Annotated in this window: 58 protein-coding genes (2 of these 58 running past the window's edge); 35 read left to right on the top strand and 23 right to left on the bottom strand. The window is 65.1% G+C overall.

What is annotated here, in order from left to right; all coding sequences use genetic code 11:
* Positions 1–187 carry the 3' portion of a phosphoribosylformylglycinamidine cyclo-ligase gene (purM, locus tag AC4BAR_RS09115; RefSeq protein WP_490627537.1) on the top strand. 860 nt of this gene lie to the left of the window's left edge, so only the last 187 of its 1,047 coding nucleotides appear in the window; its start codon lies beyond the left edge, outside the window; it ends in the stop codon at positions 185–187.
* A 22-nt stretch (positions 188–209) separates the two neighbouring features.
* Here the strand turns inward: purM and AC4BAR_RS09110 are convergent, their stop codons facing one another.
* The 6 genes from AC4BAR_RS09110 to murJ all read right to left on the bottom strand — a co-directional run bounded on the left by AC4BAR_RS09110 (position 210) and on the right by murJ (position 4,808).
* A complete protein-coding gene (locus tag AC4BAR_RS09110; protein WP_490627536.1) occupies positions 210–1,160 on the bottom strand; it encodes a PA2778 family cysteine peptidase in 951 nt (316 codons plus the stop codon).
* On the bottom strand, positions 1,157–1,546 hold the full coding sequence (locus tag AC4BAR_RS09105; protein ID WP_490627535.1) for a PA2779 family protein: 390 nt from the start codon (positions 1,544–1,546) through the stop codon (positions 1,157–1,159). Before AC4BAR_RS09105 ends, AC4BAR_RS09110 begins: the two co-directional genes overlap by 4 nt.
* 118 nt (positions 1,547–1,664) lie before the next feature.
* Complete coding sequence (locus tag AC4BAR_RS09100) at positions 1,665–1,955, bottom strand: helix-turn-helix domain-containing protein (protein WP_490627534.1); 291 nt, start codon at positions 1,953–1,955, stop codon at positions 1,665–1,667.
* A 10-nt stretch (positions 1,956–1,965) separates the two neighbouring features.
* On the bottom strand, positions 1,966–2,256 hold the full coding sequence (locus AC4BAR_RS09095) for a type II toxin-antitoxin system RelE/ParE family toxin (RefSeq protein WP_490627533.1): 291 nt from the start codon (positions 2,254–2,256) through the stop codon (positions 1,966–1,968).
* A 98-nt stretch (positions 2,257–2,354) separates the two neighbouring features.
* Positions 2,355–3,206 (bottom strand): SirB1 family protein, encoded by an 852-nt coding sequence (locus AC4BAR_RS09090; RefSeq protein ID WP_490627532.1) that lies wholly within the window; start codon positions 3,204–3,206, stop codon positions 2,355–2,357.
* 36 nt (positions 3,207–3,242) lie between these two features.
* The gene (gene murJ / locus AC4BAR_RS09085) at positions 3,243–4,808 is read right to left on the bottom strand and encodes a murein biosynthesis integral membrane protein MurJ (protein WP_490627531.1); all 1,566 of its coding nucleotides are present in this window, start codon (positions 4,806–4,808) and stop codon (positions 3,243–3,245) included.
* Positions 4,809–4,945: 137 nt separating this feature from the next.
* Here murJ and rpsT point away from each other — a divergent pair, with 137 nt between their 5' ends.
* Positions 4,946–5,245, top strand: coding sequence for a 30S ribosomal protein S20 (gene rpsT / locus AC4BAR_RS09080; RefSeq protein WP_483303939.1), 300 nt, complete (start codon positions 4,946–4,948; stop codon positions 5,243–5,245).
* Positions 5,246–5,380: 135 nt separating this feature from the next.
* On the opposite strand, the gene AC4BAR_RS09075 is transcribed toward rpsT, so the two are convergent.
* Positions 5,381–5,698: a DUF3579 domain-containing protein gene (locus AC4BAR_RS09075; RefSeq protein ID WP_490627530.1), complete on the bottom strand. Its 318-nt coding sequence runs from the start codon at positions 5,696–5,698 to the stop codon at positions 5,381–5,383.
* Between the two features lie 206 nt (positions 5,699–5,904).
* Here AC4BAR_RS09075 and AC4BAR_RS09070 point away from each other — a divergent pair, with 206 nt between their 5' ends.
* From AC4BAR_RS09070 to AC4BAR_RS09060, 3 genes are read left to right on the top strand one after another with little or no spacing between them, the layout of a single operon-like run.
* Positions 5,905–7,128 (top strand): aspartate aminotransferase family protein, encoded by a 1,224-nt coding sequence (locus AC4BAR_RS09070; RefSeq protein WP_490627529.1) that lies wholly within the window; start codon positions 5,905–5,907, stop codon positions 7,126–7,128.
* Complete coding sequence (argF, locus tag AC4BAR_RS09065; RefSeq protein WP_490627528.1) at positions 7,125–8,069, top strand: ornithine carbamoyltransferase; 945 nt, start codon at positions 7,125–7,127, stop codon at positions 8,067–8,069. Before AC4BAR_RS09070 ends, argF begins: the two co-directional genes overlap by 4 nt.
* A complete protein-coding gene (locus tag AC4BAR_RS09060) occupies positions 8,069–8,371 on the top strand; it encodes a YkgJ family cysteine cluster protein (protein ID WP_490627527.1) in 303 nt (100 codons plus the stop codon). The genes argF and AC4BAR_RS09060 overlap by 1 nt, the downstream gene beginning before the upstream one ends.
* 15 nt (positions 8,372–8,386) lie before the next feature.
* On the opposite strand, the gene AC4BAR_RS09055 is transcribed toward AC4BAR_RS09060, so the two are convergent.
* The 8 genes from AC4BAR_RS09055 to serC form a co-directional block, all read right to left on the bottom strand.
* Positions 8,387–8,698 (bottom strand): hypothetical protein, encoded by a 312-nt coding sequence (locus AC4BAR_RS09055; protein ID WP_490627526.1) that lies wholly within the window; start codon positions 8,696–8,698, stop codon positions 8,387–8,389.
* The gene (gene thiS / locus AC4BAR_RS09050) at positions 8,698–8,949 is read right to left on the bottom strand and encodes a sulfur carrier protein ThiS (protein WP_490627525.1); all 252 of its coding nucleotides are present in this window, start codon (positions 8,947–8,949) and stop codon (positions 8,698–8,700) included. The genes AC4BAR_RS09055 and thiS overlap by 1 nt, the downstream gene beginning before the upstream one ends.
* 7 nt (positions 8,950–8,956) lie before the next feature.
* Positions 8,957–10,309, bottom strand: a complete 1,353-nt coding sequence (locus AC4BAR_RS09045) for an NAD(P)/FAD-dependent oxidoreductase (protein WP_490627524.1) — start codon at positions 10,307–10,309, stop codon at positions 8,957–8,959.
* Positions 10,310–10,386: 77 nt separating this feature from the next.
* The gene (locus tag AC4BAR_RS09040; RefSeq protein WP_490627523.1) at positions 10,387–12,234 is read right to left on the bottom strand and encodes an aldehyde ferredoxin oxidoreductase family protein; all 1,848 of its coding nucleotides are present in this window, start codon (positions 12,232–12,234) and stop codon (positions 10,387–10,389) included.
* Positions 12,235–12,258: 24 nt separating this feature from the next.
* Entirely contained in the window at positions 12,259–12,732 is a 474-nt protein-coding gene (locus AC4BAR_RS09035) for a 4Fe-4S dicluster domain-containing protein (protein ID WP_490627522.1), read from the bottom strand.
* A gap of 226 nt (positions 12,733–12,958) precedes the next feature.
* Entirely contained in the window at positions 12,959–14,092 is a 1,134-nt protein-coding gene (locus AC4BAR_RS09030; RefSeq protein WP_490627521.1) for a sigma-54-dependent Fis family transcriptional regulator, read from the bottom strand.
* 53 nt (positions 14,093–14,145) lie between these two features.
* Positions 14,146–15,381: an FAD-dependent monooxygenase gene (locus tag AC4BAR_RS09025; protein ID WP_490627520.1), complete on the bottom strand. Its 1,236-nt coding sequence runs from the start codon at positions 15,379–15,381 to the stop codon at positions 14,146–14,148.
* A gap of 11 nt (positions 15,382–15,392) precedes the next feature.
* The gene (gene serC / locus AC4BAR_RS09020; RefSeq protein WP_490627519.1) at positions 15,393–16,475 is read right to left on the bottom strand and encodes a 3-phosphoserine/phosphohydroxythreonine transaminase; all 1,083 of its coding nucleotides are present in this window, start codon (positions 16,473–16,475) and stop codon (positions 15,393–15,395) included.
* Between the two features lie 141 nt (positions 16,476–16,616).
* On the opposite strand from serC, the gene AC4BAR_RS09015 reads away from it, so the two are divergent.
* A complete protein-coding gene (locus tag AC4BAR_RS09015; protein WP_490627518.1) occupies positions 16,617–17,765 on the top strand; it encodes an ABC transporter substrate-binding protein in 1,149 nt (382 codons plus the stop codon).
* 62 nt (positions 17,766–17,827) lie between these two features.
* On the opposite strand, the gene acnB is transcribed toward AC4BAR_RS09015, so the two are convergent.
* The 4 genes from acnB to AC4BAR_RS08995 form a co-directional block, all read right to left on the bottom strand.
* Complete coding sequence (gene acnB / locus AC4BAR_RS09010; protein WP_490627517.1) at positions 17,828–20,431, bottom strand: bifunctional aconitate hydratase 2/2-methylisocitrate dehydratase; 2,604 nt, start codon at positions 20,429–20,431, stop codon at positions 17,828–17,830.
* 52 nt (positions 20,432–20,483) lie between these two features.
* Positions 20,484–21,071 (bottom strand): hypothetical protein, encoded by a 588-nt coding sequence (locus AC4BAR_RS09005; protein WP_490627516.1) that lies wholly within the window; start codon positions 21,069–21,071, stop codon positions 20,484–20,486.
* 21 nt (positions 21,072–21,092) lie between these two features.
* Positions 21,093–22,079: an HpcH/HpaI aldolase/citrate lyase family protein gene (locus AC4BAR_RS09000; RefSeq protein ID WP_490627515.1), complete on the bottom strand. Its 987-nt coding sequence runs from the start codon at positions 22,077–22,079 to the stop codon at positions 21,093–21,095.
* A gap of 136 nt (positions 22,080–22,215) precedes the next feature.
* Positions 22,216–23,202 carry a malate dehydrogenase gene (locus AC4BAR_RS08995; protein ID WP_490627514.1) on the bottom strand — a complete coding sequence of 329 codons (987 nt, stop codon included), beginning with the start codon at positions 23,200–23,202 and terminating at the stop codon, positions 22,216–22,218.
* Between the two features lie 166 nt (positions 23,203–23,368).
* On the opposite strand from AC4BAR_RS08995, the gene AC4BAR_RS08990 reads away from it, so the two are divergent.
* The 18 genes from AC4BAR_RS08990 (at position 23,369) to accD (ending at position 41,555) form a co-directional block, all read left to right on the top strand.
* Positions 23,369–24,151: a GntR family transcriptional regulator gene (locus AC4BAR_RS08990; protein ID WP_490627513.1), complete on the top strand. Its 783-nt coding sequence runs from the start codon at positions 23,369–23,371 to the stop codon at positions 24,149–24,151.
* Positions 24,152–24,280: 129 nt separating this feature from the next.
* Entirely contained in the window at positions 24,281–24,715 is a 435-nt protein-coding gene (gene sdhC / locus AC4BAR_RS08985) for a succinate dehydrogenase, cytochrome b556 subunit (RefSeq protein ID WP_490627512.1), read from the top strand.
* A 37-nt stretch (positions 24,716–24,752) separates the two neighbouring features.
* Positions 24,753–25,118: a succinate dehydrogenase, hydrophobic membrane anchor protein gene (sdhD, locus tag AC4BAR_RS08980; protein WP_490627511.1), complete on the top strand. Its 366-nt coding sequence runs from the start codon at positions 24,753–24,755 to the stop codon at positions 25,116–25,118.
* 28 nt (positions 25,119–25,146) lie between these two features.
* Positions 25,147–26,937, top strand: a complete 1,791-nt coding sequence (gene sdhA, locus AC4BAR_RS08975) for a succinate dehydrogenase flavoprotein subunit (RefSeq protein ID WP_490627510.1) — start codon at positions 25,147–25,149, stop codon at positions 26,935–26,937.
* Between the two features lie 32 nt (positions 26,938–26,969).
* Positions 26,970–27,674: a succinate dehydrogenase iron-sulfur subunit gene (locus AC4BAR_RS08970; RefSeq protein WP_490627509.1), complete on the top strand. Its 705-nt coding sequence runs from the start codon at positions 26,970–26,972 to the stop codon at positions 27,672–27,674.
* 25 nt (positions 27,675–27,699) lie between these two features.
* Positions 27,700–27,972, top strand: coding sequence for an FAD assembly factor SdhE (locus AC4BAR_RS08965; protein WP_490627508.1), 273 nt, complete (start codon positions 27,700–27,702; stop codon positions 27,970–27,972).
* Positions 27,973–28,038: 66 nt separating this feature from the next.
* Entirely contained in the window at positions 28,039–29,349 is a 1,311-nt protein-coding gene (locus AC4BAR_RS08960; RefSeq protein WP_490627507.1) for a citrate synthase, read from the top strand.
* 150 nt (positions 29,350–29,499) lie between these two features.
* Positions 29,500–30,951, top strand: coding sequence for a 3-isopropylmalate dehydratase large subunit (gene leuC, locus AC4BAR_RS08955; protein WP_490627506.1), 1,452 nt, complete (start codon positions 29,500–29,502; stop codon positions 30,949–30,951).
* 12 nt (positions 30,952–30,963) lie between these two features.
* Positions 30,964–31,617, top strand: a complete 654-nt coding sequence (gene leuD, locus AC4BAR_RS08950; protein WP_490627505.1) for a 3-isopropylmalate dehydratase small subunit — start codon at positions 30,964–30,966, stop codon at positions 31,615–31,617.
* A gap of 10 nt (positions 31,618–31,627) precedes the next feature.
* Positions 31,628–31,933: a hypothetical protein gene (locus AC4BAR_RS08945; protein ID WP_490627504.1), complete on the top strand. Its 306-nt coding sequence runs from the start codon at positions 31,628–31,630 to the stop codon at positions 31,931–31,933.
* Positions 31,934–31,966: 33 nt separating this feature from the next.
* Positions 31,967–33,055: a 3-isopropylmalate dehydrogenase gene (leuB, locus tag AC4BAR_RS08940; RefSeq protein ID WP_490627503.1), complete on the top strand. Its 1,089-nt coding sequence runs from the start codon at positions 31,967–31,969 to the stop codon at positions 33,053–33,055.
* A gap of 80 nt (positions 33,056–33,135) precedes the next feature.
* A complete protein-coding gene (gene asd / locus AC4BAR_RS08935) occupies positions 33,136–34,275 on the top strand; it encodes an aspartate-semialdehyde dehydrogenase (protein WP_490627502.1) in 1,140 nt (379 codons plus the stop codon).
* Between the two features lie 241 nt (positions 34,276–34,516).
* Entirely contained in the window at positions 34,517–36,907 is a 2,391-nt protein-coding gene (locus AC4BAR_RS08930; protein WP_490627501.1) for a motility hub landmark protein FimV, read from the top strand.
* A gap of 31 nt (positions 36,908–36,938) precedes the next feature.
* Positions 36,939–37,742: a tRNA pseudouridine(38-40) synthase TruA gene (gene truA / locus AC4BAR_RS08925; RefSeq protein WP_490627500.1), complete on the top strand. Its 804-nt coding sequence runs from the start codon at positions 36,939–36,941 to the stop codon at positions 37,740–37,742.
* On the top strand, positions 37,742–38,521 hold the full coding sequence (locus tag AC4BAR_RS08920) for a phosphoribosylanthranilate isomerase (RefSeq protein WP_490627499.1): 780 nt from the start codon (positions 37,742–37,744) through the stop codon (positions 38,519–38,521). The genes truA and AC4BAR_RS08920 overlap by 1 nt, the downstream gene beginning before the upstream one ends.
* Before the next feature lie 41 nt (positions 38,522–38,562).
* Complete coding sequence (gene trpB / locus AC4BAR_RS08915; protein WP_490627498.1) at positions 38,563–39,846, top strand: tryptophan synthase subunit beta; 1,284 nt, start codon at positions 38,563–38,565, stop codon at positions 39,844–39,846.
* Positions 39,843–40,652 (top strand): tryptophan synthase subunit alpha, encoded by an 810-nt coding sequence (trpA, locus tag AC4BAR_RS08910; RefSeq protein ID WP_490627497.1) that lies wholly within the window; start codon positions 39,843–39,845, stop codon positions 40,650–40,652. The genes trpB and trpA overlap by 4 nt, the downstream gene beginning before the upstream one ends.
* 30 nt (positions 40,653–40,682) lie before the next feature.
* Positions 40,683–41,555: an acetyl-CoA carboxylase, carboxyltransferase subunit beta gene (gene accD / locus AC4BAR_RS08905; protein WP_490627496.1), complete on the top strand. Its 873-nt coding sequence runs from the start codon at positions 40,683–40,685 to the stop codon at positions 41,553–41,555.
* A 17-nt stretch (positions 41,556–41,572) separates the two neighbouring features.
* Here accD and AC4BAR_RS08900 read toward each other — a convergent pair whose 3' ends face one another.
* Positions 41,573–42,139, bottom strand: coding sequence for a YggT family protein (locus AC4BAR_RS08900; RefSeq protein ID WP_490627495.1), 567 nt, complete (start codon positions 42,137–42,139; stop codon positions 41,573–41,575).
* Here AC4BAR_RS08900 and AC4BAR_RS08895 point away from each other — a divergent pair.
* From AC4BAR_RS08895 to AC4BAR_RS08845, 11 genes are all read left to right on the top strand, one after another.
* A complete protein-coding gene (locus AC4BAR_RS08895; protein WP_490627922.1) occupies positions 42,138–42,845 on the top strand; it encodes an LON peptidase substrate-binding domain-containing protein in 708 nt (235 codons plus the stop codon). The genes AC4BAR_RS08900 and AC4BAR_RS08895 overlap by 2 nt on opposite strands.
* Entirely contained in the window at positions 42,835–44,736 is a 1,902-nt protein-coding gene (locus tag AC4BAR_RS08890; RefSeq protein ID WP_490627494.1) for a polysaccharide biosynthesis protein, read from the top strand. The genes AC4BAR_RS08895 and AC4BAR_RS08890 overlap by 11 nt, the downstream gene beginning before the upstream one ends.
* Complete coding sequence (locus tag AC4BAR_RS08885; RefSeq protein WP_490627493.1) at positions 44,733–45,533, top strand: methyltransferase domain-containing protein; 801 nt, start codon at positions 44,733–44,735, stop codon at positions 45,531–45,533. The genes AC4BAR_RS08890 and AC4BAR_RS08885 overlap by 4 nt, the downstream gene beginning before the upstream one ends.
* 90 nt (positions 45,534–45,623) lie before the next feature.
* A complete protein-coding gene (locus AC4BAR_RS08880; protein WP_490627492.1) occupies positions 45,624–46,982 on the top strand; it encodes a flippase in 1,359 nt (452 codons plus the stop codon).
* Between the two features lie 40 nt (positions 46,983–47,022).
* Positions 47,023–48,099 carry a class I SAM-dependent methyltransferase gene (locus AC4BAR_RS08875; RefSeq protein ID WP_490627491.1) on the top strand — a complete coding sequence of 359 codons (1,077 nt, stop codon included), beginning with the start codon at positions 47,023–47,025 and terminating at the stop codon, positions 48,097–48,099.
* The gene (locus AC4BAR_RS08870) at positions 48,092–49,003 is read left to right on the top strand and encodes a glycosyltransferase family 2 protein (protein WP_490627490.1); all 912 of its coding nucleotides are present in this window, start codon (positions 48,092–48,094) and stop codon (positions 49,001–49,003) included. Before AC4BAR_RS08875 ends, AC4BAR_RS08870 begins: the two co-directional genes overlap by 8 nt.
* Complete coding sequence (locus tag AC4BAR_RS08865; RefSeq protein WP_490627489.1) at positions 49,000–49,932, top strand: glycosyltransferase; 933 nt, start codon at positions 49,000–49,002, stop codon at positions 49,930–49,932. Before AC4BAR_RS08870 ends, AC4BAR_RS08865 begins: the two co-directional genes overlap by 4 nt.
* Positions 49,929–50,882 (top strand): NAD-dependent epimerase/dehydratase family protein, encoded by a 954-nt coding sequence (locus tag AC4BAR_RS08860; protein WP_490627488.1) that lies wholly within the window; start codon positions 49,929–49,931, stop codon positions 50,880–50,882. The genes AC4BAR_RS08865 and AC4BAR_RS08860 overlap by 4 nt, the downstream gene beginning before the upstream one ends.
* Positions 50,879–51,439 (top strand): sugar transferase, encoded by a 561-nt coding sequence (locus tag AC4BAR_RS08855; protein ID WP_490627487.1) that lies wholly within the window; start codon positions 50,879–50,881, stop codon positions 51,437–51,439. Before AC4BAR_RS08860 ends, AC4BAR_RS08855 begins: the two co-directional genes overlap by 4 nt.
* A 54-nt stretch (positions 51,440–51,493) precedes the next feature.
* Complete coding sequence (lysS, locus tag AC4BAR_RS08850) at positions 51,494–53,005, top strand: lysine--tRNA ligase (RefSeq protein WP_490627486.1); 1,512 nt, start codon at positions 51,494–51,496, stop codon at positions 53,003–53,005.
* Positions 53,006–53,018: 13 nt separating this feature from the next.
* Positions 53,019–53,549 (top strand): YgjP-like metallopeptidase domain-containing protein, encoded by a 531-nt coding sequence (locus AC4BAR_RS08845; RefSeq protein WP_490627485.1) that lies wholly within the window; start codon positions 53,019–53,021, stop codon positions 53,547–53,549.
* A gap of 9 nt (positions 53,550–53,558) precedes the next feature.
* Here the strand turns inward: AC4BAR_RS08845 and nagZ are convergent, their stop codons facing one another.
* The 3 genes in view from nagZ to AC4BAR_RS08830 are tightly spaced (each overlapping or abutting the next) and all read right to left on the bottom strand, a layout consistent with a single transcriptional unit that may run on beyond the window.
* A complete protein-coding gene (gene nagZ, locus AC4BAR_RS08840; protein ID WP_490627484.1) occupies positions 53,559–54,617 on the bottom strand; it encodes a beta-N-acetylhexosaminidase in 1,059 nt (352 codons plus the stop codon).
* On the bottom strand, positions 54,614–55,015 hold the full coding sequence (gene acpS / locus AC4BAR_RS08835) for a holo-ACP synthase (RefSeq protein ID WP_490627483.1): 402 nt from the start codon (positions 55,013–55,015) through the stop codon (positions 54,614–54,616). Before acpS ends, nagZ begins: the two co-directional genes overlap by 4 nt.
* Positions 55,012–55,280: the final stretch of a pyridoxine 5'-phosphate synthase gene (locus tag AC4BAR_RS08830; protein ID WP_490627482.1), read on the bottom strand. The gene runs 469 nt beyond the window's last position; the window shows 269 of its 738 coding nt (coding positions 470–738); its start codon lies beyond the right edge, outside the window; the stop codon is at positions 55,012–55,014. Before AC4BAR_RS08830 ends, acpS begins: the two co-directional genes overlap by 4 nt.

The following is a 55,280-nucleotide window of genomic DNA, read 5'->3' as shown; positions in this document are numbered from 1 at the left end:
GGCCACCGCCGGCATCGACGACTTCGAGATGAACCGCACCTTCAACAACGGCATCGGCATGGTGGTGGTGGTGGACGCGGCCAGCGCCGCCGCCACGGCCGCCACGCTGCGGGCCGCCGGTGAGCAGGTGTTCGACATCGGTGTCATCGCCGAACGCGGCGCCGGGGCTGCGGTCGAGGTGCGCTGAGGCTTCTCAGCCACCCCGCGGCTTATTTGCCGCTGATTTCTTCCTGGAGCGCCAGGTACTGCGCCAGGCGTGGCCCGCCCAGGGCCACGGCACGGGCGATCGCCGCCGCCGCCTCGCCCTTGTCCCCCGACTCCAGCAGCACCTGCGCCAGGTTGTTCCAGGCGTCGGCAAAGGCCGGGTCGGCCACGGTGGCACGGCGGTAGGCTTGCAGCGCGGCCTCACGCTGGTTCAATGCGTAGGCGGTGTTGCCCGCGCCCAGCAGCAGGGCCCGCTGGTCCGGCCAGCGCTTGAGCGCGGTGGCGTAGGCAGTTTGCGCGGCCTGGGCATTCACCCGCTCCAGCACCGCCACCGCGGCCGCGTAGTCGTCCGCTGTGGCGGTGGCCGGCAGCTCGGTCGGCGGCAAGGCCAGCATGGCCCAGTGCCCGCCACGGGCCCAGGTGCGCTCGAAGGTGAACAGCGACATGTCCAGCCGCTCGGTGACGCCGGAATGCAGTGTCAGCAGGTTGCGGTCGCGGTCGAAGCCGGTCACCACCGCGTAATGCCACAGCGGTGCGAACGAAAAGGTCAGGTTCTGGAACACCACCACCGGATGACCGGCGGCCAACTCGCGCAGCAGGTTTTCGACGCGTGGCGCCAGCACATAGGCTGGCAGGCCCTGACGCCGGGTGGTGGCCAGCATGTCGGCCTGCAGCGAGCCCTCGCGCCCGGGCAAATAGACCTGGTCTTTCAATTCCTCCGGTGTGCGTGGCAGGCCGGCCGCCGTCAACACCATGGCCAGCGCGGCCGGGCCACACTGGTAGGCCTCCTGGGGGAAAAAAGGCACCTGCTCGAGTTGCACCACCGGCGGCAGACCCGCTGGCCAGTCGGCCTCGAGGCTGGCCACCTGCGGTGTGGCACAGCCGCCCAACAGCAAGGCGCAAACAAAAACCCCCGCCAGAGCGGGGGTTCTGATGGCGCGAGGCCAGCGGCTCATCGAACCGATCGGGTGAACGGGAAGACCTTGGTCAGACCCAGGATGTCGGTGATCAGCAGCACGATGAAGATGGTGAAGAAGATGCCCAGCACATCGCCACCGGCCGGGGCCTGGTCGACACGGTTGGCCAGTTGGGCCACTTCAACGTCCGACATGGCCTTGACGCGCTCGGCGGCGGCGCCGCCGTCGATGCCCTGGGCCATCATGGCGTCGCGCACGTCGCTGCGGGCCAGGAAGTTCTCCACCTTGGTGCGGTTGTCAGCGCTGACCTGGCTGCTGACGGCATCTTCGGTGCTGACGATGCGGGCGTTGGCCACCACCGGCAGGCCGGCCGTGGCCATGCAGACGATGAGGGTGGATGCCAGGGCGCGTTTGAACATATTCATGGGAAAACTCTCTTTCGGGGAAACGACCTGCCGGTGCACAGACACGGGCAAAGGTTCCCCAATGTAGTCGAGGGAGGGTGACGGGCACCAGCGTACTTACAAACCGGAACAGTTCAGCTCAGTAACGGGCCACTTGCAGCTTGACACCCAGCGATTTGATGGCCACCAATGCCTGCGCCAGGCCGATGGGCCCGGGCTCGGCCAGTGCCCGCTCCACCGCGTCCAGGTCCACCGCCGCCGCGGTGCCAGGCTTGAGGCTGGCCTTGCGGACCCGTGCGACGACGCGGATGGCGTGCACGATCAGGTGGGGATCGCCGTCGTCGACGGCGGCGTTCAGGTAGGCCACCACATCGTCTTCGGTGTCGATGAACTCGGTGGGGTCGTAGCTCAGGCGGGCGGTCTTGGACATGGCAGGCCGCTCACATGTTGACCGCGAGGCGGTTGGCGAGCTGGATGTCGCGGTCGGTGGTGCGGGTGTCGCCGGCGGTCAGCAGCACCACCTGGCGGTCGCTGGGGCTGGCGAAGTAGACCCGGTAGCCCAGGCCTTGCTCGATGCGCAGCTCGAACAGGCCGGGCTGCACCTCGTGCACATCGGCCGGCAGGCCCAGGTGCAGGCGGTCCACATGCACCTGCACCAAGCCGCGGGCGCGGCGGCCGCGCTGGTCGCGCAGCCACTGCTTGAAATTGGACGTCTGTTGGATCTCGACCATGGGGCGGGAGAAAAGTGAACGGGCGGTTGGCGGGGAGGCCGCTGGGACGGTCGCCGCGGATTCTCGCACAGGGCCTGCAGCGCCCCGCGTGCGATGGCTCAGCTCAGTTCACGCCGCAGTTCGGCCACCCGCTCGGCGATGGCGTCGACGTCCAGCGCCTCTTCGATGTGGCCGATGTAGGTTTCCAGGTCGTCCACCGCCTGCATGGTGTGGCCCTGCTCGGCATGGGCCAGGCCGCGGTCACGGTACTCGGCCCAGGCCTCGGGCATCAGCACGATCAGCCGGTCTTGCACCAGGATCAGGCGCTGCCAGTCTTCCTGGGTTTTGTGCACTTCCTTCAGGTTGCGCAGCATGCGGGCGATGATGTCGCGCGGCGTGGCCGATTGCAGGTACAAGCCCATGGGCACGTCGAACTCGTCGATCAGGCCGCTGCGGCGCTTGTAGGGCTCGAGCCGCTCGGCCAGTTCCTCGCGGCTCAGCGACTGGCCGGTGAAGGGGTCGATCACCACCTGGCCCTTGGGCAAATTCACCTTGACCATGAAGTGGCCGGGAAAGGCCACGCCGCGGGCGTTCAGCCCCAGGCCATGGGCCAGCTCCATCCAAAGCACCGCCAGCGAGATGGGAATGCCGCGCCGGGTGCGCAGCACGGCGTTGATGTAGCTGTTGTCGGGGTCGTAGTAGTCGTTGACGTTGCCGCCAAAACTCAGGTCATGAAAGAAAAACTGGTTCAGTGCCCGCAACCGGGGCAAGGCCGCGGCATCGGCGGGGATGCGGCGCTTGAGCCGGGCCAGCAGTTGGTCCACATCGCCCAGCACCTGCTGCACATCGAGGTCGGGGTACTCGTCCTGGGCCAGACTGACCGCCGCCTCCAGCAACGGAAATTGATCGTCGCTCTGGACCAGCGCGCTGAAGTAGACCAGCGGGGTCGGGGCGGAAAAGCTGAAGTTCATGCGTCTTTCTAATGGACAGTCTGGCCACCGTCAAGCCTAGCGCCGCAGCAGCTGCCGCAGCTTGCACCCGGCCGCCCACAGCGCACCCAAATACAGGCCCGCCCCACCCAGCAACAGCCCGGCCAGCCAGGCAATGCGTGGCAGCCGGCCCAGGGCGGCGCCGGTCCAGTCGACCTGGTCGCCGGACCATTGCAGAAACACCGCCAGCAAGGCACTGGCCGCCACCACCTGCAGCGCCAGCCGGCCCCAGCCCGGGGCCGGGGTGTAGCTGCCGCGGCGCACCAGGCCGATCAGCAGCCACAGCGCATTGACCAAGGCCCCCAGGCCGATGGCCAAGGCCAGCCCGGCATGCTGGAACACCGGCACCAGCGCCAGGTTCAGCAACTGGGTGATGACCAGCACCACCACTGCGATGCGCACCGGTGTGCGGATGTCCTGGCTGGCGTAAAAACCCGGCGCCAGCACCTTGATGGCCACCAGGCCCAGCAGGCCGGCGCCGTAGCCCATCAGCGCGCCGGTGGTTTGCTGCACATCGTGCACGGTGAACGCGCCGTAGTGGTACAGCGTGGCCACCAGCGGCTCGGCAAAGGTCAGCAGCACCACCGCGCTGGGCACCGACAACACCACCACCAGCCGCAGGCCCCAGTCCAGCAGGGCCGAGTAGCGGGCGTCGTCCTGGCTGGCCCGGGCCGAGGCCAGTTGCGGCGTCAGCACCACGCCCAAGGCCACGCCCAGCAGGGCGGTGGGGAACTCCATCAGGCGGTCGGCGTAGCTCAGCCAGCTGACGCTGCCCGGCGTCAGGTGGGAGGCGATCTGGGTGTTGATCAGCAAGGAGATCTGGGCCACGCTGACGCCCAGCAGCGCGGGCAGCATCAGCCGGGCGATGTGGCGGGTGCCGGCGTCGTTCCAGGCGGCGGCCAGTCCGGCACGGCTGAAACGCAGGTGCGGCAACAGGCCCAGCCGGGCCAGGGCCGGCAATTGGGCGGCCAGTTGCAACAGGCCGCCCAGCATCACACCGGCGGCCAGTGCGTAAATCGGCTCGATGCCATGGGCCTTGAAGTAAGGCGCCAGGCCCCAGGCAGCGCCGATCATGGCCAGGTTCAGCAGCACCGGCGTGGCCGCTGGCACGGCGAACCGCTTCCAGGTGTTGAGCACGCCCGAGGCCAGCGCCACCAGCGACATGAAGCCGATGTAGGGGAACATCCAGCGGGTCATGAAGACCGCGGCCTCAAACCCCCGGGGCGACTGCTGCAGGCCGCTGGCCAGCGACCACACCAGCACCGGTGCCGCCGCCACACCCAGCACACAGGTGACCATCAGCGCCAGCACCAGCAAGGTGGCCACCCGGTCGATCAGCAATCGGGTGGCGTCTTCGCCCTGCTGGGCCCGGACGGTGGCCAGCACCGGCACAAAGGCCTGGCTGAAAGCGCCCTCGGCAAACAGCCGGCGAAACAGATTGGGAATACGGAACGCCACATTGAAGGCGTCGGTCATCGCCGAGGCGCCAAAGGTGGAGGCCACCAGCAGCTCCCTCACCAGACCGGTGATGCGCGAGGCCAGGGTGAACAGGGAAACAGTGGACGCGGCTTTGAACAATGACACCGGGGGGAGTTTATGCGCATCGGCCCGGCCCCCTGCCTGCTGGCCCTGGCCGGGGGCGCTGGCGGGCCGGGCCCCAGGGTTTCGCCTATAATGGAAAGCTTTGCTGGCATCATCCTCAATCACAAGGACACACAAACATGGCTACCAAACCCAAGAAAAAGAACCCGCGCCTGGCGTCGGGCCGCAAACGCGTCCGCCAGGACATCAAGATCAACGCCGCGAACACCTCGCTGCGTTCCAAGTACCGCACCGCCGTGAAGAACGTTGAAAAAGCCGTTCTCGCCGGTGACAAGACCAAGGCCACCGAGCTGTTTGCCAAGATGCAAGCCGTGGTGGACACCGTGGCCGACAAGGGCATCTTCCACAAGAACAAGGCCGCTCGCGACAAGAGCCGCCTGAGCTCTAAGGTCAAGGCCCTCGCCTTGGCCGCCGCCTGACCCACAGGTCACACCGCACGCCGGCCAGACCTCTGGCCTGACCGGCGCCGATGAATGGGTGCGCTGCCAGCAAAAGCAAAAAAGCCGTCGCAAGACGGCTTTTTTGTGGGCGCTTGAATCTGGGGGAAAGCCCGCTCAGGGCGAGGTCGAGGCGGTGGACAGGCCACCTGGCAACACCTGCAGGCCGTTGTCGCGGGCGAAGTTCATCACGAAGTCCCAGGCCATGGGCTCGGCGTCGCGCAGGTCACGGTGGACCACCACGCATTTGACGCCGTTCAGGCTGTTGGGCACACACCAGGGGGAGTAGTTCAGTTGGCGGCCCTGCTGGGCGCCACCCGGCCGAAAACCGCTCATCACACCGGCCAGGCGCTCGGCCCAGTCACTGGGGCGAAAGGCTTTGCCGTCCGCGGTTTGTCCGAGGATGACGAATTCTTGGCTGGCGGAGGAAACCATCGGGTCGAGGTGTTGTCGGGCGCTGGCTGCACACCGGGATCGCCAGCCTGCCGCAACGCTCAAGTATTCTATCTTATATAAGACTTGGCCAAACGCCGCCGCACCCCAATGGCGAAGCAGGCCGTCACCCTGCAAGCAAGCACTGCGCCTAAAATTGCCATTGCGGCCCGCCTTTGTCGGGCTGCTTTGTTTTTGGAGCCCCTGCCATGAATGCCGCCGTGCCCTCTTCCGCCGCCATCGCCCTGCCCACCTCGCCACACGTGATGAACACCTACGGCCGTGTGCCGATCGCGATGTCGCATGGCCAGGGTTCGCGTGTCTGGGACGTCAACGGCAAGGCCTACCTGGATGCGCTGGGCGGCATCGCGGTCAACACCCTGGGGCACGCCCACCCCAAGCTGGTGCCCGCGCTGCAGGACCAGATCGCCAAACTGATCCACACCAGCAACTACTACCATGTGCCCGGCCAGGAAACCCTGGCCGCCAAGCTGGTGGCGCTGTCGGGCCTGACCAATGTGTTTTTCTGCTCCACCGGGCTGGAAGCCAACGAGGCTGCGCTGAAGCTGGCGCGCAAGTTCGGCCACGACAAGGGCATTGCACGGCCCGAGATCGTGGTCTATGAAAAGGCCTTCCATGGCCGCAGCATCGCCACGCTGAGCGCCACCGGCAACCCCAAGGTGCAGGCCGGTTTCGGCCCCTTGGTGGAGGGCTTCATCCGCGTGCCCATCAACAACATCGAACAACTCAAGGCCGCCACCGACGGCAATCCCAATGTGGTGGCGGTGTTCTTCGAGGCCATCCAGGGCGAAGGCGGCGTCAACCCCATGCACATGGACTACCTGCGCGAGGTGCGGGCGCTGTGCGACGAACGCGACTGGCTGCTGATGATCGACGAGGTGCAATGTGGCATGGGCCGCACCGGCAAGTGGTTTGCCCACCAGTGGGCCGGCATCCTGCCCGACGTGATGCCGCTGGCCAAGGGCCTGGGCTCGGGCGTGCCCATCGGCGCGGTGGTGGCTGGCCCCAAGGCCGCCCACATCTTCCAGCCGGGCAACCATGGCACCACCTTTGGCGGCAACCCGCTGGCGATGCGGGCTGGCATAGAGACCATCCGCATCATGGAAGAGGACGGTCTGATCGACAACGCAGTGCGGGTGGGCGACCACCTGAAAGCCGCGCTGGCCCGCGAGCTGGCCGGTGTGGACGGCGTGAAGGAAATCCGTGGCATGGGCCTGATGCTGGGCATCGACCTGGCCCGCCCCTGCGGCGCGCTGGTGCAGCGCTGCGCCGACGCCGGCCTGCTGATCAGCGTGACCGCCGACACCGTGGTACGGCTGGTGCCGCCGCTGATCCTCACCGAGGCCGAAGCCGATGAGGTGGTGGCCATCCTGTGCCCGCTGATCAAGGCCTTGCTGGTGGAGACCGCATGAGCGCCCTGCTGCCCAGCGGTGCGCCGCCGCTCAAACACTACCTGCAGTTCAGTGACCTGTCGGCCGACGAGTACCAGCACCTGTTTGCCCGCGCCGCGCTGATCAAGAAGAAGTTCAAGGCCTACGAGAAACACCACTCGCTGGTGGACCGAACGCTGGCGATGATTTTCGAGAAGGCCAGCACCCGCACCCGGGTCAGCTTCGAGGCCGGCATGTACCAGCTGGGTGGCAGCGTGGTCCACCTGACCACCGGCGACAGCCAGCTGGGCCGGGCCGAGCCCATCGAAGACAGTGCCAAGGTCATCAGTCGCATGGTCGACCTGGTGATGATCCGCACCTACGAGCAGACCAAGATCGAGCGCTTTGCCGCCCATTCGCGGGTGCCGGTCATCAACGGCCTGACCAACGAGTTCCACCCCTGCCAGATCCTGGCCGACATCTTCACCTACCTCGAACACCGGGGAGAAATTGCCGGCAAGGTCGTGGCCTGGGTGGGTGACGGCAACAACATGGCCAACACCTGGCTGCAGGCCGCCGAACTGCTGGGCTTCACCGTGCACCTCAGCACCCCCAGCGGCTACGAGGTCGACCAGTCGGTGGCCGGCCTGCGCTCGAACGGCAGCTACAAGATTTTCAAAAACCCGCACGAGGCCTGTGCCGGCGCCGACCTGGTGACCACCGACGTCTGGACCAGCATGGGTTACGAGGCCGAGAACGAGGCCCGCAAAAAGGCCTTTGCCGACTGGTGTGTGGACGCCGACATGATGCGCGCCGCCAAGCCCGACGCGCTCTTCATGCACTGCCTGCCGGCCCACCGCGGCGAAGAAGTCAGCGCCGAAGTGATCGACGGCCCGCAGTCGGTGGTCTGGGACGAGGCAGAAAACAGGATGCATGTGCAGAAGGCGCTGATGGAATACCTGTTGCTCGGCCGCGTGGCCTGATGCTGGACTGCCAGAGCTGCGGCGCCTGCTGCGCCAGCTTCCGGGTGGACTTTGCCGTCTACGAAATGGAAGACATGGGTGGCCAGGTGCCACGTGGGCTGGCGGTGGACCTGAACGGCAGCACCTGCCGGATGCGCGGCACCGACCATGTGCCGGTGCGCTGCGCCGCACTCACCGGCAAGCTGGGCGAGAAAGTGGCCTGCGGCATCTACGAGTGGCGGCCCTCGCCCTGCCGCGAATTCGAGGCTGGTAGCCATGCCTGCGGCATCGCCCGGGTGCGCCACGGCCTGCCGGCCGAATAGGCCCGCAGACGCGGCTCAGCCGCCACCACGCCGGGTGTAGGCATCGAACCGCTCGATGAATGCGCGCCGCTCTGCGGCCTCGCAGCCCTGGAAAGCAATCTCCAGCCGCAGCCGCTGGATGCGCATCAGCGCGATGCGGCGCGGCGGCAGCACGGTCCAACGAAATCGCACCTGGCCTCCGCCCGCCAAGGTCAGCTCGCAGCCGTCCTCCAGCCAGCGCAAGGGCCGCAGCCCTGTGGCCTGCGGCATCCAGCGCACCAGGTCGTCCGGCGTGCAGCCCATGTCGCGGCTGAGCCGCTCGGGCACCTCGCCGGTGGGCTGAACCATCAGCCGCCCGCGATCGGTGGCCAGACGGCCAGCACGTCGCCCGCCGTCAGAACCCGGTTGGCGCGCAGCTCGGGCGCGATGTAGTGGCCGTTGACCAGCACCAGATGCACCAGCTTGGGCGGCATGTTGAAGCGGTCGATGACCTGCTGCACCGTGCTGCCCTCGTCCACTGGCAGGCTGAGTTGGTTGTGGCGGGCCCCCGGGGGCAGGTAGTCGGTGAGCGTGGCGAATAGCTTGAAGGTGATGTCCATCGGCCCGTTATACCCGGCTGGCGCGCGAGGCCCAGGCATCCTGCGACTGGGCGCAGGAGAGGTAGGCCTGCATCACCTTGGTCGGGTCCTGCAGCAGGGTGTCACGCCAGTGGCCCAGCTTCACGCGGCCCTGCACCAGGCCACGCAACACACCCACATGCTCGGTCCAGCCCAGGCTGGTGGCGCCGATCAGCACATCGTCCTGGAACTCCAGTCGCAAATACTTGAAATTTGCATCGTCCACATGCTCGACATGCTGGCCACCTTGTTCGGCCTTGGCGCCCCACCACTGGCCGAACGACGCGGCGATCAGGCCCAGCGTGTCCAGCACGTTCATCGCCAGGCTGCCCTGGGACGCGGTGCTGCCGCCGCACATGTTGAGCGCGGCGATGCGGGCCTCGTCGGCCGCGGCCGGCTGGATCATGTTGAGGCTGCGCTCACCGGTGGAGAAGTCCACCGCGTTGATCACATCACCGGCGGCAAACACGCCGGGCACGTTGGTGCGCATCTGCGCGTCCACCAGAATGCCGTCCTTGCAGTCGATGCCCGAGCCTTCCAGAAACTCCAGGTTGGGCTTGACGCCGGTGGCCACAATGACCACATCCACCTCGATCTGCTGGCCGGTCGACAGCTGGGCCACGATGGCGCCCGAAGCTGGCTTGTCCATGCCCAGAAGACCCGCCACCTTGGACAGCAAACCGCCGCCCGACGCGCCACTCTGCAGCGACTCGACTTTGGCGTCGGTCACCACCTGCACGCCCCGCATGATGCACCAGGCCTTGATCATCGCGCCGGCCTTCTCGGTCATCATGCGCGGCACCATGCGATTGCCCATCTCGACCACGGTGAGCTGGCCGCCCTCGCCTTTGACGCGCTGGGCCAGCGCTTCCATGATGATGCAGCCGATGAAGCCGGCGCCCATCTGCAGCACCCGCGAGCCGGGCTTGACCTGGGCCATGATGGCCCGGGCGTCGGCCAGCGTCCAGCAGGTGTGCACATTGGGCTGGTCCAGACCGGGAATGGGCGGGCGCACCGGGCGGGCGCCGGTGGCAATCAGCAGGCGGTCATAGCCCTGCTGGCTGCCGTCCGACAGCTGAATCTGACGGGCAGCGGTGTCGACTTGGGTGGCCCGCAGCCGCTTGAGCTGGATGCCCAGCTTGGCAAAGTGCTCGGCGCCCTTGCGCAAATGGGTGCCCTGCTCTGCCACCTGACCGATCAGCAGGTAAGGGATGGCCATGCGCGAATAAGGCGCCTCGTCTTCTTCACCGATCAACACCACCTCGTCGGTGGGCGCCAGTTTGCGGATGGTTTCTGCGGCGATCACGCCGGCCGGGCCCGCGCCCAAGATCACATGTTTCATGTTCAAACTCCTCATTCCCATGAAAAAGGGGCGCCAGCCAGCGCCCCTCTGATGCAGTCGCTCTCAAAAACAGAGCGTCACAGACCCAGGCGAGCACGGGTCTCGTCGGTGGGCACCCCTTCGGCATCCCAGCCACGGATTTCGTAGTACTTGGGCAGCATGATGTCCAGGCGGTTGACGCTGCCTTTGGACGCGCCGGTCTTGGCGGGTTCGGTCAGCAGACGCTTGGGCAGGTTGTCGTCCTTCTTGCTCAGGCCGGCCGCCAGGTTGAACTGCTTTTCCATGTTCCAGATGCGTTCACCGATGTGTGTCAGGTGCTCCACCGTGTACTCCTCACCGCAGGCGGCCTGCAGCTGCGGTGCGACGTCGGCCAGCGTCCAGGCGAAGCTGGTGAAGATGCAGATGCCGGCGGCGTCAAACGCGGCGGTGGCGTCCTGGAAGGCCTTGACCAGTTCGGGCTTGCCTTCGTGTTCGGCCGGCTCGGTCTTGACCGGAATGCCCAGCACTTCCGAGGCGATGGTGTAGCCGCGCAAATGGCAGGCGCCACGGTTGCTGGTGGCATAGGCCAGGCCGATGCCCTGGATGGCGCGACCGTCGTAGGCCGGGAACTCCTGGCCTTTGACGCTCATCGACAGGTCGGGATGGCCGTACTTGGTGCACAGGCGGCGGGAACCTTCGCCGATCTCCTTGCCAAAGCCTTCGCTCTTGCCGGTGATCTCGGCAAAGTAGGCCAGGGCCTGGGCGGAGCCGAACGGCGCCTCGATGCCCAGCTGCTCCTTGGTCAGCACGCCCATCTCGTACAGCTCCATCACCGCACCGACGGTGGCGCCGAAGGAGATCGGGTCCATGCCGTACTCGTTGCACAGCATGTTGGCGTACTGCAGCGCTTCCAGGTCGTTGACGCCGTTGGCCGCGCCCAGCGCCCAGGCGGCTTCGTACTCCAGACCGCCGGAAGCGTCGTGGTACTTGGGTTTGTCCTTCACGGTGAAGTGGCCGGGGTCCATCTTGGAGATGCGGCCGCAGGCGATGGTGCAGCCAAAGCAGGCCTGGTTGGTCACCAGGTGCTTTTTGCCATCGGTCTCGCGCGGCGTGCCCATGGCTTCGGCCGAGATGTCCTTGGCGCCATCGAACTGCACGTCCTGGTGGTTGCGGGTGGGCAGGCCACCGATTTCGTTGATGACGTTCATCAGCACCTGGGTGCCGTAGGCCGGCAGGCCCTGGCCGGTGACCGCGTTGTCCTTCAGCACCTTGTTGGCCGCCGTCACGGCGCCAAAGAAGGCCTTGCTGTCACGGATGTTGCCCACGCCCAGCGTGCCACGGACGGCAATCGCCTTGAGGTTTTTGCTGCCCATCACGGTGCCCACACCCGAGCGGCCAGCCGCGCGGTGCAGGTCGTTGACGATGGCGGCGTACAGCACGCCGTTTTCACCGGCCGGGCCGATGCCCGAAACGCGGATCAACGGATCCTGGTGCTTGGTCTTGATGGCCGGCTCGGTCTCCCAGACGCTCTTGCCCCACAGCCCGGCGGCGTCGATCAGTTGCACCTGGTCGTTCTGGATCAGCAGGTACACCGGCTTGGGCGACTTGCCCTCGACGATGACCATGTCCCAGCCGGCCGACTTCAGCTCGGCGCCGAAATAGCCGCCCGAGTTGGAGCAGGCGATGGCACCGGTCAGCGGGCTCTTGGTGACCACGGTGTAGCGGCCGCCGGTGGACACCATGGTGCCGGTCAGCGGGCCGGTGGCCCAGATCATCTTGTTGTCGGGCGACAGCGCGTCGACCTTGGGGTCGATCTCGCTGGTCAGGTATTTCGAGGCCAGGCCGCGCGAGCCGATGTAGGCGCGGGCCCAGTCCATGTTGAGCGGTTCGCTCTTGCAGGTGCCAGCGGTCAGGTTGACGCGCAGGATTTTGCCAGTCCAGGTCATGGGGGGTCTCCGTTTTCAGGGCAATCAGGTTTGAGCGCCAGTGGTGGTCTTGGCCGCCCACTGCTTCATGCGGTCGAGGCCGGTCCAGTTGGCGTCGATGTAGGTGATGGCGCCGGTCGGGCAGGCATCGGCACAGGCCGGCTCGCCGCCGCACAGGTCGCACTTCTGCACCTTGCCGGTTTCCTGCACGTAATTGATGGTGCCGAAGGGGCAGGCGATGGTGCACACCTTGCAACCCACACAGGTCGACTCGTTGACCACCTTGGCGCCGGTCAGCTTGTCCAGCGTGATGGCTTCCACCGGGCAGGCGTGCAGACACCAGGCCTCGTCGCACTGGGTGCAGGTGTAGGGCACCTTCTTGCCGGTCTCGTGGAAATCGAACACCTTGATGCGCGACTTGGCGGTAGAGAACACGCCGTAGTTTTCATAGCTGCACGCCATTTCGCACTGCAGGCAGCCGGTGCACTTTTCGGCGTTGATGTGCAAGACCTTTTCCATCCGCAACTCCTTCTGTTTTGACCGATGTCTTATGAACTTACGTGCATACGATTTTAGGAAACGGGAGCCCATAAAGCCAGTCTCAGGAATACCCTAGCGGAGCCGCGTGCCACAGTGGATCAATTTGAGACACATCGTGAAAAATTGCCGCGTACAGGTGTTCCACGTCGTGACAACTGATTCAAATCAGAGTGTCACCCTGTGCGGCAGTGACACCTGGCACACCTCAGTGCGGCCGGCGGGCTGCGCGCAATTTGCGGTAAATGGTGTTGCGGCTGATGCCCAGCGTGCGGGCCGCCAGGGCCACATTGCCGGACGCCGCGGCAATGGCCGACTGCACACTTTGCAACGTCACTGCTTTCAGTGTGGTCGCATTGCCCAACGGCGGGGCGATGGTGGCCACCCGCGCGGCTGGCGCCGGGGCAGGCAAGGCGGCCGGCGCCGCCCACTCGGCATCCGTGGGACGCAACTGCCCCAGGGCGTACCAGTTGTGCCAGCTGAAACGGGCCTGCAGGTACAGGCTCACGCCCTGGGGTGTGACCAGGTGCAGCGGGCCGTGGTGGCCGCGCCGGAAATGCATCACCAGGGCCCCGAGCGAGGTGCCCAGCAGCGTGTCGACCGTGGTGCGGCGCAGGCTGGCGCTGCTGAGCCCGAACAGCGCCTGCGCGCTGCGGTTGGTGCCCATCACCGTGCCGTCCTGCCCCACCACCAGCAAGGCCTCCATCAGCGTGCCAATGCACTCAGGGCGGCTGTGCAATTGCAGCAGCAACTCGGTGTGGCAGCTGTCGGTGAGCCAGTGGTTCTCGATCATGCGGGCCGACATGGTCACCAGGCCCAGCGTGTGGGCGTGGTAGGAGCGCTGGTCACCGGTGACGTCCAGCACCCCCAGCACATCGCCACGCGGGTCAAAAATGGGGGTGGCCGAGCAGGTCAGCGTCTGGTTGACACGCATGAAATGCTCGTTGGCGTGAACCCGGATCGCCTCTTCTTGGATCAGCGCCGTGCCAATGGCGTTGGTGCCCTGCACCGCCTCTGACCAGTCCATGCCGGGGGAAAACGCCATCCGGGCCGGCCGGACCAGGAAATCGTCGTAGCCCACCGCGTGCAGCATGTGGCCCTGGGCGTCGGCCAACGCCACCATGCTGCGGGTGGCGTGGATCTGGTCCAGCAGCAGATCCATCACCGGCGTGGCATGCTTGTGCAGGCGGCGGTTGCGTTCCGGCGCCATCAGCGCCGACGGACCCAGCACCGCGTGGCGGGGCGGGCCCACCGGGTCCAGACCCAGGCTGGCACAGCGCTGGTGCGAACGGGCGATGACGTCGGCGTGGGTCACCAAGGCATCGGAAAAAGGCTCGGTCATGGCGTCATGGCACCGCGGGCTGCCGTTGGGTCGGTTGGGTTGAACTGACCTCATTAAAGCAAGCAGCGGGCCTGATCAGGGCTTGTACCGCTTCGGTACAACCAAGGCGTGTCCATGACGCGCCCGCCGGTCCAGCGCATCGCCAGGTTGCGGGCCCAGCGCAGCGGGCCCTGGGCATGGAACAGGCGGCCATTGCGCTGGGCCTTGGCCTGCACCCGGGCGTTGCGGCGCCAGCGGGTTTGGGCATAGCGCTGCAGCGCCAGCGGCAGATCGTCCGGCTGAACGGTCAGGCAGCTGGCCAGAGCGTCGGCATCTTCCAGCGCCATGGCGGCGCCCTGGGCCAGGTAGGGCCGCATCGGGTGGGCAGCGTCGCCCAGCAAGGCCACCCGTCCCTGCGCCAGGGCCTGGCCTGACTGCAGGGCGGGCCGGTCGTGCAACACCCAGCGGGTCCAGGCCGGTGCGGCTTCCAGCAGCGCCTGCAGGCTGGGGTGAATGCCTGGCATCGCGGCCAGCAGGCTGGCGCTGTCGCTGGCCTGGGTCCAGCCACGGGAGTGGTTGCTGTCAGCGGGCGGCAGGCCATGCACCACCGCCACCAGGTTGAAGGCCTGACCGGCCCGCACCGGGTAGCCCACCACATGCAGGCGGGGCCCCAGCCAGACCGTCACCGCGTCGCGCGGCGGGCCGGCCGGCAGATGGTTCATGGGCAACAAGGCCCGGTAGGCCAGGTGGCCGGTGGGCCGGGGCAGGCCGTCGGCCAGCAGCTGGGCGCGCACCTGGCTCCACAGGCCGTCACAACCCAGCAGGGCCGGGGCCTGGTGGGCCTGGTCCATTCCAAGGTGATTCCGGCCTTGGGCCACCACCCCATCGCCTTCATTGGCGATGGATTGCAGCGCAAAACCGGTGTGCATCGCAGGCCCCACGGCCTGCACCGCGGCCAACAGCAAGCCATGTAAGTCGGCCCGGTGGATGCACAGGTAATCGGCGCCGTAGCGGGCCCGCATCGCATCGCCCAGCGGCAGTTGGCCCAGCAGGCGACCGTCGTGGGCGTCTCTGGCCTGCAGCCGCTGCGGCATGGCGGCCAGCGCACGCAGGCCGGCGCCCAGGCCCCAGCCGTCCAGCAGCCGCACCGCGTTGGGCCCGAGCTGAATGCCCGCCCCCACCTCGCCGAAGGCCGGCGCCTGTTCCAGCACCGTCACCGGGCGGCCGCTGCGGGCCAGGGCCAAGGCGGCGCCCAGGCCGCCAATGCCGGCACCGACGATCAACACCGCAGCCGGACTGGCAAGGGCCATGGGGCGGCGCGTCAGCCGTGCTGGCGTTCGAAGTCTTGCAGGTAGGCCGCCAGGGCCTGCACACCCTCGATGGGCATGGCGTTGTAGATCGACGCCCGCATGCCACCCATCACGCGGTGGCCCTTGAGCTGCACCAGGCCGCTGGCTTGCGCGCCGCGCAAAAAGGCCTCGTCGAGCGAGGTGTCGTGCAGCTTGAAGGGCACATTCATCAGCGAGCGGTCTTCGGGCGCCACCGGACTGCTGTAGAAGCCGCTGGCGTCGATCTGCCCGTACAGCAGGGCGGCCTTGGCGCGGTTGCGCTGCTCCATCACCGCCAGCCCTCCCTGGTCCTTGATCCACTGGCAGACCAGGCCCAGGATGTAGATCGCGTAGGTGGGCGGGGTGTTGAGCATGGAGTCGTGTTCGGCCTGCTGGCCGTAGTCGAACACCGAGGGCGTGGTGGGCAGGGCCCCGCCCAGCAGGTCGTCGCGGACGATCACCACGGTCAGGCCCGACGGGCCCATGTTTTTCTGCGCGCCACCGTAGATCAGGCCGTAGCGGCTGACATCGATGGGCCGGGACAGGATGTTGGACGACATGTCGGCCACCAGCGGCACGGCGCCGGTGTCGGGCGTCCAGTGGTACTCCACACCGCCGATGGTTTCGTTGGCACAGATGTGCACGTAGGCGGCGTTCGGGTCTAGCCGCCATTCGGCCTGTTTGGGCACATGGCTGAAGCGGCTGCTCTCGGCCGTGGCCGCCACGTTGACGCGGCAGAAATGCCCGGCCTCCTCGATGGAGCGCTTGGACCATTCGCCGGTGTGGATGTAGTCGGCACTGGTCTTGCCACGCAGCAAATTCATCGGCACCAGGGCGTTCTGGCCGATCGCTCCGCCCTGCAAAAACAGCAGCTTGTAGTTGTCGGGAATGGCCAGCAGTTCACGCAGCAGGCTTTGCGCCTGGGCATGGATGCCCATGAACTCCTTGCCGCGGTGGCTCATTTCCATCACCGACATGCCCGAACCCTGCCAGTCGAGCATCTCGGCGGCGGCCTGGCGCAGCACGGTCTCGGGAAGGGTGGCCGGGCCGGCGCTGAAATTGAAGACGCGGGACATCAAGGGAACTCCATGGAGGGCAAAGGACAAGCATACAAGAAACCCCTCCCGCTTCTGGTACGGCGCCGCCCTCAGGGCAGACGCTATGGACCGAAGGCAGCGCCGTCGCTAGGATGCGCGTACAACAAAAGGGTGACACCCATGAACCAGGCCGAGAGAGACATCAGCCGCCGATCCTGTCTGGTCGGTCTGGCCACCCCGCTGCTGGGACTGGCATCCGCACAGGCCCAGCCGGCCAGTGGCAGGGAGATTCTGATCGGCCGCAGCCTGCCGCAGAGCGGGCCCATGGTGCCGGTGGTGACCGGTTTCATCGAGGGCGAGGCGGCCGCCATCCGCGACGCCAACGCCGCTGGCGGGGTGCAGGGCCGGCCAATCACGCTGGTGCTGGCGGACGACGCTTTTGACGGCCAGCGCGCGCTGCAGAACGCCCAGGACCTGGTGGAGAAAAAGGGCGTGATCGCACTGTTTGGCGTGATCGGCACCGAGCCGGTGGCCGCCACCCTACCCTATGCGGCCGAAAAGAAAATCCCGCTGATCGCTGCCTACACCGGCAGCCCGGCTTTGCGGGTCAAGCCCCACCCGACCTTTTTCACCACCCAGGCCAGCTACATCGACGAGTTGCAGAAGATCGTCCGCAACCTGGTCACCTTGCAGTCGTCGCGCATCGCCATCGCCTACCAAGAAAACGGATTCGGCAAGCTGCTGCTGCCCTATGCGCAAAAAATCATCACCGACGAGGGCGGCACGGTGGTCGGTGCTGTGTCGGTGGACAACGCCGGCAGCAACGCCGAAGCCCAGGCCAAAGCGCTGGGCGCTCAGCGGCCCAACGCCGTCATTCTGATTGCCGCCGGGCCCTCGGTGGTGGCCTGGGTCAAGGCCTGCAAGGCGCAGATCGGCGTGCCGGTCTACACCTTCTCGCTGTCGGCTTCGGTGGCCACGGTCAAGCAGTTGGGCGACGACGCCCGGGGCCTGGCGGTGGCGCGGGTCGTGCCCTACCCCTGGCAAGGCGTGACCTCACTGGTGCGCGATTTCCAGAACTCGATGCGCCGCAACGGTGGCCTGCCGGTCGACTACGACCGGCTGTTTGGCTACATCAACGGCCGGGTGCTGGTGGAGGGCTTGCGCGCCGCCGGCCGTGAGGTCACGCCGGCCTTGCTGACGGCGGCCATGGAGCGTCTGGGCCGGTTGGACCTGGGCGGTTACGCGATGAACTTCTCCCCCGCCAACCACCATGGCTCCAGCTATGTGGACATCACCGTGGTCGGCCCCGGCGGCAAGCCGCTGAAATGAAAAAAGGCGGCCCGCAGGCCGCCTTTTTTGTCACCGGCGCCAGGGCGCCGGTGTGCGGGGGATCAGGCCCCCACGGTCGCTGCCGCGTCCTTGTACTCGTCGATCTGGTCGAAGTTCAGGTACTGGTAAATCGACGCGCCGTCCTTGTTCACCACACCCATGGCTTCGTGGTACTCGGCCACGGTGGGGATCCTGCCCAGCTTGGAGGCGATTGCCGCCAGCTCGGCCGAGGCCAGGAACACGTTGGTGTTCTTGCCCAGGCGGTTGGGGAAGTTGCGGGTGCTGGTGGAGACCACGGTGGCGCCCTCACGCACCTGGGCCTGGTTGCCCATGCACAGCGAGCAGCCGGGCATTTCGGTGCGGGCACCGGCGGTGCCGAAGGCGGCGTAATGGCCTTCCTTGATCAGCTCGCTCTCGTCCATCTTGGTCGGCGGGGCCACCCACAGCTTGACCGGAATGTCGCGCTGGCCGCCCAGCAGCTTGGCCGCGGCACGGAAATGGCCGATGTTGGTCATGCACGAACCGATGAAGGCCTCGTCGATCTTGGTGCCGGCCACTTCAGACAGGGTCTTGGCATCGTCCGGATCGTTGGGGCAGCACAGGATGGGTTCCTTGATGTCGGCCAGGTCGATCTCGATGACGGCGGCGTATTCGGCGTCCTTGTCGGCTTCCAGCAGGCTGGGGTTGGCCAGCCAGGCCTCGACCTTCTGGATGCGGCGCTCCAGCGTGCGCTTGTCTTGGTAGCCGTCGGCGATCATGTTCTTCATCAGCACCACGTTGCTGGTGAGGTATTCCTTGATCGGCTCGGGGTTGAGTTTGATGGTGCAACCGGCGGCCGAGCGTTCGGCCGACGCGTCGGACAGCTCGAACGCCTGCTCAACCTTCAGGTTGGGCAGGCCTTCGATTTCCAGCACGCGGCCGGAGAACACGTTCTTCTTGCCGGCCTTGGCCACGGTCAGCAAACCGGCCTTGATGGCGTACAAGGGAATGGCGTGCACCAGGTCACGCAGCGTGACGCCGGGCTGCATTTCGCCCTTGAAGCGCACCAGCACCGATTCGGGCATGTCCAGCGGCATCACGCCGGTGGCCGCACCAAAAGCGACCAGACCGGAGCCGGCCGGGAAGCTGATGCCGATGGGGAAACGGGTGTGCGAGTCACCGCCGGTGCCCACGGTGTCGGGCAGCAGCAGGCGGTTCAGCCAGCTGTGGATCACGCCGTCGCCCGGACGCAGGGCCACGCCGCCGCGGTTGCTGATGAAGGCCGGCAGTTCGCGGTGGGTCTTGACGTCCACCGGCTTGGGGTAGGCCGCGGTGTGGCAGAAGGACTGCATCACCAGGTCGGCCGAGAAGCCCAGGCAGGCCAGGTCTTTCAGCTCGTCCCGGGTCATCGGGCCGGTGGTGTCCTGCGAGCCCACGGTGGTCATCTTGGGTTCGCAGTAGGTGCCGGGGCGCACGCCCTGGCCTTCCGGCAGACCGACCGCGCGGCCGACCATCTTCTGCGCCAGCGTGAAGCCGGCCTGGGTGGCGATGGGCGCCTGCGGCAGGCGGAACAGCGTGGACACGGGCAGGCCCAGGAACTCGCGAGCCTTGGCGGTCAGCGAGCGGCCGATGATCAGGTTGATGCGGCCGCCGGCGCGCACTTCGTCGAACAGCACGTCGTTCTTGAGCTTGAACTCGACCACGGTTTCGCCGTTGCGCACGATCTTGCCGTCGTAGGGCAGGATGTCGACCACATCACCCATTTCCAACTTGGACACGTCGACTTCGATCGGCAGCGAGCCGGAGTCTTCCTGGGTGTTGAAGAAAATGGGGGCAATCTTGCCACCCAGCGTCACGCCGCCGAAGCGCTTGTTCGGCACAAAGGGGATGTCCTGGCCGGTGGCCCAGATCACGCTGTTGGTGGCCGACTTGCGGCTGGAACCGGTGCCCACCACGTCGCCCACATAGGCCACCAGGTGGCCCTTTTTCTTCAGGTCGTCGATGAACTGCATGGGGCCGCGCTTGCCGTCTTCTTCGGGCTTGAAGGCCGCGTCGGGGCGGGTGTTCTTCAGCATGGCCAGGTAGTGCAGCGGGATGTCGGGGCGGCTCCAGGCGTCGGGCGCGGGAGACAGGTCGTCGGTGTTGGTTTCGCCGGGCACCTTGAACACGGTGACGGTGATCTTCTTCTCGACTTCGGGGCGGGTGGTGAACCACTCGGCGTCGGCCCAGCTCTGCATGACTTCCTTGGCCTTGGCGTTGCCGGCCTTGGCCTTCTCGGCGACGTCGTTGAAGAAGTCGAACATCAGCAGGGTTTTCTTCAGGCCTTCGGCGGCCACGCTGGCGACTTCGGCGTCGTCCAGCAGCTCGATCAGCGGGTGCACGTTGTAGCCACCCACCATGGTGCCCAGCAGCTCGGTGGCCTTGGCCTTGGAGATCAGGGCCACCTTCAGGTCGCCATGGGCCACAGCGGCCAGGAAGCTGGCCTTGACCTTGGCGGCATCGTCCACACCCGGGGGCACACGGTGGGTCAGCAGGTCGAGCAAAAAGGCGTCTTCGCCAGCCGGCGGGGCCTTGATCAGATCGATCAGCTCGGCGACCTGCTTGGCCTCCAGCGGCAGCGGCGGAATGCCCAGGGCAGCGCGCTCGGCAACGTGGGCGCGGTAGGTGTCAAGGAAAGGCGACGTCATGTTTTTCTCCAAACAACGTAAAAAAATCGGTGAACGGGTGGGTGGGGCCGGGTTACCTGACGGCGGCCGCCGGCTGGGCCGTGGCGGGGGCCAGGGGCTCAAGCACGCTTTGTGCCGGCGTGATCTTCAGCTGCTGGGCCACCAGCGCCTGCTGCGGGCTGACACATTCGTCGGCCAGCCGCTGGCCCAGCTTCTGGTTCAGCAGCATGGACTTGTTGCCCAGCTGCATCCACACCGCGCCGGCCCTGGGGTCTTCCAGGCGAATGGCACCGGTGGTGGTGGGGATGGGCGCCATGCGGTAGCTGACCTTCTTGGCCTGCACATTGAAGTAACCGGGCGTCTTGGGGTCGGCGGTGACGGTGACGGCCGCACCCAGTTCGCAGGGCAGCACGCCGGTGTGCACCTTTTCGGCAATGGCCAGCTCGGCCGGCGTCAGCGCGGCATCGGCCGCCTCGATGCCGGCGGCCATGTTCTTGGCTGTGCTGGTGATCTCGGTGCGGCTGGCGCTCTTGGGCGGTGCCTTAGGCTTGGGCTGAGCCTTGGCCACCGGCTTGCCGGCCGCCTCGGTCTTGGCGGGCGTTTCGGCCAGCGCCAGCGCCGAGGCCGACACCATCAGCAGGGAAAGCAGCGTCTTTTGCATGGTTTGTCTCTTGGTCTGTTGTCAGTGAATGGGGGCAAAAAAAGCCAGAACTTCGGCCGGCAAGGGGCGCCCCGTCTGGTGGGCCCGCTCCAACACCTGCCAGAAGTAACGGTAGCTGGCCCGGTCGTGCAGGCGGCCGGCCATGCTCACCGGGCCCCAGCCTGCCTGCTGGGCGGCCAGGATCAGGGCCGCCGCTTCGTGGATTTCGTTTTCGCCCGGGGCGAAAGCCTCCAGTATGGGCCGAATCTGCAAGGGGTGGATGCTCCACATGCGCAAATAGCCCAGTTCCAGCGCGGCTTTCTGGGCCGCCGACCGCACCGCCGCGGTGTCGTTGAATTCGGTCACCACGCAGTGCGACGGCACCTTGCCATGGGCGTGGCAGGCCTCGGCGATGTCCAGCTTGGCCCGCAACACCAGCGGGTGGCTGAACTGGCCAGCGCTGGCCATGCCCTGGGCCGGAATGGCGCCGCCATGGCTGGACACAAAATCCATCAGGCCAAAACTCAGCGAAGCCACCCGGGGATGGGCCGCGATGTCGAAAGCCCGGTGCACCGCCGCCGGCGATTCGATCAGCACATGCAGGGGGAGCTGGGAGGCACCGGCCGCGTCCAGCGCGGCGACGGCACGCACCACATCGGCCACGCTGTCGACCTTGGGCACCATCAGGTGCGTCAGCCGACCGCCGGCCTGGCCGGCGATGGTGGCGATGTCTTGTTCAAAAGCGGGGTGGTCGGTGGCATGCACACGCACACCGACGCGGGCCTGGGGTGCGGCGGCCTGGGCCAACGCCACCACCAGGCCGGCATGGTCGGCTTCGCCCCCCACAGGAGCGCCGTCTTCGCAGTCCAGCGTGACGTCGAAGACGCAGGCGCCGAACTCCTCGGTCATCTCGGCCTGCAGCTGCAGGCTTTTGCGCATGCGCGCTTCAACGCCGCTGTAGTGGTCACACACAGGCAACCGAACCGCCCCCGCCTGGGCTCCGAGCAGGATGTCGCGGGGGTGGTTCATTCAGCAGCAGCGGTTCGGGCCGTCGCGAGCGGCGCGCGGGCGAGGCGCGGGTGGCGGGCAACCGGAATGCACTTGAGGTGCATGAGGATTGCCCGACGGGACCCGCAACAACGCCCCCGCGTCGCGCAGCAGGCCATCAGAGCAGGTGCTTGACGCCGTCTTGCTCACCCTGCAGCTCGGCCAGGGTCTTGTTGATGCACTCTTGCGAGAAGGCATCGATGGGCAGGTCCATGACCAGCTTGTACTCGCCGCCTTCGCAGGTGACGGGGTAGCCGAACATGACTTCCTTGGGGATGCCGTATTCGCCGTTGGACGGCACACCCATGGTGACCCACTTGCCGTTGGTGCCCAGGGCCCAGTCGCGCATGTGGTCAATGGCAGCGTTGGCGGCCGAAGCAGCCGACGACACACCACGGGCGGCGATGATGGCCGCGCCACGCTTGCCCACGGTGGGCAGGAAGACGTCGCTGTTCCAGACGGCGTCGTTGATCATGTCCTTGACCGAAGCGCCGTCGATCGTGGCGAAGCGGTAGTCGGCGTACATGGTGGGCGAGTGGTTGCCCCACACGGCCAGCTTCTCAATGGAAGCCACCGGCTTGCCAGTCTTGGCGGCCAGTTGCGAGGCGGCGCGGTTGTGGTCCAGGCGCAGCATGGCGGTAAAGTTCTTGGCCGGCAGGTCCGGGGCCGACTTCATGGCGATGTAGGCGTTGGTGTTGGCGGGGTTGCCAACCACCAGCACCTTGACGTTGCGCGAAGCCACGGCGTTCAGGGCCTTGCCCTGGGCGGTGAAGATCTGGGCGTTGGCGGCCAGCAGGTCGGCGCGTTCCATGCCGGGGCCGCGGGGACGGGCACCCACCAGCAGGGCGTAGTCGGTGTCCTTGAAAGCTTCCAGCGGGTTGCTGTGGGCTTCGATGCCGGCCAGCAGCGGGAAAGCGCAGTCTTCCAGTTCCATGATCACGCCCTTCAGCGCGTTCTGGGCCTTCTCGTCGGGAATTTCCAACAGTTGCAGGATGACGGGCTGATCTTTGCCCAGCATTTCGCCGGAGGCAATACGGAACAACAGGGCGTAACCAATTTGACCGGCGGCACCGGTGACTGCGACGCGGACAGGCTTTTTGCTCATGGCAGGAACTCCAGGGAGGGTTTGAAAACAGGGAGTGGCAACCCCGGTCTCTCGCCCTGCGGGTCACGCGCTGACAGCCTTGGAGTTTACCCTCGAAAACCCAATCACGTCAATTTGTCTTATGTCTTATATAAGATATGATTCGCACTGAATCTGACCTTTCACCATGGCTTCGCTTCCTCCTTCAGCGCCGGACACCCCGCCGACTGGCCTCGAGCCAGCCACGCCGGCGTTCAGCCCGCTGTACCAGCAGATCAAGAGCCTGATTCTGCAAAGCCTGCAGGCCGGCGAATGGAAGCCCGGCGAGTCCATCCCCAGCGAAATGGACCTGGCCGCCCGCTTCCGCGTCAGCCAGGGCACGGTGCGCAAGGCCATCGACGAGCTGGCCTCCGAGAACCTGGTGGTGCGCCGCCAGGGCCGCGGCACCTTTGTCGCCACCCATTCCGAGCGCCAGGTGCAGTACCGCTTTCTCAAGCTGGTGCCTGACGCCGGTGACAGCACCAGCGAAGGCCCGGCCGAGCGCCAGATCGTCGACTGCAAACGCCAGCGCGCCACCGCCGACGTGGCCCGTGCCCTGGGCCTGCGCAGCGGGGACGCGGTGCTGCAGGTGGTACGGGTGTTGTCGTTTGCCGGCACGCCCACCATTTTGGAAGACCTGTGGCTGCCGGGCGGGCCATTCAAGGGCCTGACGGCCGAGCGGCTGAGCGACCACCGCGGCCCGATGTACGCGATGTTCGAGGCCGAATTCGGTGTGCGCATGGTGCGGGCCGACGAAAAGCTGCGCGCAGTGGCGCCCGATGCCCGGCAATGCGAGCTGCTGAAAGTGGCTCCCGGCACGCCGCTGCTGAGCGTGGAGCGCATCGCCTACACCTACAACGACGTGCCCATGGAATTGCGACGCGGTCTGTACCATACGGCGTCGCATCATTACCACAACGAACTGAGCTGAGCGAGCAGCCCACAAGATGACCCCGGCCCCCTGCCAGCGCCATGTCAGCGTGTTGCGTTGCAATAAAATTCGCATTTGCTTATTCCCCTCCAGTTTCCACGGCAACCTGCTCTCCACGAAAGCAATCCCATGACCGCACCCGCGAAGAAGCGTCCTGAATTCCGCAACATCAACGCCTTCACCGACCTGACCACCTACCGGCTGCCGCCCGCAGGTTGGGTCTCCATCCTGCACCGCGCCAGCGGCGCCATGATGTTTGTGCTGCTGCCCTTCGTGATCTGGATGTTCGACGCGTCGCTGAAGTCGGAACTCTCGTTTGCCAACCTGACCGATGTCTTCGCCAGCGGCGCCTGGGGCATTCCAGGCGTGCTGTGGAAGCTGGTGGTGCTGGCATTGATCTGGGGTTTTGTGCACCACCTGATCGCCGGCCTGCGCCACCTGTGGATGGACGTCAACCACGACGCCACCACCAAGGCCTTTGGCCACAACTCGGCCATCGTCACGCTGGCCAGCGGCACGCTGATCACGCTGGCGCTGGGCGCCAAGCTGTTCGGCCTGTACTGAGCCACCCGGACCGATTCATTTTTTCGAGGACAAACACATGGCAGTCAACTATGGTTCCAAACGCGTGGTGGTCGGTGCCCACTACGGCCTGCGCGACTGGCTGAGCCAGCGCGTCACCGCCGCCCTGATGGTGATCTTCACCGCGGTGCTGCTGGGCCAGCTGGTGTTCACCCGCGGCCCGATCGACTACTACACCTGGTACAGCATCTTCGCGTCGCAGTGGATGAAGGTGCTGACCTTTGTCGTCATTGTGGCCCTGGCCTACCACGTGTGGGTCGGCGTGCGCGACATCTGGATGGACTACATCAAGCCGGTGTCGCTGCGCTTGTCGCTGCAAATCGCTACCCTGGTCTGGCTGGTTGGCTGTGCCGGCTGGTCCATCCAGGTGCTGTGGCGCCTGTGACCGTTTTTCAAACTTGAGGCATTTCTAGATGACTTACCAAGTAACCAAGCGCAAGTTCGACGTGGTGATCGTTGGCGCCGGCGGCTCCGGCATGCGCGCGTCGCTGCAGCTGGCGCGTGCCGGCCTGAATGTGGCGGTGCTGTCCAAGGTGTTCCCCACCCGCTCGCACACCGTGGCGGCCCAGGGCGGCATTGGCGCCTCGTTGGGCAACATGAACGACGACAACTGGCACTACCACTTCTACGACACCATCAAGGGTTCGGATTGGCTGGGCGACCAGGACGCCATCGAGTTCATGTGCCGTGAAGCCCCCAAGGTCGTTTATGACCTGGAGCACATGGGCATGCCGTTCGACCGCAACCCCGACGGCACCATCTACCAGCGCCCCTTCGGTGGCCACACCGCCAACTACGGTGAGAAGGCCGTGGAGCGCGCCTGCGCCGCTGCCGACCGCACCGGCCACGCGATGTTGCACACGCTGTATCAGCAGAACGTCAAGGCCAAGACCAGCTTCTTCGTCGAGTGGATGGCGCAAGACCTGATCCGCGACGCCGACGGCGACGTGGTGGGCGTGACCGCCATCGAAATGGAAACCGGTGACGTCCACATCCTGCAGGCCAAGACCGTGCTGCTGGCCACCGGTGGTGCCGGCCGCATCTTCGCCGCCTCCACCAATGCCTTCATCAACACCGGCGACGGCCTGGGCCTGGCGGCCCGCGCCGGCATCCCGCTGGAAGACATGGAGTTCTGGCAGTTCCACCCCACCGGCGTGGCCGGTGCCGGTGTGCTGCTGACCGAAGGCTGCCGCGGCGAAGGCGCGATTTTGCTGAACAGCAACGGCGAGCGCTTCATGGAGCGCTACGCGCCCACGCTGAAAGACCTGGCCCCGCGTGACTTCGTGTCGCGCTGCATGGACCAGGAAATCAAGGAAGGCCGTGGCTGCGGCCCCAACAAGGACCATGTGCTGCTGAAGCTCGACCACCTCGGTGCCGAGACCATCATGAAGCGCCTGCCCTCGGTGTTCGAAATTGGCCACAACTTCGCCAACGTCGACATCACCCGCGAGCCCATCCCCGTGGTGCCCACCATCCACTACCAGATGGGCGGCATCCCGACCAACATCCACGGCCAGGTGGTGGTGCCCAACGGCAGCGTCCACAACGAGGTCATCAACGGCTTGTACGCGGTGGGTGAATGCTCCTGCGTGTCGGTGCACGGCGCCAACCGCCTGGGCACCAACTCGCTGCTCGACCTGCTGGTGTTCGGCCGTGCTGCCGGCAACCACATCGTCGAGTTCAACGACAAGAACAAGAACCACAAGCCGCTGCCGGCCGACGCCGCCGACCGCACGCTGGAGCGCATCAACCGCCTGGACAACGCGACCAGCGGCGAATACGCCCAGGACGTGGCCAATGACATTCGCTCGACCATGCAGCAACACGCCGGCGTGTTCCGCACCCAGGCCAGCATGGACGAAGGCGTGGTCAAGATCGCCGCCCTGCGCGAGCGCGTCAAGACCATCGGCCTGAAGGACAAGTCCAAGGTCTTCAACACCGCCCGCATCGAGGCGCTGGAAGTGGAAAACCTGATCGAGTCGGCCCAGGCCACCATCGTCTCGGCCGCCGCCCGCCACGAAAGCCGCGGCGCCCACACGGTGAACGACTACGGCGACACGCCCGAGCACCCGAACGGCCGCAACGACACCGACTGGCACAAGCACACGCTGTGGTACAGCGAAGGCAACCGCCTGGCCTACAAGCCGGTGCAGATGAAGCCGCTGACGGTGGAGTCGGTGCCGCTCAAGGTCCGCTCGTTCTGACCGCGCCCGATCCCACGCATTCGGAGAAAACCATGACCCTACGCACCTTCCAGATCTACCGCTACGACCCGGACAAGGACGCCAAGCCCTACATGCAGACCCTGCAAGTCGAGCTGGACGGCAGCGAGCGCATGCTGCTCGACGCCCTGATGAAGCTCAAGGAGCTGGACCCCACCATCTCGTTCCGCCGCTCCTGCCGCGAAGGCGTGTGCGGTTCGGACGCGATGAACATCAACGGCAAGAACGGCCTGGCCTGTTTGACCAACATGCTGACGCTGCCGGGCACCATCGTACTCAAGCCGCTGCCCGGCCTGCCCGTGGTGCGTGACCTGATCGTCGACATGACGCAGTTCTTCAAGCAGTACAACTCCATCAAGCCCTACCTGGTGAACGACACCGTGCCCCCCGAGAAGGAGCGCCTGCAGTCGCCGGAAGAGCGTGAAGAGCTGAACGGCTTGTACGAGTGCATTCTGTGCGCCAGCTGCTCCACCAGCTGCCCCAGCTTCTGGTGGAACCCCGATAAATTCGTCGGCCCGGCCGGTCTGCTGCAGGCCTACCGCTTCATCGCCGACAGCCGCGACCAGGACACCTCCGGCCGCCTCGACAACCTCGAGGACCCGTACCGCCTGTTCCGTTGCCACACCATCATGAACTGCGTCGATGTCTGCCCCAAGGGTTTGAACCCCACCAAGGCGATTGGCAAGATCAAGGAAATGATGGTGCTGCGCACGGTCTGACCGGGCGCGCACCTGAACCCAAGCCATGGCCCACGCCGCCGACGAGCTGCTCGACGAACGGTCCCTCAGCAAGCTGAAGTGGCGTTGCCGCCGCGGCCTGCTGGAAAACGACCTTTTCATCGAGCGTTTCTTCGGCAGGCATGAATCTGGCTTAACCGTGAATCAGGCCCGGGGGCTGGAACAGCTGATGGACCTGTCGGACAACGACCTGCTGGACCTGCTGCTGCGACGCAAGGAGCCGGAAGGCACGGTCAATACAATTGAAGTACGAGAAGTGCTGGCGATGTTGAGGAACTGACGCGGTCCCTGGCCGCGTCAACCGGATGTCACCGGACCCTGGGCATAACACTCCATAAGGCGAAAAATGAAACTCTCTGACAACAAAGCCACGCTGAGCTTCAGCAAGGGCGGCGCCAGCGTCGAGCTGCCGGTTTACCACGGCACCGTCGGCCCGGACGTCATCGACATCCGCAAGCTGTATGCCCAAACCGGCATGTTCACCTACGACCCCGGTTTCCTGTCGACCGCGGCCACCCAGTCGGCCATCACCTACATCGACGGTGACAAGGGCGAACTGCTGTACCGCGGCTACCCCATTGAGCAGCTGGCCACCAACTGCGACTTCCTGGAAACCTGCCACCTGCTGCTGTACGGTGAGCTGCCCAACGCCAGCCAGAAGGCCGACTTCACCACCCGCGTGACCAACCACACCATGGTCAACGAGCAGATGCAGTTCTTCCTGCGTGGCTTCCGCCGTGACGCCCACCCGATGGCGGTGATGACCGGCCTGGTCGGCGCCCTGTCGGCTTTCTACCATGACAGCACCGACATCAACAACCCGGAGCACCGTGAAGTCGCGGCCATCCGCCTGATCGCCAAGATGCCCACGCTGGTGGCCATGGCCTACAAGTACAGCATCGGCCAGCCCTTCATCTACCCGCAGAACAACCTGAGCTACGCCGGCAACTTCCTGCACATGATGTTCGCCACGCCTTGCGAAGAGTACAAGGTCAGCCCGGTGCTCGAGCGCGCGATGGACCGCATCTTCACGCTGCACGCCGACCACGAGCAGAACGCCTCCACCTCCACCGTGCGCCTGTGCGGCTCGTCGGGCACCAACCCGTTCGCCGCCATCGCCGCTGGCGTGGCCTGCCTGTGGGGTCCGGCCCACGGCGGTGCCAACGAGGCCTGCCTGAACATGCTGGAAGAAATCCAGGCCATGGGCGGCATCTCCAAGGTCGGCGAGTTCATGGAAAAGGTCAAGGACAAGAACTCCGGCGTCAAGCTGATGGGTTTTGGCCACCGCGTCTATAAGAACTACGACCCGCGCGCCAAGCTGATGCAGGAAACCTGCAACGAGGTGCTGACCGAGCTGGGCCTGGAAAACGACCCGCTGTTCAAGCTGGCCAAGGCGCTGGAAAAGATCGCGCTGGAAGACGAGTACTTCGTGTCCCGTAAGCTCTACCCCAACGTCGATTTCTACTCCGGCATCGTGCAGCGCGCCATCGGCATCCCGGTGCCTTTGTTCACCGCCATCTTCGCGCTGGCCCGCACGGTGGGCTGGATCGCCCAGCTGAACGAAATGATCAGCGACCCCGAGTACAAGATCGGCCGCCCGCGCCAGCTGTTCAGCGGCGCCGTCAAGCGCGACGTGCAGCCCATCGGTAAGCGCTGAGCCACCCGCTCTCCCCAAAAGCCCGCCGGCACCCCGGCGGGCTTTTTTCTGGGGGCCTCGCCCGCCCCCCGTCCGGTCAAGCCCCCACCCCCGACTGCACCGGCATCAGGGAATAAAATCCCATCCTTCACCGAAAGCACAGGAACCATCATGGGACGCACGCTGTACGACAAGCTCTGGGACGAGCACGTCGTTCACACCGAAGACGACGGCACCGCCATCCTCTACATCGACCGCCACCTGGTCCATGAAGTCACCAGCCCGCAGGCCTTCGAAGGCCTGCGCGTGGCCGGCCGCAAGCTGTGGCGCATCAGCTCCATCGTCGCGACCGCCGACCACAACACCCCCACCACCGGCTGGGAGCGCGGCTACGACGGCATTGCCGACCCCATCAGCAAGGAACAGATCACCACGCTGGACAGCAACATCCAGGAATTCGGCTCGGCTGCCTACTTCCCCTTTTTGTCGCAGCGCCAAGGCATCGTGCACGTGATGGGCCCGGAAAACGGCGCCACCCTGCCTGGCATGACCGTGGTCTGCGGTGACTCCCACACCTCCACGCACGGCGCTTTTGGCGCACTGGCGCACGGCATCGGCACCAGCGAGGTCGAGCATGTGATGGCCACGCAGACGCTGCAAGCCAAAAAGGCCAAGAACCTGCTGGTGCGGGTGGAGGGCACGCTGGCCCCCGGCGTCACCGCCAAGGACGTGGTGCTGGCCATCATCGGCCGCATCGGCACCGCTGGCGGCAACGGCCACACCATCGAATTCGCCGGCTCGGCCATCCGCTCGCTGAGCATGGAAGGCCGGATGACGGTGTGTAACATGGCCATCGAGGCCGGTGCCCGTGCCGGCCTGGTGGCGGTGGACGAAAAAACCATCGCCTACGTCAAGGGCCGGCCCTTCGCGCCTGGCACCGACAAGGTCAGCGGCCAGTTCGTCGGTGGCCCCGAATGGGACCAGGCGGTGGCTTACTGGCGCGGCCTGCATTCCGACGCCGACGCCCACTTCGACACCGTGGTCGAGCTCGACGCCGCGCAGATTCTGCCGCAGGTCACCTGGGGCACTTCGCCCGAAATGGTGCTGGGCGTGGACGGCCGCGTGCCCGACCCCGACAAGGAAAAAGACCCCAGCAAGCGCCTGGCCATCGAGCGCGCGCTGACCTACATGGGCCTGCAGCCCGGCAAGGCGCTGAACGACCTGTTTGTCGACAAGGTCTTCATCGGCTCCTGCACCAACAGCCGCATCGAAGACATGCGCGAGGCCGCGGCCATCGTCAAGAAGCTGGGCCGCAAAATCGCGCCCAACATCAAGCTGGCATTGGTGGTACCGGGCTCAGGCCTGGTCAAGGCCCAGGCCGAGCGCGAAGGCCTGCACGAGATCTTCAAGGCCGCTGGCTTTGAGTGGCGTGAGCCCGGCTGCTCGATGTGTTTGGCGATGAACGCCGACCGGCTGGAGCCAGGCGAGCGTTGCGCTTCCACCAGCAACCGCAATTTCGAAGGCCGCCAGGGCAACGGGGGCCGTACCCACCTGGTCAGCCCCGCCATGGCCGCCGCCGCCGCGGTGCACGGCCATTTCGTCGACGTGCGCACCCTGGCCTGAAGCGAGTTCACCATGCAGAAATTCACCCTCCACACCGGCCTGGTGGCGCCGCTCGACCGTGACAACGTCGACACCGACGCCATCATCCCCAAGCAGTTCCTGAAGTCCATCCGCAAGACCGGCTTTGGCCCCAACCTGTTCGACGAATGGCGCTACCTGGACCCGGGCTACCCCGGTCAGGACCCGGCCAGCCGCAAGCCCAACCCGGACTTCGTGCTGAACCAGCCGCGTTACCAGGGCGCCTCCATCCTGCTGGCGCGGCAGAACTTCGGCTGCGGCTCGTCGCGCGAACACGCGCCCTGGGCGCTGGACCAGTACGGCTTTCGCGCCATCATCGCGCCCAGCTTTGCCGACATCTTTTTCAACAACAGCTTCAAGAACGGCCTGCTGCCCATCGTGCTGCCGGCCTCACAGGTCGACAAGCTGTTCGATGCGGTCAACGCCTTCCCCGGCTACCAGCTGACCATCGACCTCGAACGCCAGCTGGTGCTGTTGCCCGAGGGCGAAGGCCTGCCCTTCGACATCCAGCCTTTCCGCAAGTTCTGCCTGCTGGGTGGCTTTGACGACATCGGCCTGACGCTGCGCCACGCCGACAAGATCAAGGCCTTCGAGGCCCGCCGCCTGGCCGAAAAACCCTGGCTGGCCAACAGCCTGCACACCGGCTGAACCACCCGCCATGGCCACCCCATTGCCAGCCGGCCAGGCCTCCGCGTTGCGCCGCGTGCTGCGGCGTCAACCGGTGCTGGCTTTCTTGCTGATGGGCGTGAGCTTTCTTGCCTTCGGCCTGCTGTCGCTGAACCTGGTCAACACGCTGCAGGCCAACCTGCGCATGCTGGCCGATCATGGGCTGATGGCGGTGATGGACGGGGCCCTTCAGCAGTTGCTGGAACTGATGCTGTCCGGCTATTTTTCGGTGGCGTTCTACCTCTTGTTCAAGGCCTGCGAGGCCGTGCTGGTGGAGCGCCTGCTGACCAGGCACTGAAGCCCTCTCTCTTTTTTATTCCCGAGACATTTCATGAAAATCGCAGTCCTTCCCGGTGATGGCATCGGCACCGAAATCGTGGCCGAGGCCGTCAAGGTCTTGCAGGTGCTGGACCTGCCGCTGGAGCTTGAAAGCGCGCTGGTCGGCGGTGCCGCCTACGAGGCCCATGGCCACCCGCTGCCCGAGTCCACGCTGCAGCTTGCCAAGGACGCCGACGCGGTGCTGTTCGGCGCCGTGGGCGACTGGAAATACGACACGCTGGACCGGCCGCTGCGCCCTGAGCAGGCCATCCTGGGCCTGCGCAAGCACCTGGGCCTGTTCGCCAACTTCCGCCCGGCCATCTGCTACGAGCAGCTGGTGGGGGCGTCCAGCCTCAAGCCCGAGCTGATTTCGGGCCTGGACATCCTGATCATCCGCGAGCTGACCGGCGACATCTACTTCGGCCAGCCGCGTGGCCGCCGCATCGCCACCGACGGCCATTTCCCCGGTGCCGAAGAAGCTTTTGACACCATGCGCTACTCGCGCCCGGAAATCGAGCGCATCGCCCATGTGGCTTTCCAGGCCGCCCGCAAGCGCAGCAAAAAGGTCACCAGCGTTGACAAGGCCAACGTGCTGGAAACCTTCCAGTTCTGGAAAGACGTGGTCACCGAGGTCTCCAAGGAATACCCCGATGTGGCGCTGGACCACATGTACGTGGACAACGCCGCCATGCAGCTGGTGAAAGCGCCGAAGAAGTTCGACGTGGTGGTCACCGGCAACATGTTCGGCGACATCCTGTCCGACGAAGCCTCGATGCTGACCGGCTCCATCGGCATGCTGCCCTCGGCCAGCCTGGACAAGAACAACAAGGGCTTGTACGAGCCCAGCCATGGCAGCGCGCCCGACATCGCCGGTAAGGGAATTGCAAACCCGCTGGCTACAATACTGTCTGCTGCCATGATGCTCCGTTTCTCACTCAACCAGCCTGACGCCGCTGCCCGCATTGAATCCGCGGTGCAGAGCGTGCTCGCGTCTGGCTTGCGCACGGTGGACATCTGGTCGGAAGGCACCACCCAGGTCGGCACCCGCGAAATGGGTGACGCGGTGGTGGCTGCCATCACCAAAACCATTACCAAGGGCTAGTCAAGCTCCGGTTCGTCGCGCCCTCCCCGGCCCTGACGAGCCGGGGGCAGAAGAGTTTTAACTTCGAAAGGGCAATCGCGATGAGCAAGGTAGGAAATCTGGTCGGCCTGGTGGGCTGGCGTGGCATGGTCGGTTCGGTCCTGATGGACCGCATGGTCGCCGAGGGCGACTTCGGCCTGATCGAGCCGGTGTTCTTCTCCACCTCCAACGCCGGCGGCAAGGCCCCGGCGCAGGCCAAGAACGAGACCACGCTGAAAGACGCCTACGACATCGAGGCGCTGAAGCGCTGCGACATCGTCATCACCGCCCAAGGCGGCGACTACACCTCCGAAGTTTTCCCCAAGCTGCGCGCCGCCGGCTGGAACGGTCACTGGATCGACGCCGCCTCCACGCTGCGCATGAAGGACGACGCCGTCATCATCCTCGACCCGGTCAACCTGCCGGTGATCCAGGCCTCGCTGGCCAAGGGTGGCAACAACTGGGTCGGCGGCAACTGCACCGTGAGCTGCATGCTGATGGGCGTGGGCGCGCTTTACAAGGCCGGCCTGGTCGAGTGGATGAGCACCCAGACCTACCAGGCCGCCAGCGGTGGTGGTGCCCAGCACATGCGCGAACTGCTCACGCAGTACGGCACGCTGAACGCCGAGGTCAAGGCCTTGCTCGACGACCCCAAGAGCGCCATCCTGGAAATCGACCGCAAGGTGATCGCCAAGCAACGCAGCCTGAGCGCGGCCGAAACGGCCAACTTCGGCGTGCCGCTGGGTGGCTCGTTGATTCCCTGGATCGACAAGGACCTGGGCAACGGCATGTCCAAGGAAGAGTGGAAAGGCATGGCCGAGACCAACAAGATCCTCGGCCAGGGCGAAGGCTTCGGCAGCGCCGCCATCCCGGTCGACGGTTTCTGCGTGCGGGTGGGCGCGATGCGCTGCCACAGCCAGGCGCTGACCTTCAAGCTGAAGAAGGACGTGCCGGTGGCCGACCTCGAGGCCATGATCGCCGCCGACAACGCCTGGGTCAAAGTGGTGCCCAACACCCGCGAGGCCACCATCAAGGACCTGACGCCCGTGGCCGTGACCGGCACCATGACCATCCCGGTTGGCCGCATCCGCAAGCTGGCCATGGGCCCCGAGTACGTGGGCGCCTTCACCATCGGCGACCAGCTGCTGTGGGGCGCGGCCGAACCGCTGCGCCGCATGCTGCGCATCCTGCTGGACGCCTGAGGCCCGCCCTGGCGGGCGGCCTGGTGTCTCAGGCTTACAACGTTGCCCGCCCCCCACGGCCCGCCCAGGGGGTTTTCGGTTCCGGCGGGGCCGGGCGCGTGCTCCAATGCGGGGAGGAGTGCGCCGATTGCCCCCTGGGCAAAGTCCGAGGCGCAGGTGAAAATGACGTTTTGACGACCCACTGCAGGGCCCCACTGTGAAGAAACTGCCGACCCCCCGCCAAAGGCCCACGCGCCTTTCCATGCCAAGCCACCCCGGGCTGCGCACGCTGGGCAGCATTGCCGCTGCCGTCTGCGCCCTGGCTTGGCCCGCGCAAGACGCCCTGGCCCTGACGCTGGGCCGCATCGCGGTGCAGTCCACGCTGGGCCAGCCGCTGAAGGCCGAGATCGAGGTGCCCGGCATCACCGCCGACGAAGCCGCCTCGCTGAGCGCCACCGTCGCCCCGCTGACGGCTTACCGCTCGGCCGGCGTGGACTTCAACGCCGGCCTCTCCGGCACCCGCCTGGAGTTGCAAAAGCGCGGCGACCGCTCGGTGCTGGTGCTCACCGGCGACCGCACGCTGAACGACCCCTTTGTCGACCTCATCATCGAAGCCACCTGGGCTTCGGGCAAGGTGGTGCGCAACTACACCGTGCTGCTGGACCCGCCGGACACCGGTCGTACGCCACCACCGGTGGCGGCAGAACCTGCACCGGCCGCCCCAGTGGCCCGCGACGCAGCGCCCACCGAACCCGCCCCAACCACCAGCCCACGCCAGGCCAGCCGCGCCCCCGCCTCACGCGCACCGGCCGCCGCCAGCAAGCCGGCCGCGTCGGGTGAGCAAACCGTCACCGTCAAGCCCGGCGACACCGCTGCACGCATCGCCTCGGCCAACAAGCCCACCAATGTGTCGCTGGACCAGATGCTGGTCGGTCTGCTGCAGCAGAACCCCAGCGCCTTTGCCGGCCAGAACGTCAACCGCCTGCGCGCCGGCGAGGTGCTGAGCCTGCCCAGCCCGGGGCAGCTTGACGCCATCTCGCCGCAGGAGGCCAGCAAGACCATCGTGGCCCAGAGCCGCGACTTCAACAACTATCGCCGCCAGCTCGCCGGCAGCGTGGCGCCCAAGATGGCGGCTGCGCCCGACCGGGAAGCCCGTGGCAAGGTCCAGGCCCAGGTCCAGGAGTCCAAGGCCGCACCGGCCGTGCCCGACAAGCTGACCCTGTCCAAGGCCGGCGCCACCGCCGCCACCCCGAAAAGCTCGGAAGCCCAGATCGCCGGCAGCAAGGAAGCCAAGGACCAGTCGACCCGGGTCGCCGAGCTGTCGAAAAACCTCAGCGAACTCAACCGCCTGAAGGCCGCATCGACCGAAGCGGCGGGCGCGGCCTCGGCCGCCAGCGCTCCCTCCACCGGCCTGACCGCCCCGCTGGCCTCGCCGCTGCCGGTTGCCCCGGCCTCGCAGCCCGTGCCAGCCGCGTCGGCGCCTGCCCCAGCGATGGCGACCGCCTCGGTGGCGGCCAGCACCCCGGTGGTGGCCGCCGCACCGGCCCCCGCGGCAACGCCCAAACCCGCACCGGCCAAAGAACCGACGCCCGAACCAGGCTTCCTGGACGGCCTGTTCGGTGGCTCCTCGCTGTTGCCCATCGGCGGCAGCCTGTTGCTGGTGCTGCTGGGCTTTGGCTTTCTGCAAATGCGGCAACGCCAAAAAGCCGAGCCGTCCAGCACCATCTACCCCGACAGCCAGTTCGATGTCGACCCGCTGAGCGGCACGGGCCGCAGCCGCGACCCGGTGTCGTCCATGGGTTACTCGCCCAGCCAGCTGGACGCTGCCGGCGACGTCGATCCGGTGGAAGAAGCCGATGTCTACCTGGCCTATGGCCGCGACATGCAGGCCGAGGAAATCCTCAAGGAAGCGCTGCAGCGCACCCCGCACCGCCTGGCGGTGCACCTGAAGCTGCTGGACATCTATGCCAAGCGGCAAGACGTGGCCGCGTTCGACCGCATCGCGGTGGAAGCCCGGGCCCTCACCGACGGCAAAGGCACGGACTGGGACCGCATCAGTGCCCAGGGCCATGCCCTGAGCCCGGGCAACCCGGCCTACCGGGCCGCACCGGTGGACCTGGCCGCCACCTTCCCGCTGTCTGACACACCGGCCCCCGCCAGTGACCTGCCTCCGGTTGCTCCGGCCAGCGTCCCCATGCCCGCCGGGCTGGACCTGAGCCTGGACTTCCCCAGCAACGACGAAACCACGCTGATCCGGCCGTCGACCCCGGCAGCGCCTGCGGCCGCCGCACCGTCGGACCTGAACGACCCACTGCCCGAACTGGAATTCACCCCCGACCCCGCACCGGTGGCCGCCCCACCGGCGGTGGTTGCACCGGCACCCACCCCGGCCCCGGCAGCAGCCCACCTGGGCGCGATGGAGTTCGATCTGGACTCGCTGTCGCTGGACACCTCGGCCACCACCCTCAGCCCCACGCTGGCGGCTGCGGCCACACCCAGCGACCCGCTGGACGTGAAGCTGGAGCTGGCGGTGGAATTCCTCGCCATTGGCGACACCGACGGCGCCCGTGCGCTGGTGCAAGAGGTGCTGGCCAACAGCAGCGGCGCCGTCAAGGCCCGGGCCGAGCAGATGCTGGCAGACCTGAAGGCGTGATGGCCCCGCGGGGCCCTGAGGCGATTTGAGTTTGCGCATCGCTCTGGGCGTCAGTTACCGCGGCACCGCCTACCAGGGCTGGCAGAGCCAGGCCAGTGGCCTGACGGTGCAAGACCGGCTGGAGGCCGCCCTGGGCCGCTTTGCCACCCAGCCCATTTCCACCCTGGCCGCCGGCCGCACCGACGCCGGGGTGCACGGCCTGATGCAGGTGGTGCACTTCGACACGCCGCTGGACCGCGCCGCCAGCTCCTGGGTGCGCGGCACCAACACCTTTTTGCCCCACGACATCGCGGTCCAATGGGCCCAGGCCGTTCCCGACAGCTTCCATGCCCGCCGCAGTGCGCTGGCACGGCGCTACGCCTATGTGCTGCTGGAGTCCTCGGTGCGGCCCAGCGTGGAAGCCGGCCAGGTGGGCTGGGTCTTTCGCCGGCTCGATGGCCAGGCCATGCAGCAGGCCCTCCAGCACCTGCTGGGCGAACACGACTTCAGCTCCTTCCGGGCCTCGAGCTGCCAGGCCCTGACACCGGTGAAAACCATCACCCGGGTGGCGATGTCGCAGCGCGAGCCCCTGACCGGCGGCACCGGGCGCTACTGGCGCTTCGAATTCGAGGCCAACGCTTTCCTGCATCACATGATTCGCAACATCATGGGCTGCCTGGTGGCGATTGGCACCGGCAAACAGCCGCCCGACTGGATGGCCCAGGTGATCGCCGCCCGCGACCGCGACGCCGCCGCTCCCACCTTCTCGCCCGATGGCCTGTATTTTCTCGGCCCGGTCTACGACCCGCAGTGGGGCCTGCCAGACCGTGCGGCTGCGTATGATGGGCTGCCTTGATGAACCATTCACCAGAATCCAACTTGAGCACCGCCGGGCCGCCCCAAGGTGCGAAGGCCCCCTTGGGGGGCAGGGCAGCACACGCAGTGGCAAGCGTGGGGGCCATTCCACGGACCCGAATCAAGATCTGCGGCCTGACCCGCGAACAAGACGTTGACGCGGCGGTGGCTGCCGGCGCCGATGCGGTGGGTTTTGTGCTCTACCCGCCCAGCCCGCGCGCCGTCACGCCGGCCCGGGCCGCCGCGCTGGCCCGCCGCCTGCCGCCGTTTGTGACGCCAGTGCTGTTGCTGGTCAACGCCTCGGCCGCGCTGCTGGCCGAAAGCCTGGACTGGGTGCCCCAGGCCACGCTGCAGTTCCACGGCGACGAATCGCCCGCCGATTGCCTGGCCGGCAGCGGCCAGGGCGCCCGGCCCTTCCTGCGTGCCGCCCGCATTCCGCTGGGCGAAGCCGGGGCCCACTTTGACCTCGTAAAATACGCGACAGAGTATTCCCAGGCCCAAGCCATCCTGCTCGACGCCCATGTCGACGGGTACGGCGGCGGCGGCAAGGCATTCAATTGGTCACTGCTTCCTCCAAGCGTCAGCGCTCACCTCGTCTTGAGTGGTGGACTCACGCCTGCAAACGTGGGCGATGGCATCCGTGCGCTGCGGCCGCGTTGCCCAACGCTGGCCGTTGACGTGAGCTCCGGTGTCGAGGCCGCCAAGGGCCTGAAGGACGCCGGGAAAATCAGGGACTTTGTGGCAGCCGTGCGGGCTGCCGACGCCGAGTTGATCATTTAACCGCCCCCCGCTGTCCGGCCGGGGGCTCACCGCAGGCCCCCATGAGCAGCACCTACCAGCAACCCGACGCCAGCGGCCACTTTGGCATCTACGGCGGCAGCTTCGTCAGCGAAACGCTGACCCACGCCATCAACGAGCTGCGCGACGCCTATGCCCAATACCAGCACGACCCGGCCTTTCTGGCCGAGTTTGCCCATGAGCTGAAGCATTTCGTCGGCCGGCCCTCGCCCATCTACCATGCGGCCCGGATGAGCCGCGAACAGGGCGGCGCGCAGATCTACCTCAAGCGCGAAGACCTGAACCACACCGGCGCCCACAAGATCAACAACACCATCGGCCAGGCCATGCTGGCCAAGCGCATGGGCAAGCCGCGGGTGATCGCCGAAACCGGTGCTGGCCAGCACGGTGTGGCCACCGCCACCATCTGCGCCCGCTACGGCCTGGAATGTGTGGTCTACATGGGCGCCGAGGACGTCAAACGCCAAAGCCCCAACGTCTACCGCATGAAGCTGCTGGGTGCCACCGTGGTGCCGGTGACCTCGGGCAGCAAGACGCTGAAGGACGCGCTCAACGAGGCCATGCGCGACTGGGTGGCCAATGTGGACAACACTTTCTACATCATCGGCACCGTGGCCGGTCCCCACCCCTACCCGATGATGGTGCGCGATTTCCAGAGCGTGATCGGCCAGGAATGCCTGGCCCAGATGCCGGAGATGCACCACGGCCAGCAGCCCGACGCGGTGATTGCCTGCGTGGGCGGCGGCAGCAACGCCATGGGCATCTTCCACCCCTACATCAACCACAGCGCCACCCGGCTGATCGGCGTCGAGGCCGCCGGCGAAGGCATGGACAGCGGGAAACACTCGGCCTCGCTGCAGCGCGGCCTGCCCGGCGTGCTGCATGGCAACCGCACCTATGTGCTGCAGAACGACGACGGCCAGGTGACCGAAACCCACAGCATCAGCGCCGGCCTGGACTACCCCGGCGTGGGCCCGGAACACGCCTTCCTGAAGGACATCGGCCGCGCCGAGTACGTGGGCATCACCGACACCGAGGCGCTGGAGGCCTTCCACTACCTGTGCCGCACCGAAGGCATCATCCCGGCGCTGGAGTCCAGCCACGCGGTGGCCTACGCGATGAAGCTGGCCAAGACCATGCGGCCCGACCAGGCCATCTTGGTCAACCTGTCGGGCCGCGGCGACAAGGACATCGGCACCGTGGCCGACCTCAGCAACGCCGACTTTTATTGCCGGCCGAGCTGCCGCGGGCAGTCAGTCAAGGGCGGCGAGCAGACTGTGCAATTGGTGAAAGGGCCCCAGGCATGAGCCGCATCACCACCACCCTGAACGCGCTGAAAGCCCAGGGCCGCAAGGCGCTGATTCCCTATGTGACGGCCGGATTCCCCTTCGCCGACATCACCCCCGCCTTGATGCAAGGCATGGTGGAGGCCGGGGCCGACATCATCGAGCTGGGTGTGCCCTTCTCCGACCCCAGCGCCGACGGCCCGGTGATCCAGCTGGCCGGTGAAAAAGCGCTGGCCCTGGGTGTGGGTCTGGTGCAGGTGCTGGCCATGGTGCGCGACTTCCGCCTGCAAAACACCACCACGCCGGTGGTGCTGATGGGCTACGCCAACCCGATGGAGCGCTACGACATCAAAAATGGCCATGACGCCTTCATCCGCGATGCGGCTGAGGCGGGCGTGGACGGCGTGCTGGTGGTCGATTACCCGCCCGAGGAATGCGAGGACTTCGCGGCCCGGCTGCGGGCGCGCCACATGGACCTGATTTTTCTGCTGGCACCCACCAGCACCGAGGCCCGCATGGCCCAGATCGAGAAGGTGGCCAGCGGCTATGTGTACTACGTCTCGCTCAAGGGCGTGACCGGCGCCGGCACGCTGGACGTGGACGCGGTGGCGGCGATGCTGCCACGCATCCGCCAGCATGTCAGCGTGCCGGTGGGTGTGGGTTTTGGCATCCGCGACGCCACCACCGCCCGCGCCATTGGCGCGGTGGCCGACGCGGTGGTGATCGGCAGCAAGATCATCCAGCTGATCGACCCCCAGCCCCATGACCAGGTGGTGCCCACCGCCGCCGCCTTCCTGCGCGACATCCGTGCCGCGCTGGATTCATAATGCGCCACGCAACGTTCCAGGAGTGACCCCATGAGTTGGCTCGAAAAACTGCTGCCCCCGAAGATCCAGCACACCGACCCCACCGAGCGCCGCACGGTGCCCGAAGGCCTGTGGGTCAAGTGCCCCAGCTGCGACACGGTGCTGTACAAAACCGACCTGGAGCAGAACCAGAACGTCTGCCCCACCTGCAGCCACCACCTGCGCATCGGCGCCCGGGCCCGGCTGGACGCCTTTCTGGACGCCGAGGGCCGCTACGAGATCGGCCAGGAGGTCATCCCGGTCGACGCACTGAAGTTCAAGGACAGCCGCAAATACCCCGAGCGTCTGAAAGAGGCGCTGGAAAACACTGGCGAAACCGACGCCCTGGTGGTGCTGGGCGGCGCGGTGTGCAGCATCAGCGTGGTGGCCGCCTGTTTCGAGTTCGACTTCATGGGTGGCAGCATGGGCTCGGTGGTGGGGGAACGTTTTGTGCGCGGCGTGGAAACCGCCATCGAACAAAAAGTGCCCTTCATCTGCTTCACCGCCACCGGCGGCGCACGCATGCAGGAAGGCCTGCTCTCACTGATGCAGATGGCCAAGACCAATGCCGCGCTGACCCGCCTGGCCAAGAAAGGCCTGCCCTACATCAGCGTGCTGACCGACCCCACCATGGGCGGCGTGTCGGCCGGCTTCGCCTTCGTGGGCGACGTGGTGATTGCCGAACCCAAGGCGCTGATTGGCTTTGCCGGTCCGCGGGTGATCGAGAGCACGGTGCGGGTGACGCTGCCAGAGGGTTTTCAGCGCGCCGAGTTCCTGCAGACCAAGGGCGCGGTGGACTTCATCTGCGATCGCCGCGAGCTGCGCAAAACGGTGGCCAGCACCCTGGCCATGCTGCAGCGCCTGCCCGCCGACGCGGTGGACTGAAGGCCCGCGCTGCAGGCTCAGAGGGCCTGCAGTATCGAGGTCTGCAGGCCGGCCAGCACGATGGCGGCGATCTGCAGCAGCAGCAGCAGGGCCAGCGGCGACATGTCCAGCCCGCCCAGGGGCGGCAGCACCCGGCGGATGGGCGCCAGCGCCGGCGCCACCAAGCGCTCGATCAAGTCGGCCAGCGGGGAATGCGACTGCACCCAGGACAGCACCACGCTGACGATCAACAGCCCGGTGGCCAGCGAAATCGCCAGCCGGGCCAGCCCGAACAAGGCCAGCACCCCCACCGCCACCAGCGGGGTGTGGCTGCCGGCCAGCAGCCACAGCGCGACGAACTGCGCCAGCTCCACCAGAAACGCCGTCACCAGGCTGGCGGTGTCCAGCGCGCGCACCGCCGGCACCACCCGGCGCAGCGGCAACACCGCCCAGTCGGTCAAGGCGAACACGAAATGCCCCAGCGGGTTGCCCGAGCGGGCCGACATCGGGATGCGCTGGAACTGCATGTACAGACGCAACAGGGCGGCACCGCCCACCAGGCCAGCGGCCACGTCCAGCAACAGGGAAATGATTTGGAACAGCATGGGTGAGGTGTGGGTGAGGTCATGGGATGATAGCGGCGCCTGCCACTGCCCCACGCCCACCGTGTTGACCTTGTCCTCTCTCCCGCTGTTCCCGCTGGGCAGCGTGCTTTTTCCCGGCGGCCTGCTGCCGCTGCGCATCTTCGAGGTGCGCTACCTGGACATGGTGCGCAAATGCCACCAGGCCGGCGCGCCCTTCGGTGTGGTGGCACTGAGTCAGGGCCACGAGGTGCGGCAGCCGGGCGCCACCGAGGCCTTTCACGGCGTGGGCACGCTGGCCACCATCGAGCAGCTCAGCACGCCCCAACCGGGCCTGCTGATGATCCGCTGCCGCGGCACCACCCGTTTCCGCGTCGACCGCCATGAGCAGCTGCGCCATGGCCTGTGGGTGGCCGACGTGACCCAGCTGCCCGACGACCAGCCGGTGGCCGTGCCCCCCGACCTGTTGCCCGCCGCCGAGGCCCTGCAGCGCCTGATCCAGACCCTGCAGGAGCGCGACGTGCCGCTGGAAGACCTGCCCATGCAGCCGCCCTGGCAGCTCGACGACTGCGGCTGGGTGGCCAACCGCTGGAGCGAGCTGCTGCCATTGCCCACCGAGGCCAAACAGCGGCTGATGTCGCTGGACAACCCGCTGGTGCGTTTGGAGTTGGTGGGCGACATGCTGGGAAAATTCAACATCGGCCCCGCCTCGCCTTCCGATGACCTCTGACCTGCTTCGCCCCGTTCTGGAGTGGCCACGCCCGGCAAAACGGCTGGTGGTGGTGGCCCTGGATGTGGCCATGGGGTTGGCCGCCATGTGGCTGGCCTTCACGCTGCGGCTGGACACCTTGCACCGCCCAGAAGGCGCGCAGTGGCTGGTGTATGCGCTGGGCCCGGTGCTGGCCGTGCCCATCTTTGTGAAGTTCGGGCTGTACCGCGCCATCTTCCGCTACACCGGTTTGTCGGCCCTGGCGGCCACCGCCGCGGCCGTGGGGGTGTATGGCCTGCTGCTCATTGGCGCGCTGGTGGGTCTGCAGTCACTGGGCTTCCCGGTGATTCCGCGCAGCATCGGCGTGCTGCAACCGCTGGTTTTTTTGCTGCTGGTGGGCACCAGCCGGGCATTGGCGCGCTTCTGGCTGGCCGGCCTGTCCCACCGCGGCCCCCGGGGCCGGCTGCTCATCTACGGTGCCGGCAGTGCCGGCGTACAGACCGCCGCCGCGCTGGGCAGCAGCCGCCAGTTCACGCTGCTGGGCTTTGTGGACGACGACCCCGGCAAAACCGGTCGCAGCATCAACGGCCTCACCGTGCATGCCCCTTCGGCCATCGAAAAAGTGGTGGACCGGCAAGGCATCACCGACATTTTGCTGGCCTTGCCCAGCGTGCCAAGGCACCGCCGCAACCAGATTCTGCAAACCCTGGCCCCGCTGCCCGTGCATGTGCGCACCCTGCCCGGCCTGGCCGACCTGGCCAGCGGCCGGGTGAGCGTGCAAGACCTGCGCGAACTGGACGTGGAAGACCTGCTTGGCCGCGACCCGGTGTCCCCCGATCCCACCCTGCTGGCCCGCGACCTGCAAGGTCAGGTGGTGCTGGTCACAGGCGCGGGGGGCAGCATCGGCAGCGAACTGTGCCGCCAGATCGTGCAACAGCGACCCGCCTGCCTGGTGCTGCTGGAACACCACGAGTTCAGCCTGTACCAAATTCACCAGGAGCTGGAGGCCCTGGCGCAACACCAGGCCACCGGCGTGCGCCTGGTGCCCCTGCTTGGCAGTGTGACAAACGAGGCGGTACTGGACGACCTGTTTGCCCGGCACCGCCCCGCCACCGTCTACCACGCTGCGGCCTACAAACATGTGCCCATGGTGGAACACAACGTGGCCCAGGGCGTTATCAACAACGTGATGGGCACGCTGGCCACCGCCCGCTGTGCGGCACGGCATGGCTGTGCGCGTTTTGTGCTGATTTCCACCGACAAGGCGGTACGCCCCACCAATGTGATGGGGGCCACCAAACGGGTGGCCGAGCTGGTGCTGCAGGCCCTGGCCAACGACCCGTCGGAGTGCGGGCGCACCTGCTTTGCCATGGTGCGCTTTGGCAATGTGCTGGGCTCCAGTGGCAGCGTGGTGCCCTTGTTCCGCAAACAGATTGCCCAGGGTGGCCCGGTCACCGTGACCCATCCCGAGGTGACGCGTTATTTCATGACCATCTCCGAGGCTGTGCAGCTGGTGCTACAGGCCGGCGCCATGGCTCAGGGTGGCGAGGTGTTTGTGCTGGACATGGGGCAACCCGTGCGCATCGCCGACATGGCTTATCGCATGGTCACGCTGGCCGGCCTCAGCGTCCGCGACGTCGCCAACCCTATGGGCGACATTGAGATCACCTTCACGGGATTGCGACCTGGAGAGAAGTTGTATGAGGAGCTATTGATTGCTGAAGATGCATACTCAACCGATCATCCAAGAATTTTAAAAGCTAATGAAAAAAACTACCCAATAGCAGTCCTAGAGAAACATCTAGATGCTCTAGATCTTAAAATAAAATCACGCGACCTGGAATCCATTATATCAAATCTTGAATTTTTATCCGAAGGTCTTCTTGCTAGAAATTTCGGAGAGTCAGCATGAATAAAATTAAAGCATCCGTCAAATTACTAAGAAAAATAATTCGCACCAAAAGTCCTGAATTCTTACTGGAAATAATAAATAAATGGACATATTCGAAAATCAAGATAAAAAATTATAGGGAATATTTAGGAGCAGCAAAAAACCTATGCGGAATTGAGATCGGCGGCCCAAGCTTGCTTTTTAAATACGTCATACCTATTTATAGCTCGGCACACAAACTGGATGGGGTAAACTTCTCGACAACAACACTCTGGGAAGGTCGAATCAGTTCAGCGCAAAGCTACAAGTACTTAAAAAATAAAACAGGAAAACAATTCATCGAGGAAGCCACTGATCTACACCAGATAGAATCTGGCACCTATGATTTTCTAATATCATCCAATTGTATTGAGCATGTAGCAAACCCTGTCAAAGCTCTTATTGAATGGAATCGAGTTCTAAAAAGCAACGCCTCCATAATACTGATTGCCCCAAGAAAGGACAGTAATTTCGACCATAGGCGGAGCATTACCGAATTTAATCATCTGATCGAAGACTATAAAAATAATATCGATGAACATGACCTCACTCACTTGGACGAAATACTTTCGCTGCATGATTTATCCAAGGACCCAGGCGCCGGAAGCTTCGAAGAGTTTAAATCAAGAGGCTTGAAAAATTTTTATAATAGAGCATTACACCAGCATGTTTTTGATCTTGAGTTAGTAGCAAAAATGCTCAGCTACTCTGGCTTCGAAGTGATCGCACAAGAATATACGGCAACCGACCTGATCACCTTGGCCAAGAAGGTCAACTAGCCAAAAAATGGTTGACCGCCACCACGCCCAACATACATCCAATCACCAGCTTATTGGCTTTAGTCGATTTGCCGGTAGCTCCCCACCATCGTGCTGAACCGACGCAACCTCTTCCACATCCTGCTCAACGTGGTCAGCCTGACCTTGCCCATGATCGCAGGCATAGGCGTTTTACCGGGCCTGCTGGACCGTATGGGTACAGAACGGTTTGGTTTGCTCTCTCTCACATGGGCTTTGGTGGGCTATTTCGGAATGCTTGATCTTGGGCTTGGTCGCGCTTTAACCCAATATCTGGCGCGGTGCGGCGCATCTCAAATGCCGCGCGGCCAACAGGCAGCAGTGGCTTGCGATGCACGCCGGATCATGCTGGGTCTCGGCGTTGGCTGGACACTGGTAATTCTTGTACTCACGCCTTGGCTTGCTACGTGGTTTCACGTCAGTACCATTCTGCAAAATGAAGCATTGCTTGTGTGGCCCATCGTGGCCGTCTCGGTGCCATTGCTGATGTGGACAAGCTGCTCGATCGGTGTTCTGGAAGCACGGAGCAAGTTTGTTGCGGTCAACGGCGTTCGCGTGCCGCTGGGTTTGGCCACATTTCTGGTGCCTTGGCTGGTTTCTTTTTACACGCCTGACCTACGTATTGCGATGGCCGGTATGTTGGTAGTACGCCTGCTGGGCGCCGTAGTCTTGGCCGTGCTGGCCCGACATGAATTTGCGTCGCCATCGATTGAACGACCCTCAGGCGGCTTGCAAGCACTACTGCAATTTGGAGGCTGGCTAACTGTAAGCAACGCCGTTGGTCCCGCCATGATGTATTTCGATAGATTTGCAATAGCAGCAATGATTTCGGTAGCAGCCGTGGCAGCCTATACCGTGCCCCATGACATTCTTACGCGGCTCCCTACGGTGCCCATGGCGATGATGGGCGTGCTATTCCCCCTGCTGGCGCAAGCGGGTACCCCCAGCGTAGAGGCCGACAATCAGCTTCGAGCGTTAGTGTCTGCAGCAGCGCGATTGCTGGCGATCTTCTGGTTACCCGCCATGAGCCTAGCCTTCGGGTTAGGGCCACCGCTGCTTACCTGGTGGGTAGGCGGCGAGGTAGCAAAAGCCAGCCAACCTATCTGGCGTTGGTTGGCTGCGGGCGTATTGATCAATGGCTTGGCGCATCTACCGTTTACCTTGTTACAAAGCAAAGGTCGAACCGATTTGATTGCAAAACTACACACTGCGGAACTAATTCCTTACTGCATCCTTCTGGCCCTCTGCCTGATCCAATTCGGAGTAGTGGGTGCTGCTATGGCATGGACACTGCGCGTGGCCGTGGATACTGCGCTTTTGCACTGGTTCGCAGCAGCACATTTTCCGCCGGTCGCAGCGATGCTGAAACGGTCTTTTCTGCTGGGCGCTGCTGTTAGTCTGGGGCTCGGTATAACTGCTGCATTGGTCTAATTCGGCGGAATGCTTCCATTACCTTGTCTAACATCTGAACATGAACACACCGCCCACACTACTAGCCCAGACAGAGTGGCCACAACAAGAACTAGAGTATCTGCAACAGTGCCCTGTATGCAGGAATGCCGACCGGAAAGAATTGCGCGCCGGCCTGTACGACAGATTATTCCGTTGCGCCCCCGGCCACTGGACGCTTTACGGCTGCGGCAGATGCGGAAGCGCGTACCTCGATCCGAGGCCTGATATTGCCAGTATCGGCCGAGCATACACAAACTATTGCACTCACGACGACGCAATTGACAGCACGAATACGGCCTCAAAGCATGGATTAATTCGCAATATCGCAAAGGCCATATTCAACAGCTACCGGAACAATCAGTGGGGCATGGCCAAGGTTCCCAGCAATAGCTGGGGGCAATGGGTGGTGGCCGGACTTCCGGTATTCCGCAATCTGGTTCAGCAGCAGATGCGCCACCTGCCTAAACGGCTACCGAAACCCGGCGCGAGGTTGCTGGACGTGGGCAGTGGCAGTGGCGAGTACTTGGCGCTGGCCAAGGCTGCAGGCTGGACAGTAGAAGGCGTTGACTTTGATCCGAAAGCGATAGAAGCCGCCCACAACAAAGGCATTGATGTGCACCTGGGCGGCGTGTTGGATTTGCCTGCTTCCATTGGCACCTTTGACCGAATCACCTGCTCTCATGTGCTGGAACATGTCCACGATCCGAAAGCATGGCTGACTGCCATGCACGGCCTGCTTTCCTCTGGAGGAACACTTTGGCTGCAAACACCCAACATCCAAAGCGTAGGGTATTCGCTGTATGGCGCCTCGTGGATAGGTTTGGATCCACCCCGCCATTTGTCTTTATTCAACCTGGAAACTTTGTCATCCTTGTTGACTGAACTCGGCTTCACCGTTCAATTCATGAACTTGCCAATGCCAGCGGCCATGCACCTGTACGCAGTGAGCGAAGCCTTGCGGCGAGGTGATGCCAACGCAATCTATCTATCAACAAGCAAGGGGTTGAATCCAAGGTTCTTGTGGCCAGCGCTGAAGCAGGCCTGGTCCTTAGAACGTGCGGAGTTCTTAACCGTAATTGCTGTGCGCGATGCTTGAAAAAGACAAACCATCACCTCGCGATGTTTATTGCATCATCGTCACCTACCGCCCAAACTTGGCCAGACTCGACGAGGTTCTGCGCAGTATCCTTGGCCAATGCACCAATGTAGTGGTGGTAGACAACAGCGGCTCGGATAACGCGCAGTTTGGCCAACAAGCCGCTCACTTTCTCAACATGCACGGCAACGCTGGCATTGCTGCTGCGCAAAATACCGGCATCAGATACGCATTGAAGAATGACGCAAAGTACATCTGGTTGAGTGACCAAGATACGGTTTACCCACCAGATTTCCTAGTAAAGATGATGGCTTTTTATTCCGATTGTGAGGGTCAAGGTATTGTCGTAGGTGCAGCTGTTCCGACCTACTCGGATTCACACAAAGGGGCTATTCAACCTTTTGTGAACCATAAGAGTTTTTTTGATAAGTATGTCGAGCCTGTTCCTGGCATCAACTTGATCTCGCACGCTATCGCCTCTGGAACCATCATTTCAAAAGAGACTTTGGAGCGGGTAGGTTTGATGCAGGAGAATCTCTTTATTGACTGGGTCGATCTGGAATGGTGTTGGCGTGCGACCAACAAGTTTGGCTATCAGAACGTGGGTAATGGCGATGTGGTAGTTCACCACACCATGGGCGATGGTTACGTGAACTTTCTTAAGCGAAAAATCACCATTCGCAGCCCAATCAGGCATTACTACATGGTGCGCAATGCCGTACACATTGCGCTGTATTCCGAATCGGTAACTGGCACCATCAGACGAGCAGTGCTTTTTTCCGCCATAACCTGGACGCTTATTTATCCATTGCTGGCGCCAACAAGCAAACTCAGCCATCTGCAGGCCACCCTCACCGGGTTCTGGGATGGATTGCGAAACCAGCTGGGCAAGAAGGTTCTGTGACTTCGGCATCTCCCACTGAAAGCCCACGCATACTGGTACTGATGGCCGCACATAACGGCGGAGTGTATCTGCCAGCCCAAATGCATTCCATATTGGAACAGGCCAGCATACATGTCCATATATGCATCAGCGTGGATGCGTCCACCGACAACACACTGGACTGCGCCCGCGCTTTGGCACAGATAAATAGCGATGTCACTGTAGTGTTCTCAGGTCAACGTTTCGGAAGTGCTGCGGCCAATTTTTTTGAGTTATTGGTGCAGTTCCAAAACATAACCCGGGGTGAAGAATTTGTCGCCCTGGCCGACCAGGACGACCTCTGGTACCCCGACAAACTTGCCCGCGCGGTACAGGCTATTGCATCAGGTCGTTGCGAAGCAGTCTCCACCAGCGTGATGGCGTTCTGGCCCGATGGACAGCGCAAGCTGTTGGCCAAAGGGCAGGTGTTGCGTGCGGCCGACCATTGGTTCGAATCGGCCGGGCCAGGCTGCACCTATGTCTTGCGTGCCGATGTGGCACGCGAACTGTCGGGCTGGGTGGCCACCCACCGCGAGGCTTTGCGGGGGGTGGATTTCCACGACTGGTTGATTTACGCCTGGGTCCGCAGCCGGGGTTACCGCTGGTGGATAGACCCACAACCCAGCATGGACTACCGGCAACATGCCCACAACGTGCTGGGCGCCCATGCCGGCTTGGCAGGCGTTCGCCGGCGCTTGGGCATGCTGCTGGGTGGATGGTATTTGCAGCAGGTGCTGCGCATTGCCGACGTTTGTGGCGCCGGCGATCAGCCCTTCATGACCCGCCTGCGGCGTGACCGTTGGACTGACCGGCTGGCGCTGGCCTTGCAGGTGGGCCAGATGCGGCGCAAGCCACTCGACCGACTCGCTTTGGCCGTAGCCTTGCTCTTCGGCAAGAGAACTCCCCGGTGAGTGCCCTGCCTTGCGTGGCGGTGGCTGGGGCCAGCGGCTTTGTGGGGCAGGCGCTGGTGCACGCCTTGCGCGCACGAGGCCACCGCGTCCAAGCGCTGGCGCGCCGGCCGCTCCGCTCTCCCCACCCCGATGACAGGGCATTGCCCCAATTTGACAACCTGCCAGCACTGGCACAAGCCATCGCACCGGCCAGCGTGCTCATCCACCTTGCTGCCAGAGCCCACCAGGCGCAAGCCGGGGCCCAAGATGACGATGCCTTGTTTGCGAGCAATCTGACCGTGACCGAAGCGCTGCTGCAGGCCGCACACAACGCAGGCGTGCGGAGGGTGGTGCTGGTGAGTTCCATCGGTGTGAACGGCCGGCACACCACGGGTCAAGCTTTCACCGAGACCGATGCGCCAGCGCCCACCGAAGCCTATGCACGCAGCAAGCTGCGCTGTGAGACGGCGGTGGCACAGACCTGCGCGGCCATGGGCATGGCCCATGTGATCATGCGTCCCCCTCTGGTGTATGGCCCACGGGCTCCGGGCAACTTTGGGCGCCTGCTTCATGCGGTGGCGCGGGGCTGGCCTTTGCCTCTGGGTGCGGTGCACAACCACCGCAGCCTGGTGGGCATCGACAACTTGGTAGATGCGCTTGCACTGTGTGCGGTACACCCTGCTGCTGCAGGCCATACCTACCTGGTGTCAGATGGGGAAGACGTTTCCACCACTGAGCTGCTGCGCCTCACCGCCCACGCCATGGACCGCCAGGCCCGTCTTTGGCCTGTGCCCGAAACCTGGCTCCGCGTTCTGGCTGGCTGTGTGGGACGAGGCGATGCCATCGCCCGGCTGTGCGATTCGCTGCAGGTGGACAGCAGCCGGCTGCGCACCCAGTTGGGATGGCGCCCGCCTCTGACGCTGGCCCAGGGCCTCGCTCGGGCGGTGGAACCCTTCAGGAAAAACGCATGAAGCGCATCCTTGACATTTCCCTGGTGCTGTTGGCGCTACCTTTTTTGGCGTTGCCACTGCTGTTGGCGGCGTTGTCGGTTCGCCTGACCTCTCCCGGACCGGTGGTGTATTGGTCAGCCCGGGTGGGGCAATTCAACCGCGTGTTTCACATGCCCAAGCTGCGCACCATGCGCATTGACACCCCCCAGGTGGCCACCCACCTGCTGAGCAACCCCGCCCAGTGGCTCACGCCGATAGGCTCGTTCCTGCGCAAGAGCAGCCTGGACGAGTTGCCGCAGCTGTGGAGCATTCTGGTGGGCGACATGAGCCTGGTGGGGCCTCGGCCAGCCCTGTTCAACCAGCACGACCTGGTGAGCCTGCGCACCCAGGCCGGCGTGCACACCCTGGTGCCCGGCCTCACCGGCTGGGCCCAGGTGAACGGCCGCGACGAACTGCCCCTCGAGACCAAAGTGGCCCTGGACGCTTGGTATTTGCAGCACCGGTCGCTCTCGCTGGACCTGCGCATCCTCTGGCTCACCGCCCGCAAGGTGCTGGTGGCCGACGGCGTGACACACTGAAACTAAAATGCCGGGTTGGGCTGGCGCCGTGCCCGCCCCTTTATTGCACACACCATGTCCGACACCCCCGCCACCCTGCCCGTTGATGAAAACCAGCTGATCGCCGAACGGCGCGAGAAGCTCAAGGCCATCCGGGCCGCGGGTGTGGCCTTCCCCAACGACTTCAAGCCCAGCCACAGGGCGGCCGCCATCCTGGCGGCGCACGAGGGCCAGGACGGTCCGGCGCTGGAAGCGGCGGCCATCACCGTGTCGGTGGCCGGCCGCATGATGCTCAAGCGGGTGATGGGCAAGGCCAGTTTCGCCACGCTGCAAGACGCCACCGGCCGCATACAGATCTACGTGACCCGCGACGCCGTGGGCGAGGCCGATTACGCCCTTTTCAAGCATTGGGACCTGGGTGACATCGTGGCTTGTGAAGGCACGCTGTTCCGCACCCGCACCGGCGAGCTGAGCGTGCACGCCACCCGCGTCCGCATGCTCACCAAGAGCCTGTACCCGCTGCCCGACAAGTTCCACGGCGTGGCCGACCAGGAGGTGAAATACCGCCAGCGTTATGTGGACCTGATCACCGACGAGGCCGCCCGCACCCGCTTTGCCGCCCGCAGCAAGGCCGTCAGTTCCATCCGCCAGTTCATGGTGGACCATGGCTTTCTAGAGGTGGAAACACCCATGCTGCACCCCATTCCCGGTGGGGCCAACGCCCGGCCCTTCAGCACCCACCACAACGCACTCGACCAGCAGATGTTTCTGCGCATCGCGCCCGAGCTCTACCTGAAGCGGCTCATCGTCGGTGGCTTCGAGCGGGTGTTCGAGATCAACCGCAACTTCCGCAACGAAGGCATCTCGGTCCGTCACAACCCCGAGTTCACGATGATGGAGTTCTATGCGGCCTACTGGAACTACCAGGACCTGATGGCCTTCACCGAAGACCTGGTGCGCGACGCCGCGCTCAAGGCCACCGGCACGCTGCAGCTCTCTTACGGTGGCAAGCCGGTGGACCTGGCCCAGCCCTTTGAGCGGCTGACCATCCGCGACGCCATCGTCAAACACACCGAGGCCGGCGCCAACGTGGACGACGCCGCCTGGCTGATCAATGCGCTGACCAAGCTGGGCTTCAGCGAAGCCAAACACAAGCTCTCGGCCCAAAGCCTGCCCAAGCTGCAGGTGCTGTACTTCGAGGAAACGGTGGAAGACAAGCTCTGGCAACCCACCTTCATCTGCGAGCACCCGACCGAGATCTCGCCGCTGGCCCGCGCCAGCGACAGCCGGCCGGAAATCACCGAGCGCTTTGAGCTCTACATCACTGGCCGCGAGTTCGGCAACGGCTTCAGCGAGCTGAACGACGCCGAAGAGCAGGCCGCCCGTTTTGCTGCCCAGGTGGTGGCCAAGGACGGGGGTGATGACGAGGCCATGTACCACGACCACGACTTCGTGCGCGCGCTGGAATACGGCATGCCCCCCACCGGCGGCTGCGGCATCGGCATCGACCGCCTGATGATGCTGCTGACCGACAGCCCCAGCATCCGCGACGTGATTCTGTTCCCGGCCCTGCGCCGCGAAAGCTGAGGCCCCGGCTGCCATGACGGCCGCCGCCTCCCCCGCCCTGCGCTACCTCGGTGCCTACCCGGCACCGGTGCTGGACCAGGTGCGTGCACTGATCGCCAGTGACGGCCTGGGCGCCCTGCTGCTGCGCAAGTACCGCAGCGCCCACGCGGTGCGCACCGACCGCGCGCTCTACGACTACGTCACCGCGCTGAAAAACGAGCACCTGCGCGGCGCCGAGCCTGTGGCCAAGGTGGCGTTTGACAACAAGCTGCAGGTGGTGGCGCACGCGCTGGGCACCCACACCACCGTCTCACGGGTGCAGGGCAACAAGCTCAAGGCCAAACGCGAGATCCGCATCGCCAGCCTGTTCAAGGACACGCCGGGTGAATTTCTGCGCATGATCGTGGTGCACGAACTGACCCACCTGAAGGAAAAGGCCCACGACAAGGCCTTCTACCAGCTCTGCACCCACATGGAGCCCAACTACCACCAGCTGGAGTTTGACCTGCGGCTTTACCTGACCCACAAGGAACTGGCAGGCCCGCTGGTGTGGCCGGCCGACTGAGGCCAGCGCTCAGGGCAGCAGGCCCATGGCGTGCATGTAGGCCGGCTCCACCATCAGTGCGTCCCAGTCGGGCGCGGGCTGGCGCGGCAGCAGGGCCAGGCGGCGCTGCTCGCTGGACTCCAGCATCTCCCACTCGCCCTTGAGCTGGGCCTCGGTCAGGCCGGCCAGCAACTCGTCAATCGGCTGGCCGTCGCCCACGCTCTGGTTGCACAGCAGCACCATGTCGCAGCCGGCGTTGAGCGCCGTCAGCGCGGCCTGGGTGTAGCTGACCTGCACGCCGTCGATCAGCCGGGCCCCGGCCATGCTGAGGTCATCGCTGAAGACCGCGCCGCCAAAACCCAGCTGACCGCGCAGGATGAAGTTGAGCCACTTGTCCGAGAAGCCGGCCGGCCGCGTGTCCACCTTGGGGTAGACCACATGGGCAGGCATGACCGCGGTGAGGGTGGTGTTAAGCCAGTCGTAAGGCGCGGCGTCGTCGGCCAGGATGGCCTTGAGGCTGCGCTTGTCCACCGGGATGTCGGTGTGTGAGTCGGCCTTGACGAAGCCATGGCCGGGAAAATGTTTGCCGCAATTGGCCATGCCGGCTTGCAGCAGGCCGTGCATCAGGCTTTTGGCCAGCATGGCCACCATGCGCGGGTCGCGGGCAAAGGCGCGGTCACCAATCACCCCGCTGGCCCCGAAGTCCAGGTCCAGCACTGGCGTGAAGCTGAAGTCCACGCCGCAGGAACGCAGCTCGGAGGCCAGCACATAGCCGCAGGCGGTGGCGGCGTTGGTGGCGGCCAAGGCATCGGTCATCCACAGCGCACCCAGAGCCTGCATCGGTGGCAAGTGGGTGAAGCCGTCGGTGCGGAAACGCTGAACCCGGCCGCCCTCGTGGTCGACACAGATCAGCAGGTCACGCCGGACCTTTTTGATCTCGGCGCACATGGCGCTGAGCTGGTCCCGGTTCTCCCAGTTGCGGCCGAACAGGATGACACCGCCCACCAGCGGGTGCTTGAGGCGTTGGCGGTCGGTCTTGCTCAGGCGCAGGCCGGCGACGTCGATGATGACGGGGCAATGGGGGCTCATGGGTTGTCTTTCTTTTCAACGACGACAAAACTCGCCGCGTAATCGGTTTCGTCGGTCACAGTCACGTGGGCCGTGAGGCCTTGCGCGTCGAACCAGTCTTTCAGGCCACCGTGCAAAACAATGGCAGGTTTTCCGCTCGCGAGTTTGCCAATCTCACACAGCCGCCAGGTCATGGGCATGCGCATGCCCAGGCCAATGGCCTTGCTGAAGGCCTCCTTGGCGGAGAAGCGGGTGGCGAGGTAACGCACCCCGCGCTCCGGCCAGCGCTGGCTGCGCATGCGCCAGGTTGCGAGTTCGCCTTCGCTGAGGATTTTGAGGGCGAACCGCTCGCCGTGTTTGTCGAGCGATGCACGGATGCGGCGCACGTCACAGATGTCGGTGCCGATGCCGTAGATCATTTCTGGAGACAGCGCAGGTAGTCTTTGACGGCCGCGCTGTAGCCCAGCTCCAGCGCGTCGGCAATCAGCGCGTGGCCGATGGACACCTCGGCCACGCCGGGTACGGCGCGCACAAAGGCGGCCAGGTTGTCGCGGTTCAGGTCATGGCCGGCGTTGACACCCAGGCCAGCGTCCAGCGCCGCCTGGGCCGCGGCCGCGTAACGGGCCAACTGGTGGGTCTGGTCGGCGGTGCCCCAGGCCTGGGCATAGGGTTCGGTGTACAGCT

This window comes from Rhodoferax sp. SPJ4 (assembly GCF_058216275.1).
Note: the sequence above shows the minus strand (reverse complement) of the source record. Positions and strands in the feature narration are given on the sequence as shown.

Excerpts from the sequence above, each read along its gene's own strand:
- AC4BAR_RS09110 (WP_490627536.1), bottom strand. The coding sequence starts at position 1,160 with ATGAGCCGCTGGCCTCGCGCCATCAGAACCCCCGCTCTGGCGGGGGTT.
- AC4BAR_RS09105 (WP_490627535.1), bottom strand. The coding sequence starts at position 1,546 with ATGAATATGTTCAAACGCGCCCTGGCATCCACCCTCATCGTCTGCATG.
- AC4BAR_RS09100 (WP_490627534.1), bottom strand. The coding sequence starts at position 1,955 with ATGTCCAAGACCGCCCGCCTGAGCTACGACCCCACCGAGTTCATCGAC.
- AC4BAR_RS09095 (WP_490627533.1), bottom strand. The coding sequence starts at position 2,256 with ATGGTCGAGATCCAACAGACGTCCAATTTCAAGCAGTGGCTGCGCGAC.
- AC4BAR_RS09090 (WP_490627532.1), bottom strand. The coding sequence starts at position 3,206 with ATGAACTTCAGCTTTTCCGCCCCGACCCCGCTGGTCTACTTCAGCGCG.
- rpsT (WP_483303939.1), top strand. The coding sequence starts at position 4,946 with ATGGCTACCAAACCCAAGAAAAAGAACCCGCGCCTGGCGTCGGGCCGC.
- AC4BAR_RS09075 (WP_490627530.1), bottom strand. The coding sequence starts at position 5,698 with ATGGTTTCCTCCGCCAGCCAAGAATTCGTCATCCTCGGACAAACCGCG.
- AC4BAR_RS09070 (WP_490627529.1), top strand. The coding sequence starts at position 5,905 with ATGAATGCCGCCGTGCCCTCTTCCGCCGCCATCGCCCTGCCCACCTCG.
- argF (WP_490627528.1), top strand. The coding sequence starts at position 7,125 with ATGAGCGCCCTGCTGCCCAGCGGTGCGCCGCCGCTCAAACACTACCTG.
- AC4BAR_RS09060 (WP_490627527.1), top strand. The coding sequence starts at position 8,069 with ATGCTGGACTGCCAGAGCTGCGGCGCCTGCTGCGCCAGCTTCCGGGTG.
- AC4BAR_RS09055 (WP_490627526.1), bottom strand. The coding sequence starts at position 8,698 with ATGGTTCAGCCCACCGGCGAGGTGCCCGAGCGGCTCAGCCGCGACATG.
- thiS (WP_490627525.1), bottom strand. The coding sequence starts at position 8,949 with ATGGACATCACCTTCAAGCTATTCGCCACGCTCACCGACTACCTGCCC.
- AC4BAR_RS09045 (WP_490627524.1), bottom strand. The coding sequence starts at position 10,309 with ATGAAACATGTGATCTTGGGCGCGGGCCCGGCCGGCGTGATCGCCGCA.
- AC4BAR_RS09040 (WP_490627523.1), bottom strand. The coding sequence starts at position 12,234 with ATGACCTGGACTGGCAAAATCCTGCGCGTCAACCTGACCGCTGGCACC.
- AC4BAR_RS09035 (WP_490627522.1), bottom strand. The coding sequence starts at position 12,732 with ATGGAAAAGGTCTTGCACATCAACGCCGAAAAGTGCACCGGCTGCCTG.
- AC4BAR_RS09030 (WP_490627521.1), bottom strand. The coding sequence starts at position 14,092 with ATGACCGAGCCTTTTTCCGATGCCTTGGTGACCCACGCCGACGTCATC.
- AC4BAR_RS09025 (WP_490627520.1), bottom strand. The coding sequence starts at position 15,381 with ATGGCCCTTGCCAGTCCGGCTGCGGTGTTGATCGTCGGTGCCGGCATT.
- serC (WP_490627519.1), bottom strand. The coding sequence starts at position 16,475 with ATGTCCCGCGTCTTCAATTTCAGCGCCGGCCCGGCCACCCTTCCCGAG.
- AC4BAR_RS09015 (WP_490627518.1), top strand. The coding sequence starts at position 16,617 with ATGAACCAGGCCGAGAGAGACATCAGCCGCCGATCCTGTCTGGTCGGT.
- acnB (WP_490627517.1), bottom strand. The coding sequence starts at position 20,431 with ATGACGTCGCCTTTCCTTGACACCTACCGCGCCCACGTTGCCGAGCGC.
- AC4BAR_RS09005 (WP_490627516.1), bottom strand. The coding sequence starts at position 21,071 with ATGCAAAAGACGCTGCTTTCCCTGCTGATGGTGTCGGCCTCGGCGCTG.
- AC4BAR_RS09000 (WP_490627515.1), bottom strand. The coding sequence starts at position 22,079 with ATGAACCACCCCCGCGACATCCTGCTCGGAGCCCAGGCGGGGGCGGTT.
- AC4BAR_RS08995 (WP_490627514.1), bottom strand. The coding sequence starts at position 23,202 with ATGAGCAAAAAGCCTGTCCGCGTCGCAGTCACCGGTGCCGCCGGTCAA.
- AC4BAR_RS08990 (WP_490627513.1), top strand. The coding sequence starts at position 23,369 with ATGGCTTCGCTTCCTCCTTCAGCGCCGGACACCCCGCCGACTGGCCTC.
- sdhC (WP_490627512.1), top strand. The coding sequence starts at position 24,281 with ATGACCGCACCCGCGAAGAAGCGTCCTGAATTCCGCAACATCAACGCC.
- sdhD (WP_490627511.1), top strand. The coding sequence starts at position 24,753 with ATGGCAGTCAACTATGGTTCCAAACGCGTGGTGGTCGGTGCCCACTAC.
- sdhA (WP_490627510.1), top strand. The coding sequence starts at position 25,147 with ATGACTTACCAAGTAACCAAGCGCAAGTTCGACGTGGTGATCGTTGGC.
- AC4BAR_RS08970 (WP_490627509.1), top strand. The coding sequence starts at position 26,970 with ATGACCCTACGCACCTTCCAGATCTACCGCTACGACCCGGACAAGGAC.
- AC4BAR_RS08965 (WP_490627508.1), top strand. The coding sequence starts at position 27,700 with ATGGCCCACGCCGCCGACGAGCTGCTCGACGAACGGTCCCTCAGCAAG.
- AC4BAR_RS08960 (WP_490627507.1), top strand. The coding sequence starts at position 28,039 with ATGAAACTCTCTGACAACAAAGCCACGCTGAGCTTCAGCAAGGGCGGC.
- leuC (WP_490627506.1), top strand. The coding sequence starts at position 29,500 with ATGGGACGCACGCTGTACGACAAGCTCTGGGACGAGCACGTCGTTCAC.
- leuD (WP_490627505.1), top strand. The coding sequence starts at position 30,964 with ATGCAGAAATTCACCCTCCACACCGGCCTGGTGGCGCCGCTCGACCGT.
- AC4BAR_RS08945 (WP_490627504.1), top strand. The coding sequence starts at position 31,628 with ATGGCCACCCCATTGCCAGCCGGCCAGGCCTCCGCGTTGCGCCGCGTG.
- leuB (WP_490627503.1), top strand. The coding sequence starts at position 31,967 with ATGAAAATCGCAGTCCTTCCCGGTGATGGCATCGGCACCGAAATCGTG.
- asd (WP_490627502.1), top strand. The coding sequence starts at position 33,136 with ATGAGCAAGGTAGGAAATCTGGTCGGCCTGGTGGGCTGGCGTGGCATG.
- AC4BAR_RS08930 (WP_490627501.1), top strand. The coding sequence starts at position 34,517 with ATGCCAAGCCACCCCGGGCTGCGCACGCTGGGCAGCATTGCCGCTGCC.
- AC4BAR_RS08920 (WP_490627499.1), top strand. The coding sequence starts at position 37,742 with ATGAACCATTCACCAGAATCCAACTTGAGCACCGCCGGGCCGCCCCAA.
- trpB (WP_490627498.1), top strand. The coding sequence starts at position 38,563 with ATGAGCAGCACCTACCAGCAACCCGACGCCAGCGGCCACTTTGGCATC.
- trpA (WP_490627497.1), top strand. The coding sequence starts at position 39,843 with ATGAGCCGCATCACCACCACCCTGAACGCGCTGAAAGCCCAGGGCCGC.
- accD (WP_490627496.1), top strand. The coding sequence starts at position 40,683 with ATGAGTTGGCTCGAAAAACTGCTGCCCCCGAAGATCCAGCACACCGAC.
- AC4BAR_RS08895 (WP_490627922.1), top strand. The coding sequence starts at position 42,138 with ATGGGTGAGGTGTGGGTGAGGTCATGGGATGATAGCGGCGCCTGCCAC.
- AC4BAR_RS08900 (WP_490627495.1), bottom strand. The coding sequence starts at position 42,139 with ATGCTGTTCCAAATCATTTCCCTGTTGCTGGACGTGGCCGCTGGCCTG.
- AC4BAR_RS08890 (WP_490627494.1), top strand. The coding sequence starts at position 42,835 with ATGACCTCTGACCTGCTTCGCCCCGTTCTGGAGTGGCCACGCCCGGCA.
- AC4BAR_RS08885 (WP_490627493.1), top strand. The coding sequence starts at position 44,733 with ATGAATAAAATTAAAGCATCCGTCAAATTACTAAGAAAAATAATTCGC.
- AC4BAR_RS08875 (WP_490627491.1), top strand. The coding sequence starts at position 47,023 with ATGAACACACCGCCCACACTACTAGCCCAGACAGAGTGGCCACAACAA.
- AC4BAR_RS08870 (WP_490627490.1), top strand. The coding sequence starts at position 48,092 with ATGCTTGAAAAAGACAAACCATCACCTCGCGATGTTTATTGCATCATC.
- AC4BAR_RS08855 (WP_490627487.1), top strand. The coding sequence starts at position 50,879 with ATGAAGCGCATCCTTGACATTTCCCTGGTGCTGTTGGCGCTACCTTTT.
- lysS (WP_490627486.1), top strand. The coding sequence starts at position 51,494 with ATGTCCGACACCCCCGCCACCCTGCCCGTTGATGAAAACCAGCTGATC.
- AC4BAR_RS08845 (WP_490627485.1), top strand. The coding sequence starts at position 53,019 with ATGACGGCCGCCGCCTCCCCCGCCCTGCGCTACCTCGGTGCCTACCCG.
- nagZ (WP_490627484.1), bottom strand. The coding sequence starts at position 54,617 with ATGAGCCCCCATTGCCCCGTCATCATCGACGTCGCCGGCCTGCGCCTG.
- acpS (WP_490627483.1), bottom strand. The coding sequence starts at position 55,015 with ATGATCTACGGCATCGGCACCGACATCTGTGACGTGCGCCGCATCCGT.